At 73.8% G+C, this 45,433-nt stretch carries 45 protein-coding genes, 1 tRNA gene and 1 pseudogene (1 of these 47 cut by a window edge); 23 read left to right on the forward strand and 24 right to left on the reverse strand.

Going from position 1 to position 45,433, the window contains the following annotated elements; all coding sequences use genetic code 11:
* The 8 genes from ABZ881_RS01935 to ABZ881_RS01970 form a co-directional block, all read right to left on the reverse strand.
* On the reverse strand, positions 1 to 271 hold the beginning of the coding sequence (locus ABZ881_RS01935; RefSeq protein WP_358481013.1) for a hypothetical protein. The gene continues 1,901 nt to the left of window position 1, outside the view; only the first 271 of its 2,172 coding nucleotides appear in the window; its start codon is at positions 269 to 271; the stop codon falls past the left edge of the window.
* Positions 268 to 1,113 (reverse strand): LytTR family DNA-binding domain-containing protein, encoded by an 846-nt coding sequence (locus ABZ881_RS01940; RefSeq protein WP_344024110.1) that lies wholly within the window; start codon positions 1,111 to 1,113, stop codon positions 268 to 270. The genes ABZ881_RS01935 and ABZ881_RS01940 overlap by 4 nt, the downstream gene beginning before the upstream one ends.
* A gap of 171 nt (positions 1,114 to 1,284) precedes the next feature.
* Positions 1,285 to 2,181 (reverse strand): S49 family peptidase, encoded by an 897-nt coding sequence (locus ABZ881_RS01945; RefSeq protein ID WP_358481014.1) that lies wholly within the window; start codon positions 2,179 to 2,181, stop codon positions 1,285 to 1,287.
* Positions 2,182 to 2,282: 101 nt separating this feature from the next.
* Positions 2,283 to 3,539 (reverse strand): histidine kinase, encoded by a 1,257-nt coding sequence (locus ABZ881_RS01950; protein WP_358481016.1) that lies wholly within the window; start codon positions 3,537 to 3,539, stop codon positions 2,283 to 2,285.
* Positions 3,540 to 3,560: 21 nt separating this feature from the next.
* A complete protein-coding gene (locus tag ABZ881_RS01955) occupies positions 3,561 to 4,436 on the reverse strand; it encodes a DNA-formamidopyrimidine glycosylase family protein (RefSeq protein ID WP_358481017.1) in 876 nt (291 codons plus the stop codon).
* Positions 4,437 to 4,462: 26 nt separating this feature from the next.
* A complete protein-coding gene (locus tag ABZ881_RS01960; RefSeq protein ID WP_358481020.1) occupies positions 4,463 to 4,903 on the reverse strand; it encodes a hypothetical protein in 441 nt (146 codons plus the stop codon).
* Positions 4,904 to 4,984: 81 nt separating this feature from the next.
* Complete coding sequence (locus ABZ881_RS01965; RefSeq protein ID WP_358481022.1) at positions 4,985 to 5,578, reverse strand: GNAT family N-acetyltransferase; 594 nt, start codon at positions 5,576 to 5,578, stop codon at positions 4,985 to 4,987.
* A 51-nt stretch (positions 5,579 to 5,629) separates the two neighbouring features.
* A complete protein-coding gene (locus ABZ881_RS01970; RefSeq protein ID WP_358481024.1) occupies positions 5,630 to 6,214 on the reverse strand; it encodes a cupin domain-containing protein in 585 nt (194 codons plus the stop codon).
* Between the two features lie 177 nt (positions 6,215 to 6,391).
* On the opposite strand from ABZ881_RS01970, the gene ABZ881_RS01975 reads away from it, so the two are divergent.
* Positions 6,392 to 6,895 (forward strand): MarR family transcriptional regulator, encoded by a 504-nt coding sequence (locus ABZ881_RS01975; RefSeq protein WP_358481025.1) that lies wholly within the window; start codon positions 6,392 to 6,394, stop codon positions 6,893 to 6,895.
* Entirely contained in the window at positions 6,896 to 9,472 is a 2,577-nt protein-coding gene (locus ABZ881_RS01980; protein WP_358481027.1) for an MFS transporter, read from the forward strand.
* Positions 9,473 to 9,693: 221 nt separating this feature from the next.
* Here the strand turns inward: ABZ881_RS01980 and ABZ881_RS01985 are convergent, their stop codons facing one another.
* Both ABZ881_RS01985 and ABZ881_RS01990 read right to left on the reverse strand, forming a co-directional pair.
* Entirely contained in the window at positions 9,694 to 11,499 is a 1,806-nt protein-coding gene (locus tag ABZ881_RS01985; protein ID WP_358481029.1) for a gamma-glutamyltransferase, read from the reverse strand.
* Positions 11,500 to 11,509: 10 nt separating this feature from the next.
* Entirely contained in the window at positions 11,510 to 13,246 is a 1,737-nt protein-coding gene (locus tag ABZ881_RS01990; RefSeq protein ID WP_358481031.1) for a TM0106 family RecB-like putative nuclease, read from the reverse strand.
* Positions 13,247 to 13,405: 159 nt separating this feature from the next.
* Here ABZ881_RS01990 and ABZ881_RS01995 point away from each other — a divergent pair, with 159 nt between their 5' ends.
* Complete coding sequence (locus ABZ881_RS01995) at positions 13,406 to 14,293, forward strand: DUF6474 family protein (RefSeq protein ID WP_358481032.1); 888 nt, start codon at positions 13,406 to 13,408, stop codon at positions 14,291 to 14,293.
* Between the two features lie 7 nt (positions 14,294 to 14,300).
* On the opposite strand, the gene ABZ881_RS02000 is transcribed toward ABZ881_RS01995, so the two are convergent.
* Genes ABZ881_RS02000 through ABZ881_RS02010 form a run of 3 tightly spaced genes read right to left on the reverse strand, consistent with a single transcriptional unit; the run spans position 14,301 to position 16,905 of the window.
* Complete coding sequence (locus ABZ881_RS02000; RefSeq protein ID WP_358481033.1) at positions 14,301 to 15,734, reverse strand: NAD(P)/FAD-dependent oxidoreductase; 1,434 nt, start codon at positions 15,732 to 15,734, stop codon at positions 14,301 to 14,303.
* Positions 15,735 to 15,765: 31 nt separating this feature from the next.
* Positions 15,766 to 16,428 carry an NAD(P)H-binding protein gene (locus ABZ881_RS02005; protein WP_358481035.1) on the reverse strand — a complete coding sequence of 221 codons (663 nt, stop codon included), beginning with the start codon at positions 16,426 to 16,428 and terminating at the stop codon, positions 15,766 to 15,768.
* Positions 16,429 to 16,452: 24 nt separating this feature from the next.
* Entirely contained in the window at positions 16,453 to 16,905 is a 453-nt protein-coding gene (locus tag ABZ881_RS02010) for a DUF4442 domain-containing protein (protein ID WP_358481036.1), read from the reverse strand.
* Between the two features lie 233 nt (positions 16,906 to 17,138).
* Here ABZ881_RS02010 and ABZ881_RS02015 point away from each other — a divergent pair, with 233 nt between their 5' ends.
* The 3 genes from ABZ881_RS02015 (at position 17,139) to ABZ881_RS02025 (ending at position 20,106) form a co-directional block, all read left to right on the forward strand.
* Positions 17,139 to 18,167, forward strand: a complete 1,029-nt coding sequence (locus ABZ881_RS02015) for an NAD(P)-dependent alcohol dehydrogenase (RefSeq protein WP_358481039.1) — start codon at positions 17,139 to 17,141, stop codon at positions 18,165 to 18,167.
* 80 nt (positions 18,168 to 18,247) lie between these two features.
* Positions 18,248 to 19,315: an amidohydrolase family protein gene (locus tag ABZ881_RS02020; protein ID WP_344024077.1), complete on the forward strand. Its 1,068-nt coding sequence runs from the start codon at positions 18,248 to 18,250 to the stop codon at positions 19,313 to 19,315.
* Positions 19,315 to 20,106 carry an iron-sulfur cluster assembly protein gene (locus ABZ881_RS02025; protein WP_358481041.1) on the forward strand — a complete coding sequence of 264 codons (792 nt, stop codon included), beginning with the start codon at positions 19,315 to 19,317 and terminating at the stop codon, positions 20,104 to 20,106. Before ABZ881_RS02020 ends, ABZ881_RS02025 begins: the two co-directional genes overlap by 1 nt.
* A 93-nt stretch (positions 20,107 to 20,199) precedes the next feature.
* On the opposite strand, the gene ABZ881_RS02030 is transcribed toward ABZ881_RS02025, so the two are convergent.
* The 4 genes from ABZ881_RS02030 to ABZ881_RS02045 all read right to left on the reverse strand — a co-directional run bounded on the left by ABZ881_RS02030 (position 20,200) and on the right by ABZ881_RS02045 (position 23,559).
* Complete coding sequence (locus ABZ881_RS02030) at positions 20,200 to 21,003, reverse strand: class I SAM-dependent methyltransferase (RefSeq protein ID WP_358481043.1); 804 nt, start codon at positions 21,001 to 21,003, stop codon at positions 20,200 to 20,202.
* Positions 21,000 to 21,470 (reverse strand): TfoX/Sxy family protein, encoded by a 471-nt coding sequence (locus ABZ881_RS02035; protein ID WP_358481045.1) that lies wholly within the window; start codon positions 21,468 to 21,470, stop codon positions 21,000 to 21,002. The genes ABZ881_RS02030 and ABZ881_RS02035 overlap by 4 nt, the downstream gene beginning before the upstream one ends.
* Before the next feature lie 52 nt (positions 21,471 to 21,522).
* Positions 21,523 to 22,677 (reverse strand): 5-methyltetrahydropteroyltriglutamate--homocysteine S-methyltransferase, encoded by a 1,155-nt coding sequence (locus tag ABZ881_RS02040; protein WP_358481047.1) that lies wholly within the window; start codon positions 22,675 to 22,677, stop codon positions 21,523 to 21,525.
* Positions 22,678 to 22,776: 99 nt separating this feature from the next.
* Positions 22,777 to 23,559, reverse strand: coding sequence for an IclR family transcriptional regulator C-terminal domain-containing protein (locus ABZ881_RS02045; RefSeq protein WP_344024062.1), 783 nt, complete (start codon positions 23,557 to 23,559; stop codon positions 22,777 to 22,779).
* A gap of 51 nt (positions 23,560 to 23,610) precedes the next feature.
* On the opposite strand from ABZ881_RS02045, the gene ABZ881_RS02050 reads away from it, so the two are divergent.
* Positions 23,611 to 24,237: a uridine kinase gene (locus ABZ881_RS02050; RefSeq protein WP_358481049.1), complete on the forward strand. Its 627-nt coding sequence runs from the start codon at positions 23,611 to 23,613 to the stop codon at positions 24,235 to 24,237.
* A 151-nt stretch (positions 24,238 to 24,388) separates the two neighbouring features.
* On the opposite strand, the gene ABZ881_RS02055 is transcribed toward ABZ881_RS02050, so the two are convergent.
* Positions 24,389 to 24,471, reverse strand: a tRNA-Leu gene (locus ABZ881_RS02055).
* Positions 24,472 to 24,690: 219 nt separating this feature from the next.
* Between ABZ881_RS02055 and ABZ881_RS02060 the strand changes: the two genes are divergently transcribed.
* The 10 genes and pseudogenes from ABZ881_RS02060 (at position 24,691) to ABZ881_RS02105 (ending at position 36,542) form a co-directional block, all read left to right on the forward strand.
* Entirely contained in the window at positions 24,691 to 26,013 is a 1,323-nt protein-coding gene (locus tag ABZ881_RS02060; RefSeq protein ID WP_358481050.1) for a DUF3662 and FHA domain-containing protein, read from the forward strand.
* Positions 26,014 to 26,124: 111 nt separating this feature from the next.
* Entirely contained in the window at positions 26,125 to 26,595 is a 471-nt protein-coding gene (locus ABZ881_RS02065; protein WP_344024056.1) for an FHA domain-containing protein, read from the forward strand.
* Between the two features lie 137 nt (positions 26,596 to 26,732).
* Positions 26,733 to 28,082 carry a PP2C family serine/threonine-protein phosphatase gene (locus ABZ881_RS02070; protein ID WP_358481052.1) on the forward strand — a complete coding sequence of 450 codons (1,350 nt, stop codon included), beginning with the start codon at positions 26,733 to 26,735 and terminating at the stop codon, positions 28,080 to 28,082.
* Positions 28,083 to 28,144: 62 nt separating this feature from the next.
* On the forward strand, positions 28,145 to 29,566 hold the full coding sequence (locus ABZ881_RS02075; RefSeq protein WP_358481110.1) for an FtsW/RodA/SpoVE family cell cycle protein: 1,422 nt from the start codon (positions 28,145 to 28,147) through the stop codon (positions 29,564 to 29,566).
* Positions 29,563 to 31,032 (forward strand): penicillin-binding protein 2, encoded by a 1,470-nt coding sequence (locus tag ABZ881_RS02080; protein ID WP_358481054.1) that lies wholly within the window; start codon positions 29,563 to 29,565, stop codon positions 31,030 to 31,032. The genes ABZ881_RS02075 and ABZ881_RS02080 overlap by 4 nt, the downstream gene beginning before the upstream one ends.
* Positions 31,033 to 31,090: 58 nt before the next feature.
* Positions 31,091 to 31,915: pseudogene (locus ABZ881_RS02085) on the forward strand (serine/threonine-protein kinase); the annotation flags it as partial.
* Between the two features lie 1,027 nt (positions 31,916 to 32,942).
* Complete coding sequence (gene pknB, locus ABZ881_RS02090; RefSeq protein ID WP_358481056.1) at positions 32,943 to 34,919, forward strand: Stk1 family PASTA domain-containing Ser/Thr kinase; 1,977 nt, start codon at positions 32,943 to 32,945, stop codon at positions 34,917 to 34,919.
* A gap of 28 nt (positions 34,920 to 34,947) precedes the next feature.
* Complete coding sequence (locus ABZ881_RS02095; protein ID WP_344024047.1) at positions 34,948 to 35,583, forward strand: aminodeoxychorismate/anthranilate synthase component II; 636 nt, start codon at positions 34,948 to 34,950, stop codon at positions 35,581 to 35,583.
* A gap of 186 nt (positions 35,584 to 35,769) precedes the next feature.
* Positions 35,770 to 36,030, forward strand: a complete 261-nt coding sequence (crgA, locus tag ABZ881_RS02100) for a cell division protein CrgA (RefSeq protein WP_344024045.1) — start codon at positions 35,770 to 35,772, stop codon at positions 36,028 to 36,030.
* A gap of 62 nt (positions 36,031 to 36,092) precedes the next feature.
* The gene (locus ABZ881_RS02105; RefSeq protein WP_358481058.1) at positions 36,093 to 36,542 is read left to right on the forward strand and encodes a PH domain-containing protein; all 450 of its coding nucleotides are present in this window, start codon (positions 36,093 to 36,095) and stop codon (positions 36,540 to 36,542) included.
* 37 nt (positions 36,543 to 36,579) lie between these two features.
* Here ABZ881_RS02105 and ABZ881_RS02110 read toward each other — a convergent pair whose 3' ends face one another.
* Both ABZ881_RS02110 and ABZ881_RS02115 read right to left on the reverse strand, forming a co-directional pair.
* Complete coding sequence (locus ABZ881_RS02110) at positions 36,580 to 37,401, reverse strand: rhomboid family intramembrane serine protease (protein ID WP_358481060.1); 822 nt, start codon at positions 37,399 to 37,401, stop codon at positions 36,580 to 36,582.
* A gap of 229 nt (positions 37,402 to 37,630) precedes the next feature.
* Positions 37,631 to 38,176, reverse strand: a complete 546-nt coding sequence (locus tag ABZ881_RS02115) for a peptidylprolyl isomerase (protein WP_344024039.1) — start codon at positions 38,174 to 38,176, stop codon at positions 37,631 to 37,633.
* A 42-nt stretch (positions 38,177 to 38,218) separates the two neighbouring features.
* Between ABZ881_RS02115 and ABZ881_RS02120 the strand changes: the two genes are divergently transcribed.
* Positions 38,219 to 38,614 carry a hypothetical protein gene (locus tag ABZ881_RS02120; RefSeq protein ID WP_358481062.1) on the forward strand — a complete coding sequence of 132 codons (396 nt, stop codon included), beginning with the start codon at positions 38,219 to 38,221 and terminating at the stop codon, positions 38,612 to 38,614.
* A 6-nt stretch (positions 38,615 to 38,620) separates the two neighbouring features.
* On the opposite strand, the gene ABZ881_RS02125 is transcribed toward ABZ881_RS02120, so the two are convergent.
* Positions 38,621 to 39,712: an alpha/beta fold hydrolase gene (locus tag ABZ881_RS02125; protein ID WP_358481064.1), complete on the reverse strand. Its 1,092-nt coding sequence runs from the start codon at positions 39,710 to 39,712 to the stop codon at positions 38,621 to 38,623.
* A 280-nt stretch (positions 39,713 to 39,992) separates the two neighbouring features.
* On the opposite strand from ABZ881_RS02125, the gene ABZ881_RS02130 reads away from it, so the two are divergent.
* Positions 39,993 to 40,763, forward strand: coding sequence for a hypothetical protein (locus tag ABZ881_RS02130; RefSeq protein ID WP_358481065.1), 771 nt, complete (start codon positions 39,993 to 39,995; stop codon positions 40,761 to 40,763).
* Between the two features lie 235 nt (positions 40,764 to 40,998).
* On the opposite strand, the gene ABZ881_RS02135 is transcribed toward ABZ881_RS02130, so the two are convergent.
* The 3 genes from ABZ881_RS02135 to folP all read right to left on the reverse strand — a co-directional run bounded on the left by ABZ881_RS02135 (position 40,999) and on the right by folP (position 43,261).
* Positions 40,999 to 41,559: a GNAT family N-acetyltransferase gene (locus tag ABZ881_RS02135; RefSeq protein WP_358481067.1), complete on the reverse strand. Its 561-nt coding sequence runs from the start codon at positions 41,557 to 41,559 to the stop codon at positions 40,999 to 41,001.
* 71 nt (positions 41,560 to 41,630) lie between these two features.
* Positions 41,631 to 42,398 carry a dihydrofolate reductase family protein gene (locus ABZ881_RS02140; RefSeq protein WP_358481070.1) on the reverse strand — a complete coding sequence of 256 codons (768 nt, stop codon included), beginning with the start codon at positions 42,396 to 42,398 and terminating at the stop codon, positions 41,631 to 41,633.
* Positions 42,395 to 43,261: a dihydropteroate synthase gene (gene folP, locus ABZ881_RS02145; protein WP_358481072.1), complete on the reverse strand. Its 867-nt coding sequence runs from the start codon at positions 43,259 to 43,261 to the stop codon at positions 42,395 to 42,397. Before folP ends, ABZ881_RS02140 begins: the two co-directional genes overlap by 4 nt.
* A 129-nt stretch (positions 43,262 to 43,390) precedes the next feature.
* Here folP and ABZ881_RS02150 point away from each other — a divergent pair, with 129 nt between their 5' ends.
* From ABZ881_RS02150 to ABZ881_RS02165, 4 genes are all read left to right on the forward strand, one after another.
* Positions 43,391 to 43,591: a hypothetical protein gene (locus ABZ881_RS02150; protein WP_358481073.1), complete on the forward strand. Its 201-nt coding sequence runs from the start codon at positions 43,391 to 43,393 to the stop codon at positions 43,589 to 43,591.
* A 17-nt stretch (positions 43,592 to 43,608) separates the two neighbouring features.
* Positions 43,609 to 44,004 (forward strand): hypothetical protein, encoded by a 396-nt coding sequence (locus tag ABZ881_RS02155; RefSeq protein WP_358481075.1) that lies wholly within the window; start codon positions 43,609 to 43,611, stop codon positions 44,002 to 44,004.
* Positions 44,005 to 44,382: 378 nt separating this feature from the next.
* Positions 44,383 to 44,688 (forward strand): AAA family ATPase, encoded by a 306-nt coding sequence (locus tag ABZ881_RS02160; protein WP_358481112.1) that lies wholly within the window; start codon positions 44,383 to 44,385, stop codon positions 44,686 to 44,688.
* A complete protein-coding gene (locus ABZ881_RS02165; protein WP_358481077.1) occupies positions 44,622 to 45,377 on the forward strand; it encodes an AAA family ATPase in 756 nt (251 codons plus the stop codon). The genes ABZ881_RS02160 and ABZ881_RS02165 overlap by 67 nt, the downstream gene beginning before the upstream one ends.
* The last annotated feature ends 56 nt before the right edge of the window (positions 45,378 to 45,433 follow it).

A 45,433-nucleotide genomic window follows, 5' to 3' on the forward strand; every position in this document is an offset into this window, starting at 1 on the left:
GCCCGGATGGCACAGCCGACACCGGCGGCACCTGCGACGCGGAGGGCACGGCCGACACCGGCGATGCCGCCGAGACCTGCGGCGCAGCGGGCGAACCACCATTGCGGTACGGGCCGGCGGCACCCGCGTTGCGGGCCGCACGGTTGGGCCACACCGCGCCGTTGCCCCGTGCACCGCCGTCCGGGCCGGGCGACCCGTCGTGATCGTCCGGATTCTGCTCCTGCGACTCCGGACGCACCGACGGCTGGACGCCGCCGGTGGACCTGCTCACCTCTGGCTCCACGCCTGCTTGGTCGCGCGGACGAGGCGGTCCTTCAGCTCACGGGTGTGCCGGCGGCTGACCGGCAGCTCGGCCGTCTCCGGCCCCGACCCGATCCGGACGACGTACCCGGAACCGGCCAGCCGCAGCTCGGTGACCAGCGGCAGCGCGACCAGGAACGAGCGGTGGATCCGGACGAAACCGGCGTCCCGCCAGCGGTCCTCCAGCACCGACAGCGGGATCCGCACGAGGTGGCTGCCGTCGGTGGTGTGCAGCCGCGCGTAGTCGCCCTGGGCCTCGACGTAGCGCACGGCGGAGCGCGGCACCAGCTTCGTGGTGCCGGCCAGCTCGACCGGGATCACCTCGTCGTCGCCGGAGTCGTCGCGGGCCTGCTCGACCGGCCCGGTCCGGCGGGTCGACAGGATGCGGTCCAGCGCGGCGGAGAGCCGCTCGGTGCGCAGCGGCTTGAGCAGGTAGTCGATGGCGCCGACGTCGTAGGCGTCGACGGCGCGGTCGTCGTGTGCGGTGACGAACACGATCGCCGGCTGGACGGCCATGTTCTTCAGCACCCTGGCGAGCTCCAGGCCGTCCAGCCCGGGCATCCGGATGTCGAGGAACACGGCGTCGATGTCGGTCTGCTCGGCGACGTCGCCGGGTCCACCGGACGGCCCGCCCGCCGGGGCACCCGCCCGCCGCCCGTTCAGGATGCGCAGTGCCTCGGTGGACTCACCGGCCTTGAGGACGGTCGCGACGCGCGCGTCCTCGTTCAGCAGGAATGCCATCTCCTCGAGCGCGGGCTGCTCGTCGTCCACCGCGAGCACGACCAGTCCCCGAGTGGTGTCGTTGCTGTCCACGATCTCCTCATCCTGCTTCCGGTCCCGGACCGGGATCCGATCGACCTCGATGATCGCCCTGCGCCGCGACCATGGTGACGTGCCGACGCGCGGAGTGCCAGGGCACGAACCGGATCGGTGACCGTCCGGACACGTGGCGACGTCCCCGGGCGGTGCCGCCGACCGGTTGTCTCACAGCCCGAACCGCGCCCAGGTGGCCCTGGCCTCGATCGCGGCGAGAAGCTCCGACCCGATCACCGCCGGATCCACTCCCGGGTGACCGAGCGACGCGGCGCCGCCCGCGCCCAGCCGGGCGAGCAACGGCTTGCGCGCCTCGACCGGGCGCTGCTCCGCCTCCGGGAACCGCTCGGTGAGCACCTCGTGCGCGGCGCCGATGCCGTCGATCAGCCCGAGCTCGCGGGCCCGCTCGCCCAGCCACACCTCGCCGTCGAACAGTTCGGTGCCGGTCGCGAGCCGGTCCCCGCGCCGGTCCCGGACCCAGCTCACGAAGCGCTCGTGCAGCTGTCCCTGCAGACCGGTCAGCCAGGCGACGTCCTCGGGCTTCTCCGGCAGGAACGGGTCCAGCCGGGACTTCGACCCGCCCGCGGTGTGCAGCCGCCGGGTGACGCCCCACCGGTCGATCAGGCCGTCCAGCCCGAATCCGGCGCTGACCACGCCGATCGAGCCGACGATCGAGGTCGAACAGGCGTAGATCTCGTCGGCCGCGCAGGCCAGCCAGTACCCGCCGGACGCGGCGACGTCCTCGCAGAACGCGAGCACCGGCACGTCGTTCTCCGCGGCCAGGGCCCGGATCCGGTCGCCGATCAGCTGCGACTGGGTGGGCGACCCACCCGGCGAGTTGATCACCAGGGCGACCGCGGCGAGCCGGTCCGGTGCGAACGCGCGCTCCAGCACCTTCTCCACCGACGCGGCGTTGAGCACCTGCCGGGGGACCGGCGCCGCCTGGGCGCTGATCACACCGTGCAGCCGCACCACGGACACCACCGGGGGGCCGACCGCGCCGACGGACTCACCGAGTCGGCCCGGCAGCCGCGAGGTCACCGCGGCGGGAATGCGCAGGACGTCCATGCGATCCCACCGTACGCGGGAGCGCTCCGTGACGTGGCGTGACCGGTTCGGCACATCGCGGCGTGTCGCCGCGCACCCGTGCGGCCCAGCGCCACCGCCGTTCAGGCGCGGATGCCGGCCCGGAACTTCGGGACCCGCAGGGTGATCTTCATACCGGCGCCGATGTTCGTGTCGACGACCAGGCCGAAGTTGTCCCCGAAGGCCGACCGCATGCGGTCGTCGACGTTGCCCAGGCCGACGTGCGCGCCGGACAGGTGGGCGTCGTCGAGGTCCTCGTTGAGCCGGGCCGGGTCCATGCCGACGCCGTCGTCCTCGACGACGATCACGCACTCGGAGCCGGCGTTCTCCGCCCGGATGGTGACCGTGCCGCCGTTCGGCTTGCCGGACAGCCCATGCCGCACCGCGTTCTCCACCAGCGGCTGCAGCGCGAGGAAGGGCAGCACGACGTTCTGCACCTCGGGATCGATCTGCAGCCGGATGTTGAGCCGGTTGCCGAACCGGGCCTTCTCCAGCCGGACGTAGCGCTCGATGTTGGTGAGCTCGTCGATCAGCGTCGTGTACTCGCCTGCCGACCGGAACGAGTAGCGGGTGAAGTCGGCGAACTCGATCAGCAGCTCGCGGGCCCGGGCCGGGTCGGTCCGGATGAACGACGCGATGGTGGTCAGCGCGTTGTAGACGAAGTGCGGCGAGATCTGGGCCCGCAGCGCCCGCACCTCGGCCCGGTTCAGCCGGGCCCGGGAGTCGTCGAGCTCGGCGAGCTCCAGCTGGCTGGACACGTAGCGGGCGACCTCGCCGGTCGCCCGCAGCACCGGCGGCCCGGCGGTGGCCGGGGTGAGCGCGGCGAGCGTGCCGATGATGTTGCCGTCGCTCTCCAGCGGCACCACGACGATGCCGCGCACCTCGCAGCCGGGCTGGTTGCACTTGATCGAAGTGTGGCTCATCAGCTCCATCCGGCCGGTCGAGATGACCCGGTCGGCGAGCGTCTGCACGTCCTGCTGGTGCTGGTCGGCGCTGCCGTCCCAGCCGAGCACGGTGGCCCGGGAGTCGGTCATCGCCATCGCCGTGCTCTCCAGCAGCTGGCGCAGGTAGGGCAGCGCCTGCGACGCGGAGCGCCGGGAGAGCCCCTCCCGCAGCACCGGGGCGGCGAGCGCCACCGTGTGCAGCGCCGAGAAAGTGGCCTTGGCCAGCGGGGAGACCATGTTGTTGCGGCGGTTGCGCTGCCACAGGAACACGAACACCGCGATGACCAGCACCACCACCGCGACGATCAGCAGCAGCACCAGGGACGGAGCCAGCTCCGTCTGCCCGTCGACGACGGCGACGGCGAGATCCACCGCTCCCCCGACCGTGCTGCTCACCGCTGCGCCTCCTGGGACGACCTACCTCACCAGCCGGGACAACCGGCGGTCCGCAAGCGGCTTGCCACCAGTCTGGCAGGTCGGACAGTACTGGAACGATCTCTCGGCGAACGACACCTCCCGGACGGTGTCGCCGCACACCGGGCAGGGCAGTCCGGTGCGGGCGTGCACCCGCAGACCGGAGCGTTTCTCGCCCTTCAGCTCGGCGGCGCCCTGCCCCACGGACCGTTCGACGGCGTCGGTCAGCACCCCGTGCAACGCGGCGGACAGCCGGTCCCGGGCCGACTCGTCGAGCCGGGCGCCGACGGCGTACGGCGAGAGCCGCGCGGTGTGCAGGATCTCGTCGGAGTAGGCGTTGCCGATCCCGGCCAGCGTCCGCTGGTCGGTGAGCAGCGTCTTGAGCCGGCGGTTGTCGCCGTCGAGCAGCTCGCCGAGCCCGGCCCGGGTCAGCTCCAGCGCGTCCGGCCCCAGTCGCGCGATCCCGGGGACCTGCGCCGGGTCCGTCACCAGGTACACGGCGAGCCGCTTCTGGGTGCCTGCCTCGGTGAGGTCGAAACCCGGCCCGCCGACCGCGTCGAGGTGCACCCGCAGCTGCAACGGGCCCCGGCCCGGCTTCGGCGGGGTGGCGCCCGCGGTGCCGTGCCAGCGCAGCCAGCCGGCCCGCGACAGGTGCGTGACCAGGTGCACCGGCTCGTCCGGCCGGTCGGCGAAGTCCACCGACAGGAACTTCCCGAACCGCGACGCGCCCGTCACCACCCGGCCGGTCAGCGCGGAGACCGGCGGGTCGAAGGTCTTCAGCGCACTCATCGAGGCCACGTCCACCCGGGCCACCGGGCGGTACACGGCGTGCTCGCGCAGGTGGTGTGCGAGGGCCTCCACCTCCGGCAGTTCGGGCACGGTGACTCCTCGGGGCTCGTCGGCTCCTAGTTGATGGGTTGCAGCGGGCTGTCCGCGTGGCCCGGGGTGGACCGGTTCCTCAGGCTGCGGATCACGACCTTGGTCTCCTCGCGGGCGGTGGCGAGCCCGCGGACCATCCCGGTCCACTTCTCCGGCGGCAGGTCGTAGCCGCCCTGCGTCTTCGCGGTGATCGTGAACGGGCGCCGCAGCAGCCAACGGACCGGGAAGAAGCCGAGCCCGACGATCACGACCAGCCAGTAGAACCAGGGGAAGACCACGGCGCTCGGCGCCCAGACCAGCAGAACCAGCCAGAACAGGGCGAGCGCGGACAGGATGAGCACGACCGCGCCGTTACCGGCGTCGACGTCGTGCTCGAACTCGTCGCCGACGGCGGGAGTGGTCCACTCGATCCGCCGCTGCACCTGCCACTCGCGGTAGTCCGCCGCGATGACCGTCTTCGTCGCCATCCATCCCGTCCCGGGTTCCAGCCCTGCCCCGTGCCACCGCCGATGTTCCCACAGCGCACCGACAGAACCGAGCGACGCGCGTCAGCGGGGCGGCCTGACCATCGCCCAGGTGCGCGGACCGCCGTGCGGCAGGTCGAGCTCGGCGGTGACGGCGAAGCCCAGCCGCCGGTAGATGTCCACGTTGACCGGCAAGGACGTCTCCAGGAATGCCGCCCGCCGGGCGGCGTCCGCGGCGGCCAGCCCGGGGGTGAGCACCGCCCGTCCGTACCCGAGGCCCTGCCGGGACGGCCGGACGCCGACCGGGGCCAGGAACCAGAACTCCCCGGAGGGCCGGAGCCGGGCCAGCGCGTCCTCGACGTCGGCGGCCACCGCGGCCCGGTCGCCGGCCAGCTCGGCGAGCCGCGGCGCCGACCGGGTCAGCGCTTCTTCCACGGCGGGGCCCGGCACCGTCCAGACGGCGACCGCGTCGATCCCGTCCGGGCCGTCGACCACGTGCACCTGCCCGTGCGGGAGACCGACCTCCCGGATCAGCAGCTCGTGGCAGCCGCGCAGCCGCCGGAGATGGTCGTCGGCGGCGATGGTGTGCCGGGTGAACGGGTAGTCGGCGAAGGCGTCGGACAGCACGTCCGCGCAACCGTCGAGATCGGCGGGGGTGGCCTCGCGGGCGGTACGCACGGGTGCCGAGGCTACGGAGCCGGGAGCCCGGGGAACGACCGCGTTCCCCGGTCAGCAGGCCGGCTCGACCGGCTCCCGCTCCGGGATCCCGGGCGCGAGCAGCTGCGACCGGGTCAGCACCACCGGCTCGGGCCCGTCGTTGCGCAGCTCGTTGGGTTCGCCGTCGCCGATGAAGAACGCCTCGCCGGTCCGGAAGGTCTGCGGTTCGCACCGCCCGGCCCGCTGCACGGTGAGCTCGCCGGACCGGACCGCGGAGGTCGCCGTGCCGGGGTGCCGGATCCAGCCGGTGACCTGGCCGGGCTGCAGCACCTCGGTGCGCACCAGCAGCTCCGCAGGCCCGGGTGTGCTGATCTCGATCGGCCGTTCCAGGACACCCCGGGTGTCCGAGCCGGCCTGCGCGACCGGTGCGCCGGGCACCCCGGGCAGCGCGGTGCCGGTCGGGCTGCCGGGGCCGTCCGGGCTGCCGGGGCCCGGCGGCGCGGGCTCGGTCGTTCCGGGTGCGGCCGGCGATCCGGCGCCTGCTGGACCGGCGGACTCGTGCCCCAGCTGCCCGGGCTGGGCGCAGCCGGCGAGCAGGGCCGCGACAGCGACCAGCAGCGCCGGTCCGGCGAGGGCGGGACGGGGACGGGTGCGCACGGCGGTCCTCCCGGGGAGCGAGGCGGATCGCCGCGAGGCTAGTGCCCGCCGCCCGGGGACACCGGGCCGCACCCCTGCGTGACACACGTCACCGCAATCGAGTTGCGTTGTGCAATGCCGGAGCGGATAGTTGCGCGGGTCAACTAGTTGCGTGATACATGCAAGTGGAGAGCTGCGATGTCCACCGCTGCACCCGCCTCCCGGGATCCGGCCACCACACCGGAAACGGGGGATCCCGACCTGGCGCTCGCCGACACCGTCGTCCGCCAGCTGTTCCTGCTCACCCGGCAGGTGAAGCGGTCGGCCGAGCGGCACCGCCCCGAGATGATCGTCGACATGGCCGGCTACCACCTGCTGGCCCACCTGCGCTTCGGCGGGCCGCAACGGGCCGTCGAGGTCGCGGCGACGCTGCACTCCGATCCGTCGACCATCAGCCGCCAGGTCACCGCACTGGTGAAGGCCGGGCTGGTGGAGCGCCGCGCCGACCCGGGCGACGGACGGGCGTCCCTGCTCGCCGCCACCGACGAGGGCTTCCGCGTGATCGAGACCGAGCGACGCCGCCGGGCCCGGGTCATCGCCGAGGTGCTCGCCGGGTGGGACGCCCCCGACCGCGAGGCGCTGACCGGCCTGCTCGGCCGGTTCCTCGACGACTACCAGACCTTCGAAGCACGGGAGTCCTGAATGTCCACAGCCGCCGCCGCGTCCCGCGCGGACGGGGAGCTGACACACCGCCAGATCCTCACCGTCCTCGGCGGGCTGATGCTGGGCATGTTCCTGGCCGCCCTGGACCAGACGGTCGTCTCGACCGCCATCCGCACCATCGCCGACGACCTGCAGGGCCTGTCCATGCAGGCCTGGGCCACCACCGCGTTCCTGATCACCAGCACGATCACGACGCCGCTCTACGGCAAGCTGTCCGACATCTTCGGCCGCAAGCCGCTGTTCATGACCGCGATCTCGATCTTCCTGATCGGCTCGGTCGCCTGCACCCTGGCCTGGTCGATGTACTCGCTCGCCGCGTTCCGGGCGCTGCAGGGACTCGGCGCGGGCGGCCTGATGTCGCTGGCGCTGACCATCCTGGGTGACATCGTCCCGCCCCGGGAACGGGCCCGCTACCAGGGCTACTTCCTGGCCGTGTTCGGCACGTCCAGCGTGATCGGACCGGTCGTCGGCGGGTTGCTGTCCGGGGTGGACACCATCCTGGGGATCGACGGCTGGCGGTGGATCTTCCTGGTCAACGTCCCGATCGGGCTGATCGCGCTGGTCGTCGTGCAGCGGGTGCTCAACGTCCCGCACGTGCCGCGACCGGCCCGGATCGACTGGCCCGGCGCGCTCGCGCTGACCCTGTGCCTGGTGCCGCTGCTGATCGTCGCCGAGCAGGGCCGCGAGTGGGGCTGGGGCTCCCCGACGTCGATCGTCTACTACGTCGTCGGCGTGATCGGGCTGGGCCTGTTCCTGCTCGCCGAGCGGACCTACGGCGACGCGGCGCTGCTGCCGCTGCGACTGTTCCGGACCGGCATCTTCTCGCTGGCCAGCGTGATCAACCTGCTGATCGGCATGGCGATGTTCGGCGGGATCGCGCTGCTCCCGCAGTTCCTGCAGATCGTGCACGGCGCGACGCCGATCGAGGCCGGCCTGATGATGCTGCCGCTGATGGGCGGGATCATGGTCGCCTCGATCACCTCCGGCCAGCTGACCTCGCGCACCGGCCGCTACAAGATCTTCCCGGTGCTCGGCACCGCGTTCATGACGATCGCGATGCTGCTGCTCTGGCGGACGGTCAGCCCGCAGATCCCGATCTGGCAGCTCGACCTGACGATGGCGCTGCTCGGCCTCGGCCTCGGCCTGTGCATGCAGACCCTGGTGCTGGCGGTGCAGAACGCGATGCCCGCCCGCGACATGGGCGTCACCACCTCGTCGGTCACCTTCTTCCGGCAGATGGGCGGCACGCTGGGCACCGCGGTGTTCCTGTCCGTGGTGTTCTCGACCGCGGGCGACCGGATCGGCGACGCCATCCGGTCCGCGCTGGGCACCGGGACGTTCCGGGCCGCGCTCACCGATCCCGCGGTCGTCGCCGATCCGGCGAACCGCGCCGTCGTCGACGGGCTGACCGGCGGGCAGCCGGGCGGGCTCAGCGCAGCGGTGCTGAGCGACTCGTCGTTCCTGCAGCAGATCGACCCGCGACTGGCCGCGCCGTTCCAGGAGGGCTTCACCAGCTCGATGACGCTCGCGTTCCTGATCGCCGGCTGCGTCGCGGCGGCCGCGTTCGTGCTGGTGCTGTTCCTGCGCGAGCTGCCGCTGCGGACGATGTCCGGCGCCCAGGCGGCCCGGGCCGAGGCCGAGGCGGACGCCGCCGTGCCCACCGGCGAGATCTCCGCCGTGGCACCGGCACCGGCGCCCGCCGGCCGGAGCCCCCGGCACGAACGGGAGGACCCGTCCCCGGCCATCGCCGGCCGCGTGACACACACCGGTGCGGGCGGCCCGGCCACCGTGACCGCGCTGCGGCTGTCCGGCGAGCAGATCGGCCGGACCCGGACCGACGACGACGGCCACTACCGGCTCGCGCTCGACGACTCCGGCCGGGTACTGGTCGTCGTCGCCGCCGGGACGCTGCCGCCGCACGCCGCGACGGTCACGACCGGGCCGGGAACCGTCGTCCGGCACGACGTGCGGCTCACCGCCGGGAGCGGGATCGGGGGCACCGTGCTGGACCCGTCCGGCACCGGGGTCGCCCGGGTGACGGTCTCGCTGATCGACCGCGACGGCGACGTCGTCACCGCGGCCGAGTCCGCCGACTCCGGCCGGTACACGCTCAACGCGGTGCCACCGGGGCACTACGTCCTGGCCGCGGCCGGGGAGAGCGTCGATCCGGTGGCGATCGGGCTGGACGTCCCGGCGGACGGAGGCGTGACGCAGGACGTGCGACTGCCCGAGCGCGCCCGGCTGACCGGGCGGGTGACCGCGGCCCCGGACGGCATGCCGGTGACGCAGGCCATCGCGACCCTGATCGACTCCGACGGGGCGGTCGTCGGGTCCCGGCTCTCCGAGGCCGACGGCACGTTCACCTTCGAGGGCCTGGCCCCGGGCAGCTACACGCTCGCGACCAGCGGGTACCCGCCGGTGGCCGCCGTCGTGTCGTTGGAGCCGGGCCGGGTCACGCACTCCGACGTCGCGTTCCCGCCGCCACTGGGGGACGCAGTCGGGCGCAACGGCAAGGGACGGCACGTCGGGGAGCGGCCGCCGGAGGGGGCCCGGTAGCGCCGGCCGGTTCCGCCCGGCTTCGCACCCCTGCCTCTGCGTCGCACCCGCTGGAACAGGTGCGAGGCCGAGGCAGAGGTGCGAGGTCGCGGGCCGGAGGTGCGGCGCACCCGGGGTACGAGCACGCACCACCACGGGTCACGCGCGACCACGAGCTCACGTGAGCACGCGCGAGCACACGACAGTCGCAGCCGACGACCGCGAGGCTCCGCGGCGCCGGGCTACAGCGCGATCGCCGCCGCCACCCCGGACCGGGGATCGGCGGCGGCGTGCAGCGCCCCCGCCCCTCCCCCGCCGGGCAGCACCGCGCCCCGGCCGACCGCACACATCCGGCCCAGCTCCCAGGGGCCCGCGTCGTCCACCAGATGCCCGCGCCGGGACAGCTCGGCCAGGGTGGCGGCGCCGAGCCGGGACTCCACGACCAGGCCGTGCGCCCCCCAGCCGCGCGGTGCGAACGAGCCGGGGAACGCCGTGGAGTGCCAGGCCGGCGCGTCGATCGCGGCCTGCAGGTCCAGTCCGCCGTGGATCATCGCGAGCAGGAAGCACAGCTGCCACTGGTCCTGCTGGTCGCCGCCGGGCGTGCCGAACGCCGCGGCCGGCTCGCCGTCGCGGAAGGCCAGCGACGGGCTGAGCGTGGTCCGCGGCATCCGGCCGGGGACCAGCGAGCTGGGCAGGCCCTCCTCCAGCCAGAACATCTGCCCGCGGGTGCCGAGGCAGAAGCCGAGCGCCGGCACGGTCGGCGAGGACTGCAACCAGCCGCCGGACGGCGTCACCGAGACCATGTTCCCGGCGGCGTCGACGACGTCGACGTGCACGGTGTCCCCGCGGGTGACGCCCTGCCTGCCGACCGTCGGCTCACCCGAGCCGGGGCCGTCGGTGCCGGTCGACCGGCCGGCGCCCGGGGTGGCCGGGTAGTCCCCGATCCGCGGTTCCCGCCCGCCGGGCGAGCCGGGGCGCAGCGTGCCGTCGGAGACCGGGCCGATCAGGGCGCGCCGGGCGTCGGTGTAGCCGTCGGAGAGCAACTCGTCGAGCGGCACCGGCGCCGAGTCACCGTACCAGGCCTCCCGGTCGGCGAACGCCAGCTTCGCCGCCTCGGCCGCGACGTGCACGGTCTCCGCGGTCGCCACCCCACCCGGCAGCTCCAGGTCCACACCGGACAGCAGGCGCAGCTGCTGCAGCAGCACCGGGCCCTGCGACCACGCCGCGCACTTGGCGACCGACCAGCCGTTCCCGGCGTCGGCGACGACCGCGGGCTCGTAGTGCGACGACCACGACGCCAGGTCGTCGGCGGTCAGCAGTCCAGCGTGGTCGCAGCCGGTCTCGTCGCGGACCGGGGTGCGGACGAAGCGGTCGATCTCCTCGGCGACGAAGCCGCGGTACCAGGCGTCGCGGGCGGCGTCGATCCGCGCCTCGCGGGACGGGCCGGTCGCCGCGTCGAGCAGCCGCCGCCAGGTCGCGGCCAGCGCGGGCAGCCGCACGATCTCGCCCGGCCCGGGGATCCGGCCGTCCGGCAGCCAGGTCGCGGCCGTTCCCGGCCAGTGCGCGGTGACGTGCTCGGCGACCGCGGCCAGCACCTGCGGGACCCGCGGGAGCAGCGGGAACCCGGACGCGGCGTAGCCCAGCGCCGGCTCCAGCACATCGGCGAGCTCCCAGGTGCCGTGATCGCGCAGCAGGGTCAGCCAGCCGTGCCACGCGCCCGGCACGGTCGCCGGGAGCAGGCCGGTTCCGGGGACGATCTCGCACCCCTCGGCGCGCAACCGCTCCGGTGTCGCGGCGGCCGGGGCGACGCCCTGGGCGCACAGCACCGTCGGGGTCGGGTCGGCCGCGGTGACGAACACGGCGGGCAGCTCGCCGCCGGGCCCGCAGAGGTGCGGCTCGACCACCTGCAGGACGAAGCCGCAGGCGGCGGCCGCGTCGAAGGCGTTGCCACCGCGGGCGAGCACGGACGCCGCCGCGGCGGTGCCCAGATGGTGGGTGCTGCTGACCGCTCCGCGCGGCCCGATCCGGTCGTACGTACGGGGTGCCACGCCCGCATCCTCACACGGCGGGCGGCGCCAGCTCGCTCACCAGGGGGACCTCCAGCACCCGGTCCGACGACATCCACTCCCGCAGCACCTGCGTGGCCAGCACGTCGTCGGTGTTGTACCGGAGCAGCCGCTCGCGCTGCACCGGATCGGGCTCGCCGCCCTCCAGCGCGACGGCGTCCCGGTACCAGCGCATCGAGTTCTCGCCGCCGGCCTCCGGATCGCGCCACCCGAACCCGGCGGCGGGCGCGATCTTCTTCAGGCCCTTGCCGTGCGCGCACAGGAACCAGCGCGACACCACGCCGTAGAGATCCACCCAGGACGGGTCGGAGATGAACTCGCGCACCGCCCGCTCGGTCGGCACGCCGGGCATCCCGGCGAACCGCTGCGCCGAGGACAGCATCCAGCGGTTCTCGGCCTGCTCGTTGTAGCAGTACGCGGCGAACGACCGGCCCGACCCGGCCGTGATCGCCCGGATCCCGGACAGCCAGGTCCAGAACTCGCCGAACGAGCGCCCCTCGTCGGGGGTGGGGAGCGGCTCCCAGGTGGCGAACGCCCGGTACCCCGGCTCGGGATCGCCGTCGCGCAGGCCGCCCGGGTAGGACAGCAGCACCCCCCACAGGTAGGCGCCGGACTCGCCGAAGCTCTCCATGTCGATGTCGATCTCGACGTCGCCGCGCGGGACCGGCACCCGCGGCACCCGGCGGGCGACCGCGAGCCCCTGGCCCCGGGCCCTGGCCAGCGCCACCAGGTCGGTGAACGGCGGCCCGGGCAGCGGCACGGCGAGCGCGGCGGGCGGCGCGGCCGGGTCGAGCGCCGCCAGGTCGGCGACCGTGCTCACCCCCGCCCCGCGCAGCAGCCGCGCCGTCTCCCCGTGCGCGACCAGGCTCACGTCGTCGACGGCCGCCAGCTCGGCCTCGCAGGTCGGCCACCACGGGCAGCGGCGGCACTCGGTGATCCGGGACGGCGCGGCCAGCGCGGGCCCACCGGCGGCGGCGGACCGGGCCACCGCGGACCGGTCGGCGAACCGGACGTCGTACTCGTCGAGGGTGTGCCGCCCGCCCGGCCAGTGACCGGCCCGCAGGTCGTGCCACACGACGACGTCGGCATCCAGCCCGATCACCCCGCCCAGCCGGGGCGCCGACTCCGGCGGCGCCCAGCCCGCCGCCTCCAGCAGCCGGGTGAGCTGGGCGAGCGCGAGCAGGTCGCGCGGCTGGGAGCGGACCTTGCGGTCCGGGTCGTGCCGGGCGCGCTGCGGCCACGGATCGGTGACGGCGGTGGTGCGGGCGCCCTCGCCCGGATCGGTGATCCGGCGGCGGACCACCAGCACCGGGACGTAGCCGCCGCCGGGCACCCGGACCAGCAGCTCGGCGCCGCCGCGCCGATCGCCGTCGAGCGGCAGGACCGCCCCCCAGATCATCGCCGCCCCGGCCGCGACCAGCTCGGCGGTGCGCGCGGCGCGCGCGGCCCGGGCGCCGCCCTCCCCGGGCTCCGGCCCGGCCGCGCCCGAGGGCCAGGCGCTCGCCCAGTCGGCCCCCCACACCTCGGCCAGCAGCTCGCCGATCCGCACCCGGTGCGCCGCCGCGTCCGCCCGGCGCTGCTCGATCGCCGGATCGGGCAGCGCGCGGGGCGCACCGGCGGCGGCCGGGTCGTGATCCAGGTGCACCCGCCTGCGGCACCCGCTGAGCGCCGCCGCGTCCAGCAGGACGCGTGGCGCGGTACGGGATCCGGTCGGGGTGCTCACGGACATCGAGGGTAGAGACCACCCCCGACACTTCCGACGAGTGCCGATCGGCCACCGGTCAGGTCACTCGCCGGTGTCGGGCCTGCGCGCCCGGTGGCGCGGGCCCTAGGCTGCGGCGACGATAATGCCGATCACGTGCGGTCGACCGGACCTGGAGGACACGACATGGGACTGCTGCGCAGGAAGCCGAGCGCGGGCGAGCGGGCCGCCGCGGCGACCAGGGAGGCGGCGGTCGACGCGTCGGAGTGGGTCCAGGACGCGGCCGGGAGCACCCGGGACGCGGCCGACCGGGCGACCGAGAAGCTGCACCGCAGGGCCGCGAAGGCGCGCCGCCGGGCGGAGGCCGCGGGCCGCCGGGCCGACAAGGCCGGGCGCCGGGCCGCCCGCACCACCCGCCGGGCCCTCGGCAAGGGCGGCGACCGGGTCGCCTCGGCCGCGCAGGGCCTGCTCAGCGAGGCCGACCTGAAGGCCCGCTCGGCGGACCGCAAGGTCACCAGGGCCGCCGCGAAGGCCGACGCGAGCGCCCGCAAGGCCGAGGCGAAGGCGTCGCTCACCGCGGAGAAGGGCCGGCTCAAGAGCGAGGCACGGGCCGCGAAGCAGGCCGAGCGCGAGCGCGTCGCCCGCGAGTGGAACGCCAAGAAGGTCCAGCGCTACCTGGGCATCGCCAAGCTCCTGGCGCCGCTGCTGGCGCCGTACGCGATGGCGGCCGCCGGATCGCTGCGGCACCGGCTCGACGACCAGCGCTCGCGCCGGCTCGGGGTCTCCCCGGACGAGCTGGGCGGCTACTCCGGGCCGGGCGGCAAGCTGCACGCGCGGCTGTCCCGGATCTCGCGCACCATCACCGAGCTGCGCGAGGACGGCACCACCGAGTCCGACGCCGCGGCGAAGCGGTTCGCCGACGAGACCGAGCCGCGGCTGCACGATCTCGCGGCCGCCGTCCGGGCGGCGGAGAACATGCCGGTCGCCCGCCGCAAGGCTGCCTACCGCACGATCTCCCGCGACCTGGACCGGATCGAGGTCGAGCTGCTGGACCACCTGGGCGTGCGGTCCTGATCGCCGCTCAGCCCGCCCGGTAGGCCTCCAGCAGCCGCAGCCAGACCTCGCTGACGGTCGGGAACGCGGGCACGGCGTGCCACAGCCGCCGCAGCGGGACCTCGCCGACCACGGCGACGGTCGCGGCGTGCAGCAGATCGGCGACGCCGGGCCCGACGAAGGTGAGGCCGGCCAGCACCTCCCGCTCGGTGTCGACGACGGCGACCACCCGGCCGGACCAGCCGTCCGCGGTGAGCGACGACCCGGCCACCGCGATCTCCATGTCGATCACCCGGACCGGCAGCCCGGCGGCGCGGGCGGCGTCGGCGGTCCGGCCGACCCAGGCCACCTCGGGATCGGTGAACACCACCTGCGGGACGGCCGCGTGGTCGGCGGTGGCGGCGTCCTCACCCCACGGCCCGGCGTCCAGCGGCCGGCCCCCGGCGCGGGCGGCGATCGCGTGCGCGGCGATCCGGGCCTGGTACTTGCCCTGGTGGGTGAGCGGTGCCCGGCCGTTGACGTCGCCGACCGCGTAGAGCCAGTCGCCGCCGCCCTCGACCAGTCCGGAGTCGTCGACCGGGACGGCGCCCCGGTCGGTGGTGCGCACCCCGACCGAGTCCAGCCCGAGATCGCCGGACGCCGGACGCCGGCCGGTCACCACCAGCAGCCGGTCCACCTCGACGACGTCCCCGCCGCCGTGCAGCCGGACCGCGTCGGTGCCCGGGCCGGAGCCGCGGCCGGCCGGCTCGACCGAGTCCAGGCCGGTACCGGTCCGCAGGTCGACGCCTGCCTCGCGCAGCCCGTCGGCTACCCGCTCGGAGGCGACCGGCTCGGCGTTCGGCAGCACCCGCGGGCCGTGCTGGAACAGGGTGACCCGGGAGCCGAGCCGGGCGAAGGCCAGCGCCAGCTCGCAGCCGACGACGCCGCCGCCGAGCACCCCGAGCCGGTCCGGGATCTCCTTCGCCGAGGTCGCCCCGCGGGACCCCCAGAACGGCACCGAGTCGAGCCCGCGGACCGTCGGCGTGACCGGGACGCTCCCGGTGGCCAGCACGACGGCGCGCCGCGCGGTGACCGGGGTGAGCGCCCCGTCGTGCCCGGTGACCTGCACCTGCCGCTCCCCGGTGAGCCGCCCGCGGCCGCGCAGCACCACCACACCGGCGCCCCGGGCCCACTCCTCCTGCCCGGAGTCGTCCCAGTTGCCGGTGAAGTACGTGCGCCGCTCCAGCACCGCGGCCGGATCGAACTCGGCGGTGACCCCCGGCAGCCGGCGGGCGTCGGCGACCGCCTGCGGGGTGCGCAGCAGCGCCTTCGACGGGATGCACGCCCAGTACGAGCACTCGCCGCCGATCAGCTCGTCCTCCACCAGGGCGGCGGACAGGCCGGCGGCGGCCGCGTAGCCTGCGGCGTTCTCCCCGACCGGACCCGCCCCGATCACGACGACGTCGTACTCGTGCTCGCTCATGGCCCCAGCATTCCCGCCCGGGCCGGATTTCTCACCCGCCCAGCGCCGCCACCGCGTCGGCCACCGCGATGTCACCCGAGCGCAGCTCCAGGGTGGACCCGATCGTGTGATCGGCGGTGAGCAGCGCGGCCAGCACGGCCGCGGTGTCGTCGCGGGTGATCTCGCCCCGGTCCAGCGGCGGCGGCACCAGCTGCACCTTCCCGGTGCCCGGGTCGTCGGTGAGCCGGTGCGGGCGCAGGACCGTGGCGGCCAGCCTGCCGTCGGCCCGCACGGCCTCCTCGGCGGCCTTCTTCGCCCGGATGTAGGCGGCCCACACCTCGCCGAGCCCCGGATCCGGCTCGGCGTCCGCCCCGGTCGAGGAGACCAGCAGGTACCGGCGGATCCCGGCGGTCGCGGCGGCGTCGGCGAGCAGCGTCGCACCGTTCCGGTCGACGGTCTCCTTGCGCGCCGCGGTGCTGCCCGGCCCGGCCCCGGCGGCGAACACGACCGCGTCGGCCCCGGTGAGGTGCCCGGCGAGCTCGGCGGCGCCGGTCGACTCCAGGTCGGCGAGCACGCCGCTCGCCCCGGTGGCGCGCACGTCGTCCAGGTGGTCGGGATTGCGCACGATCGAGCGCACCGTGTGCCCCTGCCCGGCGAGCAGGGTGGACAGCCGCAGCGCGATCTGTCCGTGTCCTCCGGCGATGACCACATCCATGACGACGACGCTAGCCGCCCGGCGCTACCGGTGCGGCTTGAGCGTCCAGACGATCGTCATCGCACCGGTCTGCACGCCGTCCGCGTCGGTGATCGTGACGTCCACGGTGAACTCCGGACGGGTCCCGGCGTCCAGCTCGGCGAGCACCTCACCCGCCGGACGGGTCAGCACGGCCTCGGCCCGCAGGTCGCCCCTGGCGAGCTTGAGGTAGCGGATCTCGGACCGGACGACCAGCGGGACGGCCCGGTCACCGGCCGCCGCGAAGGCAGCCAGCCCGACCGCGCCGGACGCCGTCTCGCCGAGCCCGAACATCACCGCGGCGTGCGGACCGCCGACGTGGTTGTGCTGGTCCGCACGGTCGGGGAGGAAGGCCTCCACCCGATCGGTGCTGATCCGGCCGAAGGAGATCCCGGCGGTGGACACCCACGGGACCGCCTGCGTCATCGCGTCGGCCACCCAGCTCACGTCGTCTGCCATGCCCGCATGCTACTCACGGGTAACCAACCGCGAAAGCGGACCGTTTTGTCTGAATTATCGACCAGCGAGAAGGGACCCTCTTGTCCGCGGTCCGCGGCGGGGTTCTGATCGCTGTGACGGGTGGCACAGAGACCGCGGTCACCGACCGCCGCCGACGGGCCACGACAGGAACGCCGCGTAGTCCCACCACATCCGACGCGCAGCGACGCGCGTCCGACCCAGGAGGTACCCGAGTGAAAGCCGTGCGGGTGCACGCGTACCAGCAGGACCCCCAGATCGACGACATCCCGGAACCCAAGATCCAGGGCCCCCTGGACGTCATCGTGAAGATCGGCGGGGCCGGTGTCTGCCGCACCGACCTGCACATCGTCAACGGCGACTGGGCCGATATCCAGAACCCTGACCTGCCCTACGTGATCGGCCACGAGAACGCCGGCTGGGTGCACGCCGTCGGCGACGCCGTCACCAACGTGAAGGTCGGCGACACCGTCATCCTGCACCCGCAGCCGTCCTGCGGGCTCTGCCTGGCCTGCCGGTCCGGGCGGGACATGCAGTGCACCGGTGACGCGTTCTTCCCCGGCCTGTCCAGCAACGACGGCGGCATGGCCGAGTACCTGCGCACCTCGGCGCGGGCCTGCGTGAAGCTCGACCCGAACACCAACCCGGCCGACGTCGCCGCGCTCGCCGACGCGGGCATCACCGCCTACCACGCGGTGCGCAAGTCGGTGCCGTTCCTCTACCCGGGCACCACCGCCGTCGTGCAGGGCGCGGGCGGGCTGGGACACATCGGAATCCAGGCGCTCGCCGCACTGACCGCCACGAAGATCATCGTGGTGGACAAGAACCCGGCCGCGCTGGAGCTGGCCAAGAAGATCGGCGCCGACGAGACCGTGGTCGCCGACGGCAACCACGTCGAGGCCGTCCAGGAGCTCACCGGCGGCGGCGCTACCGTCACCTTCGACTTCGTCGCCGAGGAGGGCGCCGAACTCGACGCCTGGGCGATGACCGGCCCGGCCGGCTACAACTTCGTCCTCGGCTACGGCGGCGAGTTCAAGGCCCCCACCCTCGACTTCGTCGCGGGCGAGAAGAACGTGATCGGCAACATCGTCGGCACCTACAACGACCTCGCCGAGCTGATGGTCCTGGCGCAGGCCGGGAAGGTCACCCTGCACACCGTGCAGTACAAGCTCGACCAGGCGATCGACGCGCTGCACGACCTGGACGCGGGCAAGGTCCGCGGCCGGGCGATCCTCGTCCCCTAGCCCCGGTTCACACGTACGTACACGACGAACGTCTTTCCTGACCACCACCGAACGGCGACGACGCCGGCGCAGGAGGAACCATGTACGAGAAGGATGGCGAGAAGTACTTCGTCGTCGACTCCCACTGCCACTTCTGGGACGCCTCCCGGGAGAACTGGCGCGAGGGTCGCGAGCAGTACGCCAAGGGCTGGATCGACTGCTTCTACGGCTACCACCAGCTGGGCCCGCCGGAGACCCACTGGGACTGGGAGAAGTACCTCAAGGTCTCGGTCGACGACTTCGAGCGGGACATGTTCGTCGAGGGCCACGTCGACTACGCGATCTTCCAGTCGACGTACCTGAAGGAGTGGTACACGAAGGGCTTCAACACCACCGAGCAGAACTCGGCGCTGCTGGAGCGGTTCGGTGACAAGGTCATCGTCAACGGGCGGTTCGACCCGCGCGAGGGCGACGAGGGCCTCAAGCAGCTCGAGGCCGACGCGAAGAAGTTCAACCTCAAGGGCGTGAAGCTCTACACCGCGGAGTGGAACGGCGACTCCCGCGGCTACAAGCTGACCGATCCCGAGGCGTACCGGTTCCTGCAGGCCGCGCAGGAGCTCGGGATCAAGAACATCCACGTGCACAAGGGCCCGACGATCTGGCCGCTGGACAAGGACGCGTTCGACGTCGCCGACGTCGACCACGCCGCGACCGACTTCCAGGGCCTCAACTTCATCGTCGAGCACGTCGGGCTGCCGCGCATCGAGGACTTCTGCTTCATGGCGGTGCAGGAGCCGAACGTCTACGCCGGCCTCTCGGTCGTCATCGGCGGCCTGATGCACGCCCGCCCGAAGTTCTTCGCCAAGGTGATGGGCGAGCTGCTGTTCTGGGTCGGCGAGGACAAGATGACCTTCGGCGGCGACTACAACATCTGGACGCCGAAGTGGCAGGTCGAGGGTTTCGTCGACTGGCAGATGCCCGACGACGACCAGTTCGCCGACTACCCGCGGCTCACCACCGACAGCAAGAAGAAGATCCTCGGCCTGAACGCCGCGAAGCTCTACGACATCCCGGTCCCGGCCGGGCTGGAGCTGCCGGACACCTCGGCCGACGAGGCGATGGCGCCGGGCGAGGAGCTCGTCGACAACAAGGCCGGGGCTCAGGCGTAATGGCTGGCGGACCTGCTGAGACCCTCGACGACACGGGCGCCGTCACCGGCACCGCCGGCGTCGTCGACCGGCAGGCCGTGTGGTCCGCGCTGGGGACGGTGCTCGATCCGGAGCTGGACGAGCCCATCACGGATCTCGACTTCGTCGAGTCCTGCACCGTCTCGCCCGACGGTCACGGCGGCAGCGTCGTGACCGTCGGGCTCCGGCTGCCGACGTTCTTCTGCGCGCCGAACTTCTCGTTCCTGATGGTCGCCGACGCCTACGACGCGGTCACGGCCGTCCCGGGAGTGAGCAGGGCGCAGGTGACGCTGGCGGACCACCACGCCTCCGACGAGATCAACGGCGGGGTCGCGGCGCACGCCGGTTTCGTGAAGTCGTTCGAGGGCTCGATCAACGGCGAGGCCGCTGCCGAGCTCGACGAGCTGCGGCACACGTTCCTGGCCAAGGCCGCGCTGGCCGGCCAGGACCGGGTGGCCCGGCCGCTGGTCGACGCCGGCCGCACCCCTGAGGAGCTGGCCGCGCTCACCCTCGGCGAGCTCGCCGGGACCGAGGCCGACACCGACGAGCTCACCCGGATGCGGCGCCGCCGGGAGACCATCGGCCTCCCGGCCGCCGACGACGCCCCACTGCTGGTGCACTCCGACGGGTCACCGGTGACGGTCGAACAGGTCCCACTCCACCTGCGCCGGGCGCGGTTGCAGCGGGTCGGGATCGAGACCAACGGGGAGTACTGCAAGTCGCTACTCAAGATTCGTTACACGGATCGGGCCCCGGCCGCCGCCGGGAGCTGAGCGGAACCGGACCCTGCCGGGACCGCCGACCACGTGGGCCGTGCCCCGCCGCCGGGGGCACGGCCCACGTGCGTGCCGGGCCCGGGGTGAGGCTCAGCCAGGGGTGGCGTCGAGCACCCGGACGGTGTCGACCAGCCGGTACCCCTCCCCCACCCGGAACGGCTCCAGCGCGGCCAGCAGCGCGTCGCGCACGGCACCCGGCCCGGCCGACCGGGCGGCGTGCCTGCCCGGTCCGGACGCCAGCACCCCGGCGACCAGGTCGTCCGGGTCGGGATGGTCGGTCGGCACCCGGACGACGGCGATCCCCCGCACGACCAGCCCGGCCGTCCCGGCGATCTTCGCCAGCCGCTCCGGGTCGGTCAGCGGCGGCGCCCCGCTACCGCTGCGGTCGGTTCCCGGGCGGACGACCGCGGCGGCACCGCCCGCCCCGGGGCCCGGTCCCGCACCGGCGCGCGGCGGGTCCTGCCGCGGGGCCGGGGCCACCGCGGTCAGCGGGGCCAGTGCCACGCCGATCACGGCCGCGTCGCACTCGTCCGGCGTGCCCCAGACGCTGGCCCGCACCGCACCACCAGGGGCGCACACCCGCCCGGCCTCGCGCAGCGCCAGCACCGGGTTCGTCAGGTGCTCCAGCACCTGGACCAGGGTGACCAGGTCGAAAGCGTCGTCGTCGAACGGGAGCTCGTGCGCGTCGCCGGGACGCAGGTCCGCGGCCGTTGCGGCCCGCTCCGCCATCGCCAGGGCTCCGCGCTCGACGTCCACGCCGGACACGGTGAGCCCGGCCGCGAGCCCGGCCACCAGCAGCTCACCGGCACCGCAGCCGACGTCGAGCAGCCGGGCACCGGGCGCGGCCCCGGCCAGTACGCGCTCGTGCAGGGGGGACGCGGTGGTCTCGGTCACGCTCGGACCGTAGCGGGCCTCGGCGGCCGGCCGCCGTCGACAGGGCCAGGAGCACGGCGGCCAGCGCCGCGCCGCGCAGCAGGTTCCCGCCGAGCTGGGACAGCGGGGCCAGCCCGATCAGGTAGACCGGCAGCAGCAGCGCGAGCAGGGCACCCGACGCCCTCGGCCACCCAGTCCGCGAGCTCGGGGCCGTCCAGGTCGTCCGGATCGGGCTCGCCGACCACCCGCAGCCAGCCGGTGAGCTCGCGGCCGTTCATCACCATCGGCGACGCCCGGGGCCTCCCCAGCAGCTCACCGGAGCGCCGTGGATCGACCCGCACCATCAGCCCGCCGGATCCGGAGACGGCCACCGCCATGTGCCCGCCGACCACGAACGCGAGCCCACCGAACTTCCGCCGCTCGGCCACCCGGGGCTCCGCGGCCAGGCCGGCGCGGATCCGGGCGGCGAGCCCCTCGTCGTAGGCCATGGCCGGAGTATGGTCCGGACCACCGACAGCGGACCGGATCAGCGGGCCGGGATCAGCGGCCCCAGACCTGCTCGGCGACCGAGACGATCAGCTCCAGCTTGCGCTTCTGGTCGTCCACGGTGAGCGCATTGCCCTCCACGGTGGAGGAGAAGCCGCACTGCGGGGACAGGCACAGCTGCTCCAGCGGGACGTACTTCGCCGCCTGCTCGATCCGCTGCACGAGCTCGCCGGCGTCCTCCAGCTCACCGGTCTTGGTGGTGACCAGGCCGAGCACGACCTTCTTGCCCGGCGGGACGAACCGCAGCGGCTCGAAGCCGCCGGAGCGCTCGTCGTCGAACTCGCAGAAGAAGCCGTCCACGGTCAGCTCACCGAACAGCGCCTCGGCGACGTGGTCGTAGCCACCCTCGGCCGCCCAGGACGACCGGTAGTTACCCCGGCACATGTGCGTGGTGACCTGCAGGTCGGCCGGCCGGTCGGCGATCGCGGCGTTGATCTGGCGGATGTAGCGCAGGTGCTGGGTCTGCGGGTCGTCGCCCTTCGCGGCGAGCTCGGCCCGGTGGTTCGGGTCGTTGAGGTAGGCCAGCGCGGTGTCGTCGAGCTGCAGGTAGCGGCAGCCGCGCTCGTACACCGCGGACAGCTGGTCGGCGTAGGCCGCCGACAGGTCCGCCCAGAACGCCTCGACCCCGTCGTCGCCGGGATAGACGTCCTGGTCGATGACCGCCCGCCCGCCACGCGCGTAGACCATGCTGGGCGAGGGGATGGTGAGCTTCGGCGTCGCGGTGGTGACCTGCGACGCGAGGTGGTCGAACGCCGTCGCGAAGATCGGCTCGGCGAGGTGCACCCGGCCGTCGACGGCCATCCCGGCGGAGGTGAAGTTGTTCTCCCCGGAGGAGTTGCGCATCTTCACCTCGACCCGGCCGTCGGTCTTGGTGATGCCGCCGAGCGCGTAGATGAAGTCCATGTGCCACGAGGTGCGGCGGAACTCGCCGTCGGTCGCGGAGCGCAGCCCGACCGACTCCTGCAGGGCGACCACGTCGGTGATCGCGGCGTCCTCGGCGGCGCGCAGGCCGGCGTCGTCGAGCGTGCCCGCGGCGTGCTGCTCGCGCGCCGCCAGCAGCTCCGGCGGGCGGAGCAGGCTGCCGACGTGGTCGGCCCGGAACGGCGCGGTGTCGGTGGGTGCCTGCGAGGACTGCGCTGTCTCCGTCATGCCGGCGAACGTATCGCCGGGTGCGCATGCCCGCCGACCCGACTTCCGGAATATGGAAGCCCGGTCGACGGGCCGGGACCGGCCGGGCCGCGGCCCGGTTCAGCCGGACGCCGCCACCCCCGGCGCGGCGGCGAGGTGCCGGGCGAGCGGCCCGGCGGCCTCGCGCACCGCCTGCTCCAGCTCCCAGCGCCGCCCCGCGAAGTCCGCCCGGCTGACCAGCACGGCCAGCGCCGCGGCCCGCTCCGCCGGTACCGCGACCGCCAGCCCGGCGCGCCCGCGGGCGTGCTCCTCCACCTCGACCGCGACCCCGGCCGAGCGCACCCGCAGCAGCTCCCGGTCGAGCAGCCTGCGGTCGACCAGCGTGTGCGGGGTCAGCGGGGCGAGCGGCCCCGGGCCGAGCACCTCGGCGAGCCGGCCCGGCTCCAGCCCGGCGAGCAGCACCTTGCCCGGCGCGGTCGCGTGCGCGGGCAGCGGCTCCCCCGGCATCGCGCCGGGCCCGGGATGGGCGGCGCAGGTCTCGGTGTGCGCGACCACGACGTCGTCGGACCGCAGCACGGTGAGCACCGCCGCCGCGCCGATCCGGGTGTGCAGCTCGGCGAGGATCTCCCGGGCCGGTTCGGGCGGCGCGATCCGGTCGGTGATGCCGCGGTACAGCCCGACCACCCGGTAGCCCAGCCCGTAGCCGCGGGCCGCGTGCAGCCGGACCAGGTAGCCCTCCTCGACCAGCGTCCCGAGCAGCCGGTACGTCGTCGGCAGCGGCAGCTCCAGGCGGCGGGCGAGTGCCTTGGCAGTCACCCCGTCGCCGGCCTCCGCGACGGCCTCCATCACCCGAAGCGCGCGGCGCAGCGCCACCCCGGCCGCGGTGGAGGACTCGGAGACCACCGGCCTAGTCTCGCCGCCGGGACCGATCGGCACCAGCGACCGGGAGGACGAGTGGCGGGTGGCTTCCGCCCGGTGGACCGGACCGGGCTCGCCGGGTTCCTGGCGGACCGGCTCACCGACCGTCCCGGACGGCTGCGGGTGCTCCTCGACGGTCCGCCGCCGGCCGGTCCGCTCCCGCTGGCCCGCGCCGTCGCCGAGCTGCTGCGCGCCCGCGGCCGCGACGCGCTCGCCGTGGACGCCGACGACTTCCTCCGCCCGGCCTCGCTCCGGCTCGAACGTGGCCGCACGGACACCGGCATGTTCCTGGACGGCTGGCTGGACGAGCCGGCGCTGCGCCGCGAGGTGCTCGGGCCGGGCGGCCCGGACGGCTCGGGCCGGGTGCTGCCGCGGCTGCGGGACCGGGTGCGGGACCGCGCGTTCCGCGCGGAGCCGGTGCCGCTGGGCGACGGCGGCGTCGTGCTGCTGGCCGGCGGGCGGCTGCTCGGCCGCGGCCTGCCCGCCGAGCTGACCGTGCACCTGCGGATGGGCCGGGCGGCGCTGGAGCGGCGGCTGGGTCCCGACGACGCGTGGACGGCACCCGCCTACGCCCGCTACGACGACGAGGCCGACCCGGGCGGGCAGGCGGACGTGCTCGTGATGGCCGATCATCCGGACCGCCCGGCGCTGCGGGACGCCTGACCGGCGCACGGCGGCGCCCGGCCGGACGGGCCGCGGCGACGCAGTGTGGAGCCTGGACCGGACGGAACCGGATCGGGTGAGCTGCGATACCGATCGCGCGATGGCGATCGTGACGCCCGGGGAGGAAGATCTCCACCAGGAGGTGAAAGTGTGGGCGAGGAGGGAGTTGAACCCTCACGTCCTTTCGGACACACGGACCTGAACCGTGCGCGTCTGCCATTCCGCCACTCGCCCTGAGCGACGAGGGAAAGTTAGCACCCCGTCCGGACGGGCCGTGCAGGGGGGTCCGCGCGGGGATCCGCGGATGCGCCGCGCAACCGGCAGGGGTACATCGGAGGGAGGACCGCGGGGACGCCCGCGACCGGTTCGGTCGGGCGCCGCCGGGTCCTCCGGTTAGCACAGATACGATCGGCGACACATCACCGACACGCCGATGCGGACGGAGGAGATCATTTGGGCCGCGTGGATCGCTTCGAGCGCCGTCTTCAGGGGTTCGTGGGCGATGCGTTCGCGCGGGTCTTCGGAGGCAGCGTCGTCCCACAGGAAGTCGCACAGGCGCTGCTGAGGGAAGCCGAGGACAACGTGGAGCAGCTCGCCGGGGGTCGCCTGCTGGCACCCAACCGGTTCACGGTGCTGCTCAGCCCCAGCGATCTCGACCGGATGGCTGGCGACGAGGACGGGGTCATCCGATCCCTGTCGTCGCACGTGGCGAAAGAACTCACCGACCAGGGATGGGACACCTACGGTGAGGTCGTAGTCTTTCTGGAGCGCTCCGAGGCGCTGCACACGGGACAGTTCCGCACCCGCTCCGCTGTCGACCCCGACGCTTCCCGTCGGGCCGCCACCAGAGCACGCACCGCAGGAGAAGCACCCATGAGCCAGCAACCGGGCCACCCCGAGGACAACGGGCAGTACGGATACGACCGGGGCGCCCCCGGCGGATACGGCCAGCAGACCTACGCGCCTCCGGGGTACGACCAGGAGCAGGGTCAGCAGGGCGGCGCCCAGTACGGCCAGCAGCAGGGCGGGTACGACCAGTACGGCCAGCAGGGCTACGGCCAGCCCCCGCAGCAGGGGTACGACCAGTACCAGCAGCAGGGTGGCGGGCAGTACGGTCAGCAGCAGGGCGGGTACGACCAGTACGGCCAGCCCGGCTACCCCCAGCAGGGCGGCTACCCGCAGCAGGGCGGGTACGCCGACCCGAACCAGGGCTACGGCGGCGGCTACCCGCAGCAGCAGCCCGGCTACCCGCAGCAGGGCTACGAGCAGGGTTACGACGGCTACGGCCAGCCCCAGGGCGGCTACGGCCAGCCGCAGGGCTACGCCCAGCCCGGCTACCCCCAGCAGGGCGGCTACGACCAGGGCTACGACGGCGGCTACGGCCAGCCGGGGTACGGCCAGCAGCCCGGCTACCCGCAGCAGGGCGGCTACGACCAGGGCTACGACGGCGGCTACCCGGCCCAGGGCGGCTGGGGCGCCCCGCAGCAGCTGACCGCGATGCTGATCCTGGACGACGGGTCGAACCGCAACTACCAGCTGACCGAGGGCACCCACGTCATCGGGCGCGGCCAGGACTCCAACTTCCGACTGCCGGACACCGGGGTCTCCCGCAGGCACCTGGAGGTCACCTGGGACGGCCAGGTCGCGACCCTCAACGACCTGGGCTCCACCAACGGCACCACGGTCAACAACTCGCCGGTCCAGTCCTGCCAGCTGACCGACGGCGACGTCGTCCGCGTCGGGCACTCCAGCCTGGTCTTCCGGACCCAGGGCTGAGCGCCCCGCGAGGGCACGTCAGACTGGACGACGGACGGCATCGGCCGCCCGCCCGGCGTTGATCCGGGCGGGCGGTCCGTGCGATAACCGCGAGAAGGGCGAACGGGCGAAGTGCCGGAACTGGTGCTGCAGCTGACCAGAGGTGGCTTCCTGGCTCTCCTCTGGCTGTTCGTGCTGCTCGCGCTGCAGGTGGTCCGTTCGGACCTGTACGCGGCGTCCGGCCTCAAGGCCGCGGTCCCCGGGCGGGGCGGTGGCCGGGGCGGCCGGGTCCGCGGCACCGGCCGCGGCAAGGTCGCCCGCCAGCTGCTGGTCACCCAGGGCCCGCTGGCCGGCAGCCGGATCACCCTGGACTCGCGGCCGATCCTGATCGGCCGCGCCGATGACTCCACGCTCAAGCTGGACGACGACTACGCCTCGACCCGGCACGCCCGCATCTCCCAGCAGGGGGACGACTGGTACGTCGAGGATCTCGGGTCGACGAACGGCACGTATCTGGAGCGGGCTAAGGTCTCCGGGCCCACCCGGGTCCCCCTGGGGACGCCGGTCCGCATCGGCAAGACGGTGATCGAGCTCCGATCGTGACGCGCTCGGACTGCAGATGAGCGAACGACCATGACGAAACCGCCGCGACCCCCCGCTCCCCCGGTGCCGCGGCCGCTCGACCGGTCCCGCGGCGCGGGATCGCCCCGACGTGCCCCGACCGAAGCCGGAGCCGCCCCGTGACACTGGTTCTGCGCTACTCGGCCCGCAGCGACCGCGGACTCGTCCGGCAGAACAACCAGGACGCCGTCTACGCCGGCCCACGGTTGCTCGCGCTCGCGGACGGCATGGGCGGGCACGCCGCCGGCGAGGTCGCCTCCTCGCTGGTGATATCCGCGCTCGCCCCGCTCGACGACGACGTGCCCGGCGACGACCTGCTCGCCGATCTGCGCGACGCCACCCACGACGGGAACGACGCGATCTCCCGGCACGTCGCCGAGGCCCCCGACCTGGAGGGCATGGGCACCACGCTGACCGCGATCCTGTTCGCCGGGTCGCGGCTGGGCATGGTGCACGTCGGCGACTCGCGCTGCTACCAGCTGCGCGGCGGCGAGTTCGCCCAGATCACCAAGGACGACACCTTCGTCCAGTCGCTGATCGACGAGGGCCGGATCACCGAGGAGGAGGCGCACACGCACCCGCAGCGCTCGCTGCTGCTGCGCGCCATCACCGGCCAGGACGTCGAGCCCTCGCTGTCGATCCGCGAGGCCCGCGCCGGGGACCGGTTCCTGCTCTGCTCGGACGGCCTGTCCGGGCCGGTCAGCGACGAGACCCTGAAGCAGACCCTCGAGGACTACCCGGATCCGCGCGAGTGCGCCGACCGGCTGATCGAGCTCGCGCTGCGCGGTGGCGGGCCGGACAACATCACGTGCATCGTGGCGGACGTGGTGGACGTGGACTACGCCGACGACGCGCCGATCATCGGCGGCTCGGCCGGTCGCAACCCGCGCGCGGGCGACGGCGACTACCAGCGCGACGAGCGGGTGCCGCACTCCTCCGCGCAGCGCGCCGCGGCGACGACGCTGCCCCGGACCGAGCCGGTCCGGCTGGAGCCTGCCCGCACCGAGGAGCCGCGCCGCCGCCGCGGGCTGCGGACCGTGCTGGCGCTGCTGGCGGTGCTCGCCGTGCTGGTCGCGGGCCTGTTCATCGCCCGGGCGATGGTGATGCAGCAGTACTACGTCGCCGTCGACCAGGGCCAGGTCGCCATCTATCAGGGCGTGCGCGGGAACGTGCTGGGCGTGCCGCTGCAGCGGGTCGCGGAGCGCTCGGACATCGCGCTCGACGACCTGCCGCAGCCGGTGCGCAGCCAGATCGCCGACGGCATCCTGTCCGACGACGGCGAGGCCGGCGCGCGGGAGACCGTGGACCGGCTGCGCGAGCGGATGCTGCCGCTCTGCTCGACGCTCAACCCGCCGCCCGCACCGGTGGTCGTCGCGCCGCCCCCCGAGCCGGGGGCCCCGCCGGTGACCACCACACCGTTGCCGACCGTGACCCCCGAGCCGGGCCGGAACTGCCGGCTCGACGGCTGATGGCCAGGGAGGGCTCCGTCGTGGAGCCGACCACCCCGACCGGCCGCGGGATCGAGCTGCTCATGCTCGGCCTGGCCGCGGTGCTGACGACCGGCGCGCTGGTGCTCGTCGAGGCCAACCAGGAGCAGTCGCTCACCACCGACCTGCTGTTCGTCGGGCTCGCCTACCTGGTGCTGTTCGCGCTCGCCCATCTCGCGGTGCGCTGGCTCGCCCCGTACGCCGATCCGCTGATCCTGCCCTCGGTCGCGCTGCTCAACGGCATCGGCCTGGTCATGATCCACCGGCTGGACCTGGCCCGGGCGGCCCGCGCCGAGCTGCTCGGCCGGGACGCCCCGTCCGGGCTGATCGGCGCGCAGATGACCTGGACGGTCGCCGGGCTGAGCCTGTTCGCGCTGGTCCTGTTCTTCCTGCGCGACCACCGCACGCTGGCCCGCTACGGCTACACCGCCGGGTTCGTCGGCCTGGTGCTGCTCGCGCTGCCGGGCATGCTCCCGTCGTCGATCTCCGAGGTCAACGGTGCGAAGCTGTGGATCCGCATCCCGGGCGGCCCCGGCATCCAGCCGGGCGAGTTCGCCAAGATCCTGCTGCTGATCTTCTTCGCGGCCTACCTGGTGCAGAAGCGGAACCTGCTCTCCACCGCGGGCCGCCGGTTCCTCGGCATGGAGCTGCCCCGCGCCCGGGACTTGGCGCCGCTGCTCGCCGCATGGGGGCTGTCGGTCGGCGTGCTGGTGTTCCAGCGCGATCTGGGCAGCTCGCTGCTGATCTTCGGACTGGTGCTGGTCCTGCTCTACACCGCCACCGAGCGGATCTCCTGGATGGTCATCGGGCTGTCCGCGTTCGCCGTCGGTGCGGCCATCGCGTACCAGCTGTTCGGCCACGTCCGGGTGCGCGTGCAGATCTGGCTGGACCCGTTCGCCGACTACGAGGGGGGCGGGTTCCAGCTGGCCCAGGCGCTGTTCGGGCTCGGGACCGGCGGGGTCGGCGGGACCGGGCTGGGCGCGGGTCGACCGGATCTGGTGCCGTTCGCCGAGTCCGACTTCATCTTCTCCTCGCTGGGCGAGGAGCTGGGCCTGATCGGGCTGGCCGCGATCCTGATCGTCTACCTGGTGCTGATCACCCGCGGCCTGCGCACCGCGCTGGCGGTGCGCGACTCCTACGGCAAGCTGCTGGCGACCGGCCTGTCGTTCTCGATCGCGCTGCAGATCTTCGTGGTGATCGGCGGGGTGACCAAGCTGATCCCGCTGACCGGCCTGACCCTGCCGTTCCTGTCCTACGGCGGGTCGTCGCTGCTGGCGAACTACGCTCTGGTGGCGATCCTGCTGCGCATCTCGCACGTCGCCAGGGCGCCGCTGCCCAAGCGGCCCGCGCAGCCGCGCGCCCCGATCGCCGAGGCCAGCACCGAGCTCGTCCGGCGGCCCGGCGGCAGCGGAGGCGGGAACGGAACCAGCCCGACCCCCGCGTCCCCGGAGAGGAACGACCCGTGAACCGCCCGGTCCGCCGCGTCGCCCTCGCCGTGATGGTGATGATCGTCGCGCTGCTCGCGAACATCACCTACGTGCAGGTGGTGATGGCCGGCCAGTACCGCGACGACCCGCGCAACCAGCGCTCGCAGATCGACGAGTACTCGCGCCAGCGCGGCCAGATCACCGCGGGCAGCGAGGTGCTCGCGCAGAGCGTCGAGTCCGGCGGCCGGCTGCGCTACGCCCGCGAGTACCCGGCGGGCCCGGCGTTCGCCCCGATCACCGGCTTCCTCTCGACGGTGTACGGCAAGGGCGCCCTGGAGCGCTCCGCCGACGAGGTGCTCAACGGCACCGATGACCGGCTGTTCGTCCGCCGGATGTCGGACCTGATCACCGGCCGGGACCCGGCCGGCGGGAACGTCGTCACCACGATCGACCCGGACGTCCAGCGGGTCGCCTACGACCGGCTGAACGACCAGGGGTTCACCGGCGCCGTCGTCGCGCTGGAGCCGCAGACCGGGGAGATCATCGCGATGGCGTCCACGCCGTCGGACGACCCGAACCGGCTCGCCGCCGCCGACGCCGACGAGCAACAGGCCGCCTGGCGCGAGTACAACAACGCCGACCCGAACCCGCTGACCAACCGTGCGATCAACGAGATCGAGCCGCCCGGGTCGACGTTCAAGCTGATCACCACCGCGGCCGCCCTGCAGAACGGCTACACCCCGGAGAGCCGGCTGACCGCGGCCCGCAACATCCAGCTGGCGGACTCGACGACGACGCTGGAGAACTACAACGGCTCGGCCTGCGGCAGCGGTGAGACCGCCTCGCTGGCCGAGGCGCTGGCCCGCTCCTGCAACACCGCGTTCGCCCAGCTCGGCGAGGAGCTCGGCGCCGACGCGCTGCGCGCCCAGGCCGAGGCGTTCGGGATCGGCGGGTCGAACCTGCAGATCCCGATGCCGGTGACCGCCTCGCAGGTCGGGCCGATGGAGGACACGCCGTCCACCCAGCAGTCCGCGATCGGCCAGCGCGACGTCCGGCTGACCCCGATGCAGCTGGCGATGATCGGCGCCTCGATCGCGAACGGCGGCCAGACGATGGCGCCGTACCTGATCCGGGAGATCCAGAGCCAGTCGCTGGACGCCGTCGACACCACCGAGCCGGACCGGCTGGCCCGCGCGGTGCCCGCCGACGTCGCCCGGACGCTGACCGACCTGATGATCGGCTCGGAGGACCGGACGCAGGGTGGCGGCAAGATCACCGGCGTGCAGATCGCCTCCAAGACGGGCACCGCCGAGCACGGCACCGACCCGAAGAACACCCCGCCGCACGCCTGGTACGTGGCGTTCGCCCCGGCCGAGAACCCGCGGGTCGCGGTCGCCGTGCTGGTGGAGAACGGCGGCAACCGGGCGCAGGAGGCGACCGGCGGCTCGATCGCCGCGCCGATCGGCCGGGCCGTGATCGCCGAAGCCCTGCGGGATGCCCAGTGAGCCCGGGTCGCGCCGGGCGCCCGGCACGGCGCAGGCCCCCGGCGGCGCCGTGAGCGCGCTGGCAGCCGGACAGCTGATCTCCGATCGGTACCAGCTGGACCGGCGGATCGCGGTCGGCGGGATGGGCGAGGTCTGGGAGGCCTCGGACACCCGGCTGGGCCGCAGCGTGGCCGTCAAGGTGCTGAAGTCCGACCTGTCCGACGACCCGGAGTTCCTGCACCGGTTCCGGATCGAGGCCCGCACGGTCGCCTCGCTCGACCACGGCGGCATCGCGTCGGTGCACGACTACGGCGAGGACGACGCCCCCGGCGGCGGGCGGACCGCCTACCTGGTGATGGAACTCGTCCGCGGCGAGCCGCTGTCGACCCGGATCGGCCGCGGGCCGATCCCGGCGGACGAGGCGCTCGACATCCTGGAGCAGGCCGCCCGCGCGCTGCACGCCGCGCACGAGCGCGGCTTCGTGCACCGCGACGTCAAGCCCGGCAACATCCTGCTGCGCACCGACGGCATCGTGAAGCTCACCGACTTCGGCATCGCGAAGGCCGCCGACGCCGTCCCGGTCACCCGGTCCGGCATGGTCATGGGCACCGCCCACTACATCGCGCCGGAGCAGGCGTCCGGCGAGGAGGCCGGCCCGTCCGGGGACGTCTACTCGCTCGGCGTCGTCGGGTACGAGTGCCTCGCCGGGGTCCGTCCGTTCCGCGCGGAGAGCGCCGTCGCGGTGGCCATGATGCAGGTCCGCGACGAGCCGCCGCCGCTGCCCGGCGAGATCCCCGAGCGGGTCCGCGAGCTGATCGCGTCGGTGCTGGTCAAGGACCCCACCGAGCGCTATGCCGACGGCGCCGAGTTCGCCGACGCGGTCGCCGCGGTGCGCCGCGGGCACCGGCCGCCGCCGGCCGGCATCCCGGCACCCGCCGGGGACGCCCCCGGGTTCCGCCGGGACGACGAGCAGCACGATCCGGCGCCCCGGCACGGCAGGCGCGAGCCCGGCCCGGACAGCGGCCGGGGGCCCCGCTCGCCGCGGCACGGCATCGACCGGGACCCGGGTGCCGCCGCCGAGCGGGACCGGCCGGCCGGCCGGTCCCGGTCCGGTCCGGCCCACCCCGCTCAGGCCGGCTCGGGTCAGACCGGCTCGGGTCAGGCCGGCTCGGGTCAGACCGGCTCGGCTCAGGCCGCCTCCGCTCAGGCCCAGGCGGGGCAGCCGCCGTCCGGGCCGCAGCAGCGCCCGGTCACCGACCCGTCGGCCCGCCCGCCCGGACCGCCCTCCGGTCCGCAGCAGCGGCCCGGCTCCGGGCCGCTGCCGGTGCCGCCGCCCGCCCAGCCCGGCTCGCCGCCGTACGGGGCGCCGGTCCGCGGGCCGCAGCACGCGGTGCGGCCGGCCGGTCCCGGCCGGCCGGGGTACCCGGGGCACGAGCAGCCGGGCCGGCCGGGCCCGGCGACCCCCGGGCCGCAGCGACCGGTGCCGTCCCGGCCCCCGGTGCGCAGGCACGACGCCGCGGACCGGCCGGTCGAGCAGCACCCGTCGGGCCCGTTGGACCTCACCCCGCGCCGGTCCGGGCGGGCGAAGGCCTGGCTGGCGGTGCTGTTCGTGCTGCTGACGGTCGCCGCCGTGCTGATCGCCGTGATGATCCTGCGCGAGACGTCGCCGGGCGGCGACCGAACCGGCTCGCTGGGCGTCGGCCCGGGTACCGTCGCCGAGGCCGCCGGACCGGAGGCGGGCCGGGCGGGACCGGCGGGCGACCGGACCCCGCTCACCGCCGCGCCGTCCCGCGGGAGACCGGAGGTCCCCCGGTGACCCCACGGAACGGACGGTCCGGCGCATGTGACGACCGCACCACGGTGATCCGCTCGACCGACCTGCATGATGAGTACGCCTCCGACGGCTCGATGACTACGGGAACCCTGAACCGATGACGACACCGCGACTGCTCTCCGAGCGCTACGAGCTGGGCGACCCGCTCGGCTACGGCGGCATGTCCGAGGTCCACCGCGGCCTCGACACCCGGCTCGGCCGGGACGTCGCGGTGAAGGTCCTGCGCGCCGACCTCGCCCGCGACCCGCAGTTCCAGCTGCGCTTCCGGCGGGAGGCGCAGAACTCGGCCTCGCTGAACCATCCGGCGATCGTCGCCGTCTACGACACCGGCGAGATCGAGTCCGAGTTCGGCCCGCTGCCCTACATCGTGATGGAGTTCGTCGACGGGCAGACGCTGCGCGAGATCGTCAAGACCACCGGCCCGATGACCCAGCAGCGGGTCGTCGAGGTGATGGCCGACGTGTGCGCCGCGCTCGACTTCTCGCACCGGCACAACATCATCCACCGGGACGTGAAGCCGGCCAACGTCATGATCAACGGCGTCGGCGCCGTGAAGGTCATGGACTTCGGCATCGCCCGCGCGCTGGGCGAGGGGCAGAACGTCACGCAGACCGCCGCGGTGATCGGCACCGCCCAGTACCTGTCCCCCGAGCAGGCCCGCGGCGAGGCCGTGGACGCCCGGTCGGACGTGTACGCCGCGGGCTGCGTGCTGTTCGAGCTGCTGACCGGCGAGCCGCCGTTTACCGGCGACACCCCGGTCGCGGTCGCCTACCAGCACGTCCGGGAGGACCCGCGGGCCCCGTCCGAGCTGAACCCGTCGGTGCCCCCGGCGCTGGACGCGGTGGTGCTGAAGGCGCTCAGCAAGAACCCGGCCAACCGCTACCAGTCGGCCGCCGAGATGCGCGCCGACCTGGTGCGGGTGCGCAACGGCGAGCCGGTGCACGCGCCGCTGGTGATGAGCGAGTACGAGCGCACCCAGATGATGGCGCACGACGACGCCACCACCGCGATGGCGACCCGGTGGATGGACGGCGGAGGCGGCCCGCCGACCGGCCGGCACGTCATGCCCGGCGGTTACGACGACTACGAGGACGAACCACGCTCCGGCCGCGGTCGCAAGATCGCCCTGTGGCTGGTCGTGCTGGCCGTGCTCGGCCTGCTCGGCTTCGTCGGCTACCAGATGTTCTCCAGTTCCGGGCCGGACCAGGTCGCGGTGCCCGACGTGCTCGGCCAGACGCCGGACGAGGCCCGGGTCACGATCACCGGCGCCGGACTGTTGTTCGCCCAGGAGAACCAGCCCTCCGACGTCGAGCAGGTCGGGCGGGTGGTCCGCACCGACCCGGGCGGCGGCAACCAGGTCGCCGAGAACAGCCGGGTCACAGTGTTCGTCGGGACCGGGCCGGCCGAGGTGACCGTGCCGTCGCTCGCCGGGAGCACCCCGGAGGAGGCCGAGGCGCAGCTGCGCGAGGCCGGGCTGCAGATCGGCGGGCGGACCGAGCAGGACACCTCGGACGCGAGCCAGGTCGGGCGGGTCATCTCCTCGGACCCGGGCCCCGGCCAGCGGGTGCCCGGCAACTCGTCGGTGTCGCTGGTGATCGGCCGCGAGCAGCAGACCATCGCGGTGCCGGACGTGTCCGGCAGCTCCGCGGAGGAGGCCAGGTCCGCGCTGCGCAACGCCGGCTTCAGCTCGATCGAGACCAGCGAGGTCGACGGCGGCGGCAACGCCGGCTCGGTGGTGGGCACCGACCCGTCCGCGGGGACCAGGGTGGCCCGCGACCAGACGATCACCATCCAGGTCAGCCGCGGCAACCAGACCCAGATCCCGAACGTCGTCGGCCAGCGGGTGGACAACGCGGTCAACACGCTGCGCGAGGCGGGGCTGTCGTTCTCCATCCAGACCACCGACGTGTCCGACCCGTCGCAGAACGGCGTGGTGCTCAGCCAGGACCCGGCGGGCGGCTCGCAGGCCTCCGACGGCCAGCAGGTGACGCTCACGGTCGGCCGGGCGTCCGGTGGCGACACCGGCGACGGCGGGGACACCGGCGAGACCTCGCGCGGTTTCCCGTTCGACTGATCCCGGCACTATCGGAGAGGGTGGAACGGTGCGCGTCCTCGTCGTCGACAACTACGACAGCTTCGTCTACAACCTGGTCCAGTACCTGGCCCAGCTCGGCGCCGATCCGGTGGTCCGGCGCAACGACGAGATCGAGCTCGACGAGCTCGACGAAGTCGGTGCGGTGCTGGTCAGCCCCGGCCCGGGCACCCCGGAACGGGCCGGCCGCAGCGTCGAGGTGATCCGGCGGGCCGCCGGCCGGGGCACCCCGCTGCTCGGCGTCTGCCTGGGTCACCAGGCGCTCGCCACCGCCTGGGGCGGTGTCGTCGAGCGCGCGCCGGAGCTGCTGCACGGCAAGACGTCGCTGGTGTTCCACGACGACGTCGGGGTACTGCGCGAGCTGCCGTCGCCGTTCACCGCGACCCGGTACCACTCGCTGACGATCGCGCCGGACGGCCTGCCGCCCGAGCTGCAGGTCACCGGCCGCACCGAGACCGGGCTGATCATGGCGGTGCGGCACCGGGACCTGCCGATCGAGGGCGTGCAGTTCCATCCGGAGTCGGTGCTGACCGAGGGCGGACACCGGATGCTGGCGAACTGGCTCCGGCAGGCCGGGCACGCCGTGCCGGAGGACGTGGTGCAGCGGCTGTCGGACGAGATGGCCGGGCTGGTCGCCGACGTCTGAGATGCCCGACAGGCATCCGTTCGTTTCGGCCGTGTGACGCAGTCCGGCCGGTATCCGCGCTACCGTGGTGGTGGATCTGTCCGGGTCGGCCGCTCCCCGGTGCGCCGCCCCGTCGCAGGTCCCGCCCCCGGCCGGCGCACCGGCCGGACACTGTTGCCCGACCGACGAACTGCACGAGGTCCGACAATGCCGAAGTCGAAGGTCCGCAAGAAGGCGGCGTACACCCCGCCCCCGGTCAGCCGCACCCCGCAGAAGGTGGCCGGGCCGACGCACCCGGCGTATCTCGCCGTGATGGTCGCGATGTGGATCCTCGGCCTGGGCTGGCTGGTGGTCAACTACCTGGCCGCGCCGTCGATCCCGTTCATGGCCGCGCTGGGGAACGGCAACTTCATCATCGGGTTCTCACTCATCGTGATCGGCCTCCTGATGACCATGCGGTGGCGCTGAACTGCAGAAACACATCGACGTGAGTTATCCTCACTGTGGATGGCGGCTGTGGACAACTCACGTTGAGCACTCTGGGTGATCATCTCGGGCGGCGGTCCTGGTCGACGCCGGCGGGAGTCGTCGCGCTGCTGTGGCTGCTCGCCGCGGCCGCTGCCGGCTGGCTGACCGCGCTCGTCGGCACCGGGGCCGATCCGGCCGGCTGGCTGATCGCCGGCGTCGCGGCGCTCGGGTTCGCGCTCGCCGCCGCGTCCGGCACCCGGGCCCGGCCGCGGCTGGAGGCCGGGCCGGAGGGGATCACCGTGCGCCGGCTGACCTGGACCCGGCACGTGCCGTGGGGCCGGGTGGACGAGGTGCGCGTGCTGCGGACCTTCCGGCTCGGCCGCGGGTCCACGGTGCTGGAGCTGGAGCTGCGCGACGCCGACGGGCACGAGCGGCTGGTCGTGCTGGGCCGTCCCGAGCTGGGCGAGGACCCGCAGGAGGTGGCCGACGCGCTGGCCGAGCTGCGGCCGTGACCCGGCGCGGGATTGGGCCGGGTCAAGTCAGGCCAGGTCAGATCAGGACGGCGCCGAGGGCGATCAGGGCGACGGTGACCAGGGTCAGCCCGGTGACCGCGGCGGCCTGCACCCGGCGCCGGTTCGGCGAGCCGGCGCCGAGGTAGAGCAGCGCGGCGGTGACGGCGGCACCGAACAACAGCCCGCCGAAGTGCCCCTGCCAGGAGACGGCCGGGATGACCAGGCTGATCCCGACGTTGACCGCGATCAGGGTCAGCACCTGTCCGGCCGGCATCCGGAGCCGGCGCAGCAGCACGACCAGGGCGCCCATCAGCCCGAACACCGCACCCGACGCGCCTGCGGTGAAGCCCATCGGGTTGCTGAGCAGCATCACCGCGGCGGAGCCGCCGAGCAGCGAGACGCCGTAGACGGCGAGGAACCGGGCCCGGCCGAGCACCGCCTCGACCTCCCGGCCGATGATCCACAGGGCGAACATGTTGAACGCCAGGTGCAGCGGGCCGATGTGCAGGAAGCCGGAGGTGAGGATCCGCCAGATCTCGCCCTGCCCGACCGCGGCCGGGACCAGCGCCCCGGCCCGGAACAGCCAGGAGTCGTAGTTGGCGTTGAGGCTGCCGGCCATCGCCACGGTCAGCGCGAAGATCGCGACGTTGGCGACGATCAGGCCGGGCACCAGTACCGGCCGGCCGGTACGGCTGGCACCGGCGACGTTGCGGGCCCGCGGCACCGCCCGGGAGGACTGCACCAGGCAGTCGACGCAGTGCTGGCCGACCGATGCGGGCCGCAGGCACTCCGGGCAGGCCGGCCGGTCGCACCGGGTGCAGCGCAGCCCGGTCGGCCGGTCCGGGTGCCGGGCGCACACCGGCGGACCGCCCTGCGCGGGCGGCGGGGCGCCCGGCGGCGGGGTCGGCCCGGGCGCGCCCGGCCAGGACGGTCTCTGCCCGTGGCCGCCCGGGCCCCACTGCGGCTGCGGGTAGCCGGGCGGGGCCGGGTAGTACGGCTGTCCGCCGGTGCCGGCCGGACCCGGGGGCTCGTGCGGCCCCCGGGGCGTACCGGGACCGGGGGACTCAGGTCGCTCGGTCAGGGCGGACTCAGCTCCGCTCGATCTCGACCTTCTCGATGACCACGTCGTTGAGCGGGCGGTCGGCCTGCCCGGTGGTCGTCTGGGCGATCCCGTCCACGACGGCCCGCGACTCGGCGTCGGCGACCTCACCGAAGATGGTGTGGCGCCGGTTGAGGTGCGGGGTCGGGCCCACGGTGATGAAGAACTGCGACCCGTTCGTCCCGGGGCCGGCGTTCGCCATCGCGAGCAGGTAGGGCCGGTCGAACTTGAGCTCCGGGTGGAACTCGTCGCCGAACTGGTAGCCCGGGCCGCCGCGACCGGTACCGGTCGGGTCGCCGCCCTGGATCATGAAGCCGCTGATCACCCGGTGGAAGATCGAACCGTCGTAGAACGGCCCGGAGTCGCCGCCACTGGCGTTCGGCCCCGTGTAGTCCTTGGACCCCTCTGCGAGCCCCACGAAGTTCGCCACCGTCTTGGGGGCGTGGTCGCCGAACAGCTCGACGCGGATGTCGCCCTCGTTGGTGTGCAGGACGGCCGTCGTCTTGGCGTTTCCTGGTTCCGTCACGGCTACCATCGTGCCAGTCCGCAGCCGCATCCGTGGGAAGCAGGTCCGATAATGAGAGCCGAGCGCAAGCGGGCCAGGGCCCGGAAGGACGCGGCCGAGGCCGTGCACACCCTCGCGGACGCCGGCCGGATCGCCGGCGGGGCGGCCGTCTCGACGGCCTCGGCGCGGGTCTCCGAGCTGTCCCAGGGCCTGTCGCACAACGTGTCGCACGGGGTGGAGGACGCCCGCCGGGCGCTCGCCGCCGCGATCGACCCGGCGCCGGCCCGCACCCGGCGGGCGCCGTGGATCCTGGCCGTCGTGCTGCTGAGCGGGCTGGCCGCGTACGCCTGGGTGACGCTGCTGCGCCGGGACCGCCCGGTCGACCCGGGCACCCCGGTCCCGACCGTCCCGCCCGCCGACTCGCAGATCCACGGGAAGCCGATCGGGCAGGGCGGCGGCGCGAGCTGAGCCCGGTCAGAGGGCCTCGCGCAGGAAGCCGGTGACCGCCGCCCGGTAGCCGTCCGGGTCGGCGTTCCAGCTGCCGGTGTGCTCGGTGCCGCCGAACTCGCGGTAGGTCACCGGCCAGTCGAGTGCCGGCGCGCCGGCCGCCAGGTCGCGGCTGAGGTCCACCGGGACGGCGGTGTCGCCGTCGCTGTGCAGCAGCAGCGTCGGCGGCCGGACCGCGGGCGGGTGGCGGAGCAGGTCGAAGCGGTCCAGGTCGATCCCGATCCGGCGTTCGGTGAACCGGGCCGCCACCCCGGCCAGGGACGGCGGGAGGGCCCGGTTGCGGGCCTGCCGGCGCAGGGTGCGGCGCCAGTCGAGCAGCGGAGCGTCCCACACGACCGCGGCCACCGCGGCGGCGTGCTCGGAGCGGTCCAGGAAGGCCCCGCCGACGGCCGCGCCCATCGACCAGCCGACCAGCACCAACCGGGTGGCGCCCGCGGCGAGCGCGTGCGCGGCGGCCGCGGCGACGTCGTGCCACTCGGTGTCGCCCAGATGGGACCGGCCGTCCGGGGAGGGTGGCGCGGTGCCGTCGCCCCGGTAGCTGATCACCAGCGCGCGCAGGCCGGCGGCGTGCAGCGCGGGCAGCGCGCGCAGCGCCTCCCGCCGGGCCCCGCCGCGGCCGTGCACGCAGATCGCCCAGGTCCGGCCGTCGGACCAGGCCGGGGCGGGGACGTCCCAGGCCGGGGCGGGGCCGACCGGGGTCCGCACGACGACGTCGTCGAACGGGAGGTCGCGGGCACCCGGATCGGGATCGAACGGGCCCGCGTCGAGGACGGCGGGCCCGGTCTGCGGCACCGGGCCGTCCCGCAGCTCGCGGATCACCCGCCTGCGGCCCCGGTCCAGCACCGGCCCGACGACGCTCAGCCCGGCCGGCCCGCGCAGGCCCCACACCCCGGGCTGGCAGGTCAGCCGGTTCGCGGCCAGCTCGACGACGCCGGGGCCGGTCGCGAGCACCCGCTCGGGCCGGCCCGGGTGCACCGAGGGGTGCAGCAGCAGCGTCGAGTAGTGCCAGCTGACGGCGGCGGCCGCGCCCCCGGCCCCGCCGAGGACGCCGGCCAGCACGGAGGCCGATGCGTAACCGGAAACCGGACGGCGGGTCGGGGATGGGCGCACGGAGCCATCCTGCTCCTCCGCTCCGGCCACCCGCACGCCGAGCGGCGAGGGCACGCACCGTCACCGTGGGGCTGGCCTGTACGTGCGAGAGCACTCTCGGGTTGTCACTCCTTCGGGTGATTCATCGGATCAAGATCGCTCCGTTACGCAACCGGGTCCCGAGGTTCTCGTTGCGCCATCGGAGGGTCAGCCCTTCGCTCCCCAACACTCTGTACGGAAGGACGTGCGAATGAACTCGCTCGCCCGCAACGCGCTCCGGCTCTCCATGGCCGGTGCGGGCATCGCGGTCCTGGGTGCCGGCGTCGCCGGTCAGGCCTCGGCCGCCGAACTCCCCGACCTGCCCGGTGTCCCCGACGCCTCGTCGCTGACTGACGCCCTGCCGACGCCCGACGAGGACGGCACCGTCTCCAGCGGATCGGCCCACGTGACGTTCGGCCAGCTGCAGGGTCCGGAGCTGCAGGCGTCCGGGCTGCCGGAGCTGCCCTCCACCGACTCGATCACGGGTCTGCTGGAGCTGCCGTCCACCGACGGCCTGCCGGAGGCCCCGTCCGCCGACGCACTCCCCGAGCTGCCCGGAACCGACGCGCTCCCGGCGATCCCGGGCGCCGACGCACTGCCCTCCGCCGACGCCCTGCCCTCCGCCGACGCGCTGTCGCTGGACGCGGTGTCCACCGACGCGCTGCCCTCGGCCGACTCACTGCCGTCGCCGGACGCGCTGCCGGGCACCGACGCGCTCCCGGCGATCCCGGGTGCCGACGCGCTGCCCGAGCTGCCGACCGCGTCGACGCTGCCCGCCCCCTCGCTGGACGCCCTGCCGCTGGACGCCCTGCCGACCGACGGCCTGCCGACCGACGCGCTCCCGCTGGACGCCCCGCTCGACGGCCTGCCGCTGGACGCGCTGCCCTCGGCCGACGCGCTGCCGCTGCCGAACACCGAGGCCCTCCCGACGCTCGACATCCCGGGCGTCATGTACATCGAGGCCCCCGGCATCACCATCTGACCGTCGGCGTCCCCCGACCGTCGGTCGCCGGGCTCCCCGACCGGCACCCGCGGCCGTCCGCACCGACCGTCCCACCCCCTCGGGACGGCGGCGCGGGCGGCCGCGGCCGTTTCCACCCGGCCCAGCCAGAAATCGGCCCAGCCCGGGTCAGCGCAGCCCAGGTCAGCGCAGCCCAGGTCAGCGCAATCCGGTCGGCACCGTCCGGGTCACCCCAGCCCGGGCCGGCGCGTCCGGGTCAGCGCCGTCCGTGCCGCGGCAACGGCGGCGGGGCGGGCACCACCGGGGCACGGACCACCAGCTCGTACCGGTCGAAGTCGCCCTCGTCGTCGACCACGTGCCGGACGAACCGGAAACCCGCCCGGCGCGCCACCCCGATCGACGGGACGTTGGCCGGATCGACGTCGATCGAGATCCCGTGCACGTCACCGCGTTCGGCGAGATACCGGGACGCCAGCCGCACCGCGCGCGTCGCCAGCCCCCGGCGGCGGAAGGCCGGGTAGATCCCGTACGCCAGCCCGGCCCGGCCGGCGCCCCGGTCGAGTTCGGCGTCGATCGTCCCGGCGAGCACCGAGCCGCCGTCCACCCGGATGCCGAAGCTGAGCTTGGGCCCGTCGTCGGCCCACCGCTCGATCGCCCGCCGGACGTGCGCCCGGACCGTCGCCCTGTTCCCCCGGCCGCCGTTCAGCCAGCGGACCAGCTCGGCGTCCTCCCCGGCGAGGTACGGCTCCACGTCATCCCAGCCGAGCGGGCTGAGGACGACCACGCCGTCCGCCAACGTGTTCGAGGGCCGGGCCACGAATCCATCTTGCAGCACCCGTCGCCGTCCGTGACCGGCGATCCCCGGCCGGTGACCCGATCGGCCGCGTGCTAGCGGGCCGGGGGCTCCGCGACCTCGTACCGGATGAGCAGCGTGTCGTCCCCCGTGACGACGCTGACCAGGCTCAACCGCGCCGGGTCCATGCCGGCACCGCGGGCGATCCGGCCCGCCTCGCCGGACACCAGGAACGGCGCAAGGGTCAGGCGCAGCTCGTCGACCAGGCCGGCCTCGGCGAGGCTGCCGAACAGGCCGGGACCACCCATGCAGTTGATCCGGCGCAGTCCGCGCCGGTCGAGCTCGGCGAGCGCCGCGGCCAGGTCCACCGTCCCGTCGCCGGTGAGGACGACCTCCGCGCCGGCGTCGCTCCAGCCCACCCGCACGTCCTCGGGCACCGCCGCGCAGGTGAGCACGATCGTCGGGACCAGCACGTCGGTGAGCACTGGCGCGGTCGGCGGCAGCGAGCGCCCCGATCCGGTGACGACCGCCGTCGACGGCACCTCGGACAGCCCGAACCGGTGCCGCCGCTGTGCCATCCGCTCCCCCGGCCGGACCCCGGTGAAACCCTCGGCGACCGCGGTCCCGGCCGCGACCAGCACGACGTCGGCGAGATCGGTGCCCAGGCCGAGCACCACCCGGTCCGGCGGGGTCGACAGGCCGGCCGAGCGGCCCTCCACCTCCAGCGCACCGTCCGCGCTGGAGACGAAGTTGACGCACACCCGCAGCCGGCCGTCGTCGGGGTAGGCGTAGAGCCGTTCGAGTGCCTCGGTGCTCAGCGGGCCGGCGTCGGCGGCCGGGAAGATCTGGTGGATCGCGGTCACGCGAGGAGTCTCACCGCACGGGCCGGGTTCCGCTCGCCGCGCACCGTCGCGACCATCTCGCAGGTCTCCCGGGTGGCCCGGGCCTGGTGGGCGCGGACCATCGCGACGCCCCGGTCCGCGGCGAGCGCGGTCGCGGCGAGGGTGCCGGTGAGCCGCTCCTCGAGCGGGACGTCCAGCGACTCCCCGACCACGGTCTTGTTCGACATCGCCAGCAGCACCGGCCACCCGGTCGCGACCATCTCGTCGATGTCGCGCAGCACCTGCAGGCTGTGCAGGGTGTTCTTGGAGAAGTCGATCGCCGGGTCGATCAGGATCCCGGCGGCCGGGACCCCGGCGGCGACCGCCTTCTCGGCGAGCGCCACCGTCTGCCCGATCACCGACGCCAGGACGTCCGGGTAGCGCGGCCGGTGCGGCTCGGTGCGCGGCGTGACGTGGTCGGTGTGCGCGCTGACGTACCCGGCGCCGTAGCGGGCGGCAACGTCCAGGATCGCCGGATCGGCGGCGGCCCAGTTGTCGTTGACGAGATCGGCCCCGGCCGCGCAGACGGCCTCGGCCGGCCCGGCCCGGAAGGTGTCGACGCTGATCACCACGTCCGGGAAGGCGTGCCGCGCCCACTCCACGGTGGGGACGACCCGGTCGATCTCCTCCTGCTCGGTGACCTCGGTCCCGGGGCTGGCCGGGACCCCGCCGATATCGATCACGTCGGCGCCCTCGCGGACCACCGCGGCGATCCGGTCCCGGGCGGCCTGCTCGGCGAAGGTGACCCCGTGGTCGTAGAACGAGTCCGGCGTCCGGTTCACGATCGCCATCACCATCGCTCGGTCACGGTTCCAGGTGCGCCCGCGGAACGTCAGGCTCGGCACTCGTCCTCCTCGCGGCACGGCCGGGCACCTCGTGGGCCCGGCTCGTGCACCATCTTGACCAGCCCACCGCGCACCCGGCCACCCGGCAACGGGGTTCGCGCCGGTGCGCCGGGTGACTATCCTGCCCGGGTGGGGGTCCCCGGGGTCCCCGGGCCGGTGCGCGACGTCTACGCCGGGCTCAGCACCGGTTACGCGCAGCGGCGGCGGCCCGACCCGCGGAGCGCGGAGCGCATCGAGGCGGCCCTGGGCACCGCCCGGACCGTGGTGACCGTCGGCGCCGGGGCCGGCTCGCCGAGCTGCGCCGGTTCGCACCCCGGCAGGTCGTCCTGACCTGGGACCCGGACGTCATGGCCCGGTTCTGGCTGATCGCGGACCACCTCCCCGGGATCGCGGCCGCCAAGGCCGGCCTCGCCACCGTCGACCGGGTCGTCGCCGGGCTCACCACCCCCGGCGGGTCGGTGACGGTCGGGACCGTTCCGGTGCCCGCCGACTGCACCGACGGCTTCCTCGGCGCCTACTGGAACCGGCCAAAGTGCTATCTGGACCCGGACCGGCGGGCGGCGATCTCGGCGTTCGTCCGGCTGCCCGCCGCAGCGGTGCGCGACGCGATCGGACGGCTGTCCGACGACCTGGCCGGCGGCCGGTGGGACGCGCGGCACGGGCAACTGCGCGGCCTCGCGTCGACCGACCTGGGCTACCGGCTGGTGACGGCCACCCGCGGCGCCCCCTCGGCACCGCTCTGACCTCAGGACAGGTGCATCCCCGAGATCGCCCGGGCGATGACCAGCTGCTGGATCTGCTCGGTCCCCTCGAAGATGTCGTAGATCTTCCGACCAAGCGATCCACACGTGCGACCTTGCCGGCTGCAGCATAGCTGACCAGCGCTTCTTATCTTCATCAACGATGGTTGGTCGTAGACCTCCGTCCACCTCCGACGGCCCAGGGACGGCCTAAGAGAGGAGCGCGCCTAGCCCGAGCCAGGCGGTAGGATTCCAATCTTGGTTGCGCCAGGCGATCTCGTCCTAAGGGAGCTGCGAGTGAAGTCCGAAATCCGAGCATCTCAGCTCTCAGAGCTTCGAAATAAGGTACAACAGCGAAACTATGCAAAGTATCTACTAGGTGTGCAAATTAAACGAATGCGATCGCTTGCCGATACTGAGGTTAGGTTTGATTTTCCCGTAACCGCAATCGTGGGACCGAATGGTGGCGGCAAGTCTACCGTGCTCGGTGCGGCCGCATGCGCATATAAAGATGTCGCACCTAAACGATTTTTTGCCAAGAGTGGGAAGCTCGACGACTCTATGGCGAATTGGCAGAGCGAGTACGAGTTGGTCGACAAGAGATCCGCACCCAAGGCACTGTGCAACGCACGGCGACATTTAAAGCCGAAAGGTGGCGCCGCGAGGGACTCGACCGCAAAGTGTTGATATTCGGTGTTTCACGAACAGTTCCGGCAAACGAGAGGCCTGAACTGCAAAGATGCATTGCAAACAAGTTCAGCGTTGCTGATGAGAACGTCTCGCCACTTTCTGCAGATACGGCTTCAGCCGTTGGTTCAATTCTGGCTCGAGATGTGAGCCAGTTTTCTGAGATGGTGGTTGACTCTCGCGGAAGAGTGTCTCTCCTCGCAGGCACCAGCACCGACGGAAATAGCTTCTCTGAATTTCACTTTGGCGCTGGCGAGTCTAGCATTATTCGCATGATCGCCTCTATCGAGGCCGCATCGGACAATTCGCTCGTGCTCATCGAGGAGATCGAGAACGGTCTACATCCCGTGGCGACGAGACGGATGGTTGAGTACCTTATATCTGCCGCCGAACGCAAGAAGATCCAGGTCATCTTCACTACTCACTCAGAAGATGCACTTCGTTCGCTGCCCGACGATGCCGTGTGGGCTGCACTTGATGGACGTGTCCAACAAGGGAAACTAGACATCGAAGCGCTCCGCGCTATTACTGGAAACGTCGACTCTCGTCTCGTCGTCTTCGTCGAGGACGAGTTCGCCAAAGACTGGATTGAAACTTGCTTACGCTACCTGGGCGACGTCGCGATGGATGCGATCGAAGTCCACCCATTAAGAGATGGTTTCAGAATGAGTTCGGCGTGTCTGCTGTAGACACTCACTGAGCTGCGGCAGAGTCGCTCGACATGGCTGTCGATCTTGTTCCTGAC

Source organism: Pseudonocardia sp. NPDC046786, assembly GCF_040645415.1.
Lineage (GTDB): Bacteria > Actinomycetota > Actinomycetes > Mycobacteriales > Pseudonocardiaceae > Pseudonocardia > Pseudonocardia kongjuensis.

Excerpts from the sequence above, each read along its gene's own strand:
- ABZ881_RS02155 (WP_358481075.1), top strand. The coding sequence starts at position 43,609 with ATGGCCCGGTTCTGGCTGATCGCGGACCACCTCCCCGGGATCGCGGCC.
- ABZ881_RS01995 (WP_358481032.1), top strand. The coding sequence starts at position 13,406 with ATGGGACTGCTGCGCAGGAAGCCGAGCGCGGGCGAGCGGGCCGCCGCG.
- ABZ881_RS02025 (WP_358481041.1), top strand. The coding sequence starts at position 19,315 with ATGGCTGGCGGACCTGCTGAGACCCTCGACGACACGGGCGCCGTCACC.
- ABZ881_RS01975 (WP_358481025.1), top strand. The coding sequence starts at position 6,392 with ATGTCCACCGCTGCACCCGCCTCCCGGGATCCGGCCACCACACCGGAA.
- ABZ881_RS02020 (WP_344024077.1), top strand. The coding sequence starts at position 18,248 with ATGTACGAGAAGGATGGCGAGAAGTACTTCGTCGTCGACTCCCACTGC.
- ABZ881_RS01990 (WP_358481031.1), bottom strand. The coding sequence starts at position 13,246 with ATGTCCGTGAGCACCCCGACCGGATCCCGTACCGCGCCACGCGTCCTG.
- crgA (WP_344024045.1), top strand. The coding sequence starts at position 35,770 with ATGCCGAAGTCGAAGGTCCGCAAGAAGGCGGCGTACACCCCGCCCCCG.
- ABZ881_RS02115 (WP_344024039.1), bottom strand. The coding sequence starts at position 38,176 with ATGGTAGCCGTGACGGAACCAGGAAACGCCAAGACGACGGCCGTCCTG.
- ABZ881_RS02010 (WP_358481036.1), bottom strand. The coding sequence starts at position 16,905 with ATGGCAGACGACGTGAGCTGGGTGGCCGACGCGATGACGCAGGCGGTC.
- pknB (WP_358481056.1), top strand. The coding sequence starts at position 32,943 with ATGACGACACCGCGACTGCTCTCCGAGCGCTACGAGCTGGGCGACCCG.
- ABZ881_RS01945 (WP_358481014.1), bottom strand. The coding sequence starts at position 2,181 with ATGGACGTCCTGCGCATTCCCGCCGCGGTGACCTCGCGGCTGCCGGGC.
- ABZ881_RS02130 (WP_358481065.1), top strand. The coding sequence starts at position 39,993 with ATGAACTCGCTCGCCCGCAACGCGCTCCGGCTCTCCATGGCCGGTGCG.
- ABZ881_RS02075 (WP_358481110.1), top strand. The coding sequence starts at position 28,145 with ATGCTCGGCCTGGCCGCGGTGCTGACGACCGGCGCGCTGGTGCTCGTC.
- ABZ881_RS02000 (WP_358481033.1), bottom strand. The coding sequence starts at position 15,734 with ATGAGCGAGCACGAGTACGACGTCGTCGTGATCGGGGCGGGTCCGGTC.
- ABZ881_RS01960 (WP_358481020.1), bottom strand. The coding sequence starts at position 4,903 with ATGGCGACGAAGACGGTCATCGCGGCGGACTACCGCGAGTGGCAGGTG.
- ABZ881_RS02040 (WP_358481047.1), bottom strand. The coding sequence starts at position 22,677 with ATGACGGAGACAGCGCAGTCCTCGCAGGCACCCACCGACACCGCGCCG.
- ABZ881_RS02035 (WP_358481045.1), bottom strand. The coding sequence starts at position 21,470 with ATGGCCTACGACGAGGGGCTCGCCGCCCGGATCCGCGCCGGCCTGGCC.
- ABZ881_RS01980 (WP_358481027.1), top strand. The coding sequence starts at position 6,896 with ATGTCCACAGCCGCCGCCGCGTCCCGCGCGGACGGGGAGCTGACACAC.
- ABZ881_RS02120 (WP_358481062.1), top strand. The coding sequence starts at position 38,219 with ATGAGAGCCGAGCGCAAGCGGGCCAGGGCCCGGAAGGACGCGGCCGAG.
- ABZ881_RS02005 (WP_358481035.1), bottom strand. The coding sequence starts at position 16,428 with ATGGATGTGGTCATCGCCGGAGGACACGGACAGATCGCGCTGCGGCTG.